This window comes from Streptomyces sp. enrichment culture (assembly GCF_964272895.1).
Lineage (GTDB): Bacteria > Actinomycetota > Actinomycetes > Streptomycetales > Streptomycetaceae > Streptomyces.
In genome coordinates, this window is record NZ_OZ186832.1 from 6,183,731 (window position 1) to 6,239,218 (window position 55,488).

Sequence of the window (55,488 nt, forward strand, 5' to 3'; positions counted from 1 at the left end):
GCCGAGCCGGTGCAGCACGGCCTCCAGCAGCCCTCCGGCATGCAGCTCGACGCCCCCCTTGCGCAGGAACACCGCGTTGAGCAGCTGGTCCGTGGCCAGCTCGCCCGATGCGCGGCGGTCGAGGAACGCGGCCAGCAGATCGTCCATGTCGTCGAGCTCCGCGTCCGCCAGATGCGCCCGTACGATGTCCAGCAGCCGGCCCTCGTCCGGCTCCCCGAGGTCCAGGCGCACACAACGCCGCAGGAACGCGGGCGGGAACTCCCGCTCGCCGTTGCTGGTGATGACGACCACCGGGAATTCCACGCAGCGCACCCGGCCCCGCACGACCGGCACCCGCACCCCCGGATCCGCGGTCATCACCTCGATACGGTCCTGCTCCTCCGGCAGCCGGGCCAGCTCGGGAATCTCGAACTCGCCCTCCTCGAAGACGGCCAGCAGGTCGTTGGGCAGGTCCACGTCCCCCTTGTCCAGCTCGTCGACGAGCAGCACCCGCGGCTGCCCCGAGGGCAGCAGCGCGGTGCCCAGCGGGCCGAGACGGACGTAGGTGCCGATGTCGGGGCCGCCCTGCCGCCGCCCCGTCCGCCCCCGCGGTTCCGGCGCTGCTCCCGGCCCGTGCGGCGGTTCCCCGGCGGCCTGCTCCCGGCGCAGGTTCGTCTCCCGCAGCCGCCCGATCGCGTCGTAGCGGTAGAGCGCGTCCTGGAGCGTCGAGCGGCTGTTGACCGGCCAGCTCAGCACCCGGCCGAGCGACAGCTCATGGGCGACGGCGTGCGCGAGCGAGGACTTGCCCGTGCCCGGATGGCCGGTGACGAGCAGCGGGCGGCGTAACAGCAGCGCCGCGTTGACCACGTCGGCCTCGGCCGGGCCGATCAGATAGGGCAGCGGCTTCGGCGCGCCGGGCCCGTCCTGCGCGGCGCCGAACCGCCGCCAGGGAGGAGCCTGCGGGAAGGTGACCTGCCGGGCCCGGCCGTCCCCGCGGAACAGCCGCCAGTCGTCGCCCGAGCCGTCCGGCCGGTCCCCGGCGGCCTGTGGTTCCGTCATCGGCTGAGTGCTCCTTCGTCGGGGTCGGTCAGCGGCAGGTCGGCGTCGTCACGGGCCAGACCGTCCCAGGTGTGGTCCTCCCACACCAGACAGGGGCGTGCCGGATGGGCCGCGGGGGAGGTCAGCGTCCGCACCCGGTAACGGTGGACCCGGTCCGGCAGTTCGTGCAGCGGCCCGGTCGGCGCGACCGGGGCGAGCCGTGCGGCATGGTCGTGGCCCTGCGCCTCGCGGTCCCACAGCACCACTGGTACGCCCAGCGCGAGACACAGGTCGAGGAGTTGGTTGCGCAGTTCGGGCGGGCCGTGCAGGACCACGTGGTTGGCGTCGAGGTGGGTGGAGCGCAGCAGGCCGGCCACCTCCCGGCTGTCGGCGTGGTCCCGTCCGACGACCAGGGTGCGGCCCCGCCCGTCGCCCCACCGGCGCTGCCGCTCGGCGTCCCGCTTGGGCACCTGCCGGCTCATCTCCGGGCAGCGCAGCGTCAGCCGGAAGGCGACACCGAGCGGCAGGCTCGGCTCGAACGCGTTGGGCCGGCCGGTCTCCCACTCGTCGACCGGCAGATGCAGCCCGGCGCGGTCCACCTCTATCTCCACCGTGGGCGGTTCCGAGCTGGTGTCGTGCTGAAGCCGCTCGGCGCCGTCGCGGATCACGGTGGCGACCTCCTCGGGCGTCAGCGGGGCGTCGCCCGCGACCGTGTCCATACGATGCCGGGATCCGTCCCGCCGCTGCTGCCAGAGCCGGCACCGGAACCGTCCCGGCGCGGCGGGACCGTACACCGCGAGCCGCGCCAGCAGCCTGGTCCGGGGAGCGGCCGGCAGACCCGCCCACTGCCGGGCGTCGGCCCGCCGCTGGTCCCGGGCCGCCGGATGCACCCCCAGCCGGCCGCAGACCCGGTCGCTCCAGTCCTGGAGCGCCTGCCGCCGCGGCTCGGGCAGCGCGGCGGCGACGAACTCCACGACATGCACCAGGGACGGCACCTGGGGGCTGTCCCGCGGCACGGGCTCACCCTCCAGACAGGACTCCAGTTCGCCGATCACCTCGCCCACCCGGTCGGGCCGCAGCACCCGCTCGCGCAGCGCCTCCGGCGGCTGGGTGAACCGCAGGGCCTCCTGCGCGGCCCGTGCGGGCAGGGTGTCGTCCCAGGCCGTGACATCGCGCAGCTGCTCCTCAAGGAACGCGTACTCACCGTGCGAGAGCAGTCCGGCGGCGTCCATGAGCCGGCCGTAGGCCAGCAGCGCGTTCAGCCGCTCCGGACGGGTCCCGTCGGGGCCGGTGACCAGGCATTCGGTCAGGGTCGGCAGCGCGCGGGGCGTGCTCAGCAACTCGTCGGCCAGCTCCTCGATCGTCGGCGCGCTGCCGTCCTGCGGCGCGTCGAGCTTCAGCTCCCGCGCCAGATGGCGGGCGGGCTCCACCCGCGCGGCCGGTACGGGCAGCAGCTCCCGCAGCGTGGTCACGAGCCCGGCGCCGACCGGGTCCTGCGGGGAGACCGCGCGGACCGTGCGGCAGGCGGTGACCAGGGCACGCGCACCGACCCGCTCCAGCTCGGCGCGCACCGTCTGCCAGGGCAGCGCCCACGCCCGCCGTACCGTGTCCCCGGCCCTCGGCGCACGGTCGGCGGTGGCCAGCCGGCCGACGACCAGGCCCACCGCCGTGCGTCCCGACGGCGTCCACAGCGGACCGCCGCTGAAGCCCGGACCGATCGCGGCACCCGAGAGCTCGCCGTCCAGATAGCCGACCTCCTGGTCGAGGAGTTTCATCTCCACGTCCGCGAAGGTGACCGGGTCGCCGCAGCCGTGCCAGGCCCGCAGCGTCTGGCGCGGGGCCATGTCCGTCCATGTCACGGGCGCCACCTGCTGCGGGGCCGGTTCGGCGAGCCGCAGGACGCACAGGTCCCCGTGCCAGACCGCGGTGCCGCTGCGGGGCGGCACCCACACCTCGATCCGTGCCCGTGACCGCGCCGCCCCGCGGGCGAAGGCGACCTCCAGGTCCGCGCCCGAAGGCCGTCCGGTGCTCAGCTGGGGCAGCCCCAGGGCCTCGTTGACCACGTGCGCGCACGTCAGCACCTGGTCCGGGGTCAGCAGTGCGGCGGCTCCGGCCGCGGCGGGCGCGCCGGACGCGTGGACGGACGTGACGGACACAGGCCCCGCGGAGCGCTGGAACCAGCTCACCTACGCTCCGTGCGGTTCTTGCCGCCAGGTCGCCGACACCTTCATGGTGGCCCTGCCCCCGGCACTGACGATGCCGAGCTTGAGATCCTTGCCCAGTTCGACCCCGAACTCGACCGTGAAGGACTCGGGCGGCTGCTCCGCCGCCGACACCGCCGCGTGGACCTCGTCCAGGAGCGGACCCAGCGGGCGCAGCGCTCCCCGCAGCCCGTCGGCGGCCAGCGTGGCGAGCCCGCCCCCGCCCGCGGCGACCGGGCTGGGCACGCCGAACTCCTCCGGCAGCCCCGAGGGCGCGGATGCTTCACCGACGGCGGCCACCTCGATACGGACGGCCGTGCCGGCCAGATCGAGTTCCAAGTACTCGGGCATGACGTCATTGTGCCGATCAGGGGCGGTGTCCGAGGGCCGTTTGCGACGGATCGTGCCGACGCCCTGCCTCCGCCCCTCCGACGCCCTGCCTCCGCCCCTCCGACGCCCCGCCTCCGTCCTTCCGACGCCCCGCCTCCGCCCCTCCGGCGCCCGGCGCGATCGGCGAGACACCCCTCAGACACCCCTCAGGCGTCCGCCCGCGCCAGGCGCAGGGTGCGTTCCGCCAGCTCGCTGATGCGCACGCCGTCGAAGCCGAAGACCGCGCTGCGCACGGTGTCCTCCAGCGGGTCCGTCCAGTGGGCGGGGATCGCCCGTGCGCCGGTCAGCACGCCCGCGACCGAGCCGGCCGTGGCGCCGTTGGAGTCGGTGTCCAGGCCGCCGCGGACCGTCAGGGCGATCGTCCGCGTGAAGTCGCCCTCGCCGTAGAGCAGACCGGCGGTGATCACCGCCGCGTTCGGGACGGTGTGGATCCAGTTCATGCCCGCGGTCTCCTCGGCGAGCGTGCCCAGCGTCTCCTCCCAGGACAGCCCGCTCTCGTGCAGCGACATCACCCGGCGGACCGTCCTGGCCAGCCGGCTGCCCCCGGGGATCACGGCGAGGGCCTCCTCCAGCGCGTCGCGCACGGCCGGCGCGGTGAACGCCGCGGAGATCAGCGCCGCCGCCCACATCGCCCCGTACACCCCGTTCCCGGTGTGCGACAGCACCGCGTCCCGGCGGGCCAGCGAGGCGGCCCGGCGCGGCGCGCCGGGGCTGGTCCAGCCGTAGACGTCGGCGCGGATCAGGGCGCCGATCCACTCCTGGTAGGGGTTGTCGTAGGTCGCGGTCAGGGGCGGCTTGAGCCCGTTGGCGAGATTGCGGTACGCCGCCCGCTCGGCCGTGAACGTCTGGAGGTACGGCAGCGACAGCAGCCACAGATCGCCGACCTGCTCGGTGCTGAAGCCGAAGCCGTACCGCTCCAGCAGATGCAGGCCGAGGATCGCGTAGTCGACGTCGTCGTCGCGGCAACTGCCGTGGATCCGGCCGCGTACGCACAGGCGCCACTCCGGGCGCAGGGCCAGGGTGTCGGTCTCGGAGACGGGCTCGGGGAGGTAGTCGGTCAGGGGGAGGGCGTCCGCCTCGCGCAGATAGCGGTCGATGCGGTCGCGGGTCCACACCTCGCCCTGCTCGACGGGCTTGCCGAGCATGTTTCCCACGATCCGGCCCAGCCAGCCGCCGAGGATGCGGTCGGCGAGCGTCGCGGCGGTGCGCACGGGGGTCATAGCTGAAGGTCTACCCCGTTCCACGGGCGGCCGCGCGGGTTCCACGCTGTGGAAGGGGGCATGACTCGGGCGCCGCCTTGAGGTTAAGGTCGCAGCGGCGCGACTGCCTTGACGTGCGCAAGGCTCGGAGAGCAAGGGGATTGCAAGGTGGCTGACGCTGCACAGGGGAGCACCCGCAGGGTGCTCGTGGCCGCGGACAAGTTCAAGGGGTCGCTGACGGCCGTGCAGGTCGCCGAGCGGGTGACCGCCGGGTTGCGCCGGGTCGTGCCGGACCTGGAGGTCGAGGCGCTTCCGGTGGCCGACGGCGGCGACGGGACGGTGGCCGCGGCGGTCGCGGCCGGGTTCGAGCGGCGAGAGGTACGGGTCGCGGGGCCCCTCGGGGACGAGGTGACCGCCGCCTACGCGCTGCGCGAGGGCACGGCCGTGGTGGAGATGGCCGAGGCGAGCGGGTTGCAGCGGCTGCCGGAGGGTGTCTTCGCGCCGCTGACCGCGTCCACGTACGGCTCCGGAGAGCTGCTGAAGGCGGCGCTGGACGCCGGGGCCCGCACGATCGTGTTCGGCGTCGGGGGCAGTGCGACCACCGACGGCGGGGCCGGGATGCTGGCCGCGCTCGGGGCGCGGTTCCTGGACGCGGACGGGGAGCCGGTGCCGCCGGGGGGTGGCGGGCTCGCCGCGCTGGCCTCCGCCGATCTGTCCGGGCTGGACCCCCGGCTGGCCGAGGTGGAGCTGGTGCTCGCCAGCGACGTCGACAATCCGCTGACCGGCCCGAAGGGCGCGCCCGCCGTGTACGGGCCGCAGAAGGGGGCCTCGCCGGAGGACGTGCGGACGCTGGACGCCGCGCTGGCGCACTTCGCCGAGGTGCTGGAGGCGGCCGTCGGGGGGAAGGCCGCCGAGTACGCGGCGTCGCCCGGTGCGGGGGCCGCGGGAGGCATCGGCTACGGGGCGATGCTCGTCGGGGCACGGTTCCGGCCCGGGATCGAGGTCATGCTGGATGTGCTGGGGTTCGCGCCGGCGCTTGAGCGGGCGTCGCTGGTGATCACCGGGGAGGGGTCGCTGGACGAGCAGACCCTGCACGGGAAGGCCCCGGCCGGGGTCGCGGCGGCTGCGCGGGCGGCCGGCAAGGAGGTCGTCGCGGTGTGCGGGCGGCTGGCGCTGGCGCCGGAGGTGCTGGGGCGGGCCGGGATCCGGCGGGCCTACCCGCTGACCGACGTGGAGCCGGACGTGGCCAAGTGCATCGCGGATGCGGGGCCGATCCTGGAGCGGGTGGCCGAGTCGATCGCGCGGGATTTCCTCAGCTGAGTTCTTCTCGCCCCCGTCGGCGCTGAACGAGCCTCGTCCTCACCCGCCGGACGGGCAGGAAAAGGGCCCCGAGCTCGAAAGCTCGGGGCCCTTCTCTTCGTACCGTCGTCCGCTACGGCAGCTGTGCCGCCCTCGCCTCGCGCCGGTTGTCCCGGAAGTTGTTCACCCGGCGAGCCGTGGCGAACAGGGGGATGACCGCGCCCATGACGAGCTGCAGGGCGCAGCCGGTCTGGAGCAGGAGCTGGCCGCTGGGGGCGTCGAAGGCCCAGGCGGCGAGGAGGCCCATGCTGAGGACGATCCAGGACAGCATGGCCACGGCGAGGCGGCCCCGGGGCTTGGGGTACTCGACGCGGCTCACCATCAGCCAGGCGGTGCCCAGGATCGCCAGGAGCGTCGCCACGAAGGGCAGCTCAAGCAGGACGATCGAGACCACCGTCAGCGCGCCGAACGGCGACGGCATGCCCTGGAACGTGCCGTCCTTCACCGTGACGCACGAGAACCGGGCGAGTCTCAGCACCACCGCGAGCAGGACCACGATCGCGCCGACCGCGGCCACCCGCTGGTGGGCGTCGTCGGCGACCATGCCGTAGACCAGGACGAAGTACGCCGGAGCCAGACCGAAGCTGATCAGGTCCGACAGGTTGTCCAGCTCGGCGCCCATGGGGGAGGAGCGGAGCTTCCTGGCCACCAGGCCGTCGAACAGGTCGAAGACCGCCGCGCAGAGCATCAGGATGACCGCCGTGGCCGCGCTGTGGCGGGCCATGCCGGTCTCCTGGCTGCCGGTGAGGTGCGGGATCAGGATGCCGGTGGTGGTGAAGTACACCGCCATGAAGCCGCACGTGGCGTTGCCCAGGGTGAGGGTGTCCGCTATCGAGAGGCGGAGCGAGAGAGGCATCTCCTCCTCGTCCGCCTCCTCGGCCTCGGGCACCCACCCGGTCTGGGTCTCCGGGTCAATCACGGTCAATGCGAGTCACCCCAGCCACGGTCTTCTGACCGACCTCGACCGCCACCTCCACGCCCTCCGGGAGGTAGAGGTCGACACGCGAGCCGAAGCGGATCAGACCGATGCGCTCGCCCTGCTCGACCTTCGTGCCCTCCGGCAGGTAGGGGACGATACGGCGGGCCACCGCGCCGGCGATCTGGATCATCTCGATGTCGCCGAGCTCGGTGTCGAAGTGCCAGACGACCCGCTCGTTGTTCTCGCTCTCCTTGTTGAAAGCGGGAACGAAGCCGCCCGGGATGTGCTCGACCGACGTCACCGTGCCCGCGAGGGGCGCGCGGTTGACGTGGACGTTGAGCGGGCTCATGAAGATCGCGACGCGGGTCCGCCCGTCCTTCCACGGCATGATGCTCTGCACCACACCGTCGGCGGGGGAGATGACCCTGCCCGTGGCGATCTCGCGCTCGGGGTCGCGGAAGAACCACAGCATGCCCGCCGCGAGAGCGGTGGCGGGCACGGCGACGGCCTTCGCGACGCCGGAGCGGCGCGAGCGGGCCAGGCTGAGTGCTGCGGTGGCGACGGTCGGGAGAAGCCACGGCGATGCTCCGCGCGCGAGGCGTACGCCGACTCGGCTGTCGCGTGGTGCAGAGGTTTGGCTGTGGGGCATGGATGACCTTCGTAGCGGATGATGCCGCGCATGAGGGGGGACGGCGGCTTTCCGGCGATCGTAGCGGTTAAGGGCCGCAACTGGGTAAGCCAGGAAGCCGAGTCGGCAGCCGAGGAGTGCCTACGGGGTGTGATCTTCTTCTCGAAGAAAACACCCCGTTTCCGGACAATCAGCCCTGGAATCGATACTCTTCGAGCAGCCTGCGCCCGATGATCATTTTCTGGATCTCGGCGGTACCTTCACCGATGAGCAGCATCGGGGCCTCACGGTAGAGGCGCTCGATCTCGTACTCCTTGGAGAAGCCGTAGCCGCCGTGGATCCGGAAGGCGTCCTCGACGACCTCCTTGCAGTACTCGGAGGCGAGGTACTTCGCCATCCCTGCTTCGAGGTCGTTTCGCTCCCCGGAGTCCTTTTTGCGCGCCGCGTTCACCATCATCGCATGCGCGGCCTCGACCTTGGTAGCCATCTCGGCCAGCTTGAACTGGATCGCCTGGTGCTGGGCGATCGGCTTGCCGAAAGTGTGACGCTGCTGGGCGTACTGGACACCCAGTTCGAAGGCACGCTGAGCGACGCCGCAGCCACGCGCCGCGACATTCACGCGGCCGACCTCGACCCCGTCCATCATTTGGTAAAAACCTCGTCCGGTGACCCCGCCGAGCACCCGATCGGCCGGAATCCGCAGGTTGTCCATGATGAGCTCGGTCGTGTCGACGCCCTTGTAGCCCATCTTGTCGATCTTGCCGGGGATGGTGAGGCCCGGACGGACCTCGCCGAAGCCCGGCTCCTTCTCCACGAGGAAGGTCGTCATCGACTTGTGGGGCGCGGTGCCCTCGGGGTGTCCTTCGTCACTTCGGACGAGGACGGCCACGAGCGAGGACGTACCGCCGTTGGTGAGCCACATCTTCTGGCCGTTCAGGACGTACTCGTCGCCGTCCTTCACCGCCTTCGACGTGATCGCCGACACATCGGAGCCCAGGCCCGGCTCCGACATCGAGAAGGCGCCGCGGATGTCGCCGGCCGCCATCCGGGGCAGGAAGTGGTCCTTCTGCTCCTGCGTGCCGTGCTGCTTGAGCATGTACGCCACGATGAAGTGCGTGTTGATGATGCCGGACACCGACATCCAGCCGCGGGCGATCTCCTCGACGCAGAGGGCGTACGTCAGGAGGGACTCGCCCAGACCGCCGTACTCCTCGGGGATCATCAGGCCGAAGAGGCCCAGTTCCTTCAGGCCGTCGACGATCGCCTGCGGGTACTCGTCGCGGTGCTCCAGCTCGGTGGCGACCGGGATGATCTCCTTGTCCACGAAGTCGCGGACGGTGGCGAGGATCTCCTGCTGGACGTCGGTCAGACCGGCGGTCTGGGCGAGACGGGCCATCGCTTACTTCCCCTGTTCCTTCAGCTCGGGGCGGCCCGGCTGCTCGCCGCCGCGCTCCTTGATGTACGTCTCGGTCGGCACCATCACCTTGCGGCGGAACACGCACACCAGCGTGCCGTCCTGCTTGTAGCCCTTGGTCTCGACGTAGACGATCCCGCGGTCGTTCTTCGACTTCGACGGCCACTTGTCCAGCACGGTCGTCTCGCCGTAGATGGTGTCGCCGTGGAAGGTCGGCGCCACGTGCTTCAGCGACTCGATCTCCAGGTTGGCGATCGCCTTGCCGGAGATGTCCGGGACGGACATGCCGAGCAGCAGGGAGTAGATGTAGTTCCCGACGACGACGTTCTTGCCGAAGTCCGTCGTCTTCTCCGCATAGTTCACGTCCATGTGGAGCGGGTGGTGGTTCATGGTGAGGAGACAGAACAGGTGGTCGTCGTACTCGGTGACCGTCTTGCCCGGCCAGTGCTTGTACGTCGCCCCGACCTCGAACTCCTCGTAGGTGCGTCCGAACTGCATGCGCGTCACGCCTCCGGGATCTCGAACTTGCTGGTGCGCTGCATGCCGGCGGCGCGTCCCTTGCCCGCGATGACCAGGGCCATCTTGCGGCTGGCCTCGTCGATCATCTCGTCGCCGAGCATCGCCGAGCCCTTCTTGCCGCCCGCCTCGGACGTGTAGTAGTCGTACGCGTCCAGGATCAGCTCGGCGTGGTCGTAGTCCTCCTGCGAGGGCGAGAAGATCTCGTTGGACGCCTCGACCTGGCCCGGGTGCAGCACCCACTTGCCGTCGAAGCCGAGGGCGGCGGCGCGCTGGGCGACCGCGCGGTAGCCGTCGACGTTGCGGATCTGCAGGTAGGGGCCGTCGATCGCCTGGAGGTTGTTGGCGCGGGCGGCCATCAGGATCTTCATCAGGATGTAGTGGTAGGCGTCCGCCGGGTAGCCGGGCGGCTGCTCGCCCACGACCAGCGACTTCATGTTGATGGACGCCATGAAGTCGGCCGGGCCGAAGATGATCGTCTCCAGGCGCTGGGACGCCTGGGCGATCTCGTTGACGTTGTTCAGGCCCTGCGCGTTCTCGATCTGCGCCTCGATGCCGATCTTGCCGACCTCGAAGCCCATGGTCTTCTCGATCTGCGTCAGCAGCAGGTCGAGGGCGACGACCTGCTGGGCGTCCTGGACCTTCGGCAGCATGATGCAGTCGAGGTTCTGGCCGGCGCCCTCGACGACGGTGACGACATCGCGGTACGTCCACTCGGTCGTCCAGTCGTTGACGCGCACGACCCTCGTCTTGCCCGTCCAGTCGCCCTCGTTGAGGAACTTGACGATGGTGTGGCGCGCCTCGGGCTTGGCCAGCGGGGCGCAGGCGTCCTCCAGGTCCAGGAAGACCTGGTCGGCGGGGAGGCCCTGGGCCTTCTCCAGGAAGCGCGGGTTCGAGCCCGGTACCGCCAGGCAGGAACGCCGGGGGCGAAGGCGGTTGACCGTGGTCATGCGGGGACCTCCAGAGGGTCGAGCTTGTTCGCTTTCCGGATCTCGTCGACGATGCGGCCGATGATCCCGGTGATGTCGAAGTCCTTCGGGGTGAAGACGGCGGCCACTCCGGCTTCCTTCAGCTGCTCGGCGTCACCGTTCGGGATGATGCCACCTGCGATCACGGGTATATCTGTGGCACCGGCCACACGGAGGCGTTCCAGGACGTCCGGGACCAGCTGCGCGTGCGAGCCGGACAGGATCGACAGGCCGACCGCGTGCACGTCCTCGGCCAGGGCCGCGTCCACGATCTGCTCGGGCGTCAGCCGGATGCCCTGGTAGACCACCTCGAAGCCCGCGTCGCGCGCCCGCACGGCGATCTGCTCGGCGCCGTTGGAGTGCCCGTCCAGGCCCGGCTTGCCGACCAGGAAGCGCAGCTTGCCCACGCCCATCTCCTGGGCCGTCAGCTCCACCTTGCGGCGCACCTCGGCGAGCGCCGAGCCCGCCTCCGCCGGGATGGCGACCGGCGCGGAGGACACGCCCGTCGGGGCGCGGAACTCGCCGAAGACCTCGCGCAGCGCCCCGGCCCACTCGCCGGTGGTGACACCGGCGCGGGCGCACTCCAGGGTGGCCTCCATGAGGTTGTCGGTGCCCTTCGCGGCCTCCTTCAGCCGCTCCAGCGCCTTGCACGGGCGCGGGTGGTTGAAGGGCGGCTGGTAGCGGGTGTCCCGCCAGTGCTGGAGCGAGGCGATGACCTGCGCCTCGACCGCCGGGTCGACCGTCTGGATCGCGGTGTCCAGGTCGGCCGTCAGCGGGTTCGGCTCGGTCGTCTCGAAGATGTTGACGCCGACGATCTTCTCCTCGCCGGACTCGATCCGCGCCCGCCGCTCGGCGTGCGAGGCGACCAGCTGCGACTTGAGGTAGCCGGACTCGACGGCGGCCATCGCGCCGCCCATCTCCTGGATCCGCTCGATCTCCGCGAGCGCGTCCTCGACGAGCTGGGAGACCTTCGCCTCGACCACCTTCGAGCCCTCGAAGATGTCGTCGTACTCCAGCAGATCGCTCTCATGGGCGAGCACCTGCTGGATGCGCAGGCTCCACTGCTGGTCCCAGGGCCGGGGAAGCCCCAGCGCCTCGTTCCAGGCCGGCAGCTGCACGGCCCGCGCGCGGGCGTCCTTGGAGAGGGTCACCGCCAGCATCTCCAGCACGATCCGCTGGACGTTGTTCTCCGGCTGCGCCTCGGTCAGGCCGAGGGAGTTGACCTGGACGCCGTACCGGAAGCGGCGCTGCTTGGGGTTCTCGATGCCGTACCGCTCGCGCGTGATCTGGTCCCAGATCCGCCCGAACGCCCGCATCTTGCACATCTCCTCGATGAAGCGGACACCCGCGTTCACGAAGAAGGAGATGCGGGCCACGACGTCCCCGAACTTCTCGGCGGGGACCTGCCCTGAGTCGCGTACGGCATCGAGAACCGCGATCGCGGTGGACATCGCGTACGCGATCTCCTGGACCGGTGTGGCGCCCGCCTCCTGCAGGTGGTAGCTGCAGATGTTGATCGGGTTCCACTTCGGGATGTGGGAGACCGTGTAGGCGATCATGTCCGTCGTCAGCCGGAGTGAGGGCCCCGGCGGGAAGACGTGCGTCCCCCGCGACAGGTACTCCTTGACGATGTCGTTCTGGGTCGTGCCCTGGAGCTTGGTGATGTCCGCGCCCTGCTCCTCGGCGACGACCTGGTAGAGCGCCAGCAGCCACATGGCGGTGGCGTTGATCGTCATCGAGGTGTTCATCTGCTCCAGGGGGATGTCCTGGAACAGCCGGCGCATGTCACCGAGGTGCGCGATCGGCACACCGACCCGGCCGACCTCGCCGCGGGCGAGGATGTGGTCGGAGTCGTAGCCGGTCTGGGTCGGCAGGTCGAAGGCGACCGACAGACCCGTCTGGCCCTTGGCGAGGTTGCGCCGGTACAGCTCGTTGGACGCCTCGGCCGTGGAGTGACCGGCGTAGGTGCGCATGAGCCACGGCCGGTCCTTCTCCCGCCTGCCTTCGGCGGGCTGACGCTCAGTCATCTATGACCCCGGGTGTCTCAGATGTTGCGGAAGCGGTTGATGGCGTCGATGTGCTGGGCGCGCATCTCCTCGTCGCGCACGCCGAGACCCTCCTCGGGGGCGAGGCACAGCACGCCGACCTTGCCCTGGTGGAGGTTGCGGTGCACGTCGTACGCCGCCTGGCCGGTCTCCTCCAGGGAGTACGTCTTCGACAGCGTCGGGTGGATCTTGCCCTTGGCGATCAGGCGGTTGGCCTCGTACGCCTCGCGGTAGTTGGCGAAGTGCGAGCCGATGATCCGCTTCAGCGACATCCACAGGTAGCGGTTGTCGTACTCGTGCATGTAGCCCGAGGTCGAGGCGCAGGTGGTGATGGTGCCGCCCTTGCGGGTGACGTAGACGCTCGCGCCGAAGGTCTCGCGGCCGGGGTGCTCGAAGACGATGTCGATGTCCTCGCCGCCGGTGAGCTCGCGGATGCGCTTGCCGAAGCGCTTCCACTCCTTGGGGTCCTGGGTGTGCTCGTCCTTCCAGAACCTGTAGCCCTCGGCGTTGCGGTCGATGACGTGCTCGGCGCCCATCTTCCGGCAGATCTCCGCCTTCTCCGGCGAGGAGACGACACAGATCGGGGTGGCACCGCCGGCCAGGGCGAACTGGGTGGCGTAGGAGCCGAGACCGCCGCTCGCGCCCCAGATCAGGACGTTGTCGCCCTGCTTCATCGCGGCGCCGTTGCGGGAGACCAGCTGCCGGTAGGCGGTGGAGTTCACCAGGCCCGGGGCCGCGGCCTCCTCCCAGGTGAGGTGCTTGGGCTTCGGCATCAGCTGGTTCGTCTTGACCAGCGCGATCTCCGCGAGCCCGCCGAAGTTGGTCTCGAAGCCCCAGATGCGCTGCTCCGGGTCGAGCATGGTGTCGTCGTGGCCGTCGGGGGACTCCAGCTCGACGCTCAGACAGTGCGCGACGACCTCGTCGCCCGGGTTCCAGGCGTTGACGCCCGGTCCGGTGCGCAGGACGACGCCCGCGAGGTCGGAGCCGATGATGTGGTACGGCAGGTCATGGCGCTTGGTGAGCGGCGACAGCCTGCCGTAGCGCTCCAGGAAGGCGAACGTCGACACGGGCTCGAAGATCGAGGTCCACACCGAGTTGTAGTTCACCGAGGAGGCCATGACGGCCACCAGGGCCTCGCCCGGGCCGAGTTCCGGCACGGGGACGTCGTCCAGGTGGATCGACTTGCGCGGGTCCTTGTCGCGGGTGGCCAGGCCCGCGAACATCTCCGTCTCGTCCTTGTGGACGGTGATCGCGCGGTACGACTCGGGGAGCGGCAGATGGGCGAAGTCGGCCGAGGTGGAGTCGGGCGACTGGATCGCGGCGAGGATGTCCTTCACGGTCACGGTGTTGCCTCCGGCGGTGAGCGCCCTGAGGGAGGGGCGCTGAGGGTTACGTCGGTGCTGCTGAGGGTGTGTGTGCGAGGTGCCGTCGGTTCGGCGGGTGTGCGGCAGCGCTTTGTGGCGCGGGAGGTTGCCTGTGACGCAGGCGTCCGGGTGGGCGGGCCTGTGGCGGCTCGCTGGGACAGTGCCCGGACGCCTTCAACGTATGACACCGCGTGTCACGTGACAAGGCACTGAGTGCCAGAAGTTGCTCTCAGATGAAATCTTTACGTAACAGATGAGCGATGATCGATCGAAAGCCCCTGGAGGGACGGTCGAAAACGGCTCCGGGCATGCCAAAACGGCCACCCGTTCGGGTGGCCGTCGTCACAGCTGAGAGGTGTGTCTCAGCGCTCCTTGAGCGCCTGCTCGATGGTCCGCATCACCTCGTCGAGAGGGGCGTCGGTGCGGGCGACCGTGACCAGCACCTCGCCGTGGGTGGAGGCGGTCGCGGCGGTCGGCGCCGGCGGGTTGGTGCGGCCCGCCATGATCCCCGTACCGAAGGTCTTGCGCACGATGGCGAAGGCGTGGTCCAGCTGGGCCTCCACGTCCCCCTGGCCGCCGGCCCGGAGCCAGCGGCGCAGCACGTGGTTGTGGGCCGTGACGACCGCGGAGGCGGCGACCTCGGCCAGCAGCGGGTCGTCGTTGGCGTCGTCGTCGTGGGCGTGCTCGTCGAAGTGGCCGAGGAGGTAGCGGGTGAACAGGCGCTCGTAGCGGGCCACCGAGGCGATCTCCGCCTCGCGCAGGGTGGGCACCTCGCGCGTGAGCTTGTAGCGGGCGACCGAGATCTCCGGCCGGGCCGCGTACATCCGCATGACCTCCTTGATCCCCCGGCACACGGTGTCGAGCGGGTGCTCGTGCGCGGGGGCCGCGTTCAGCACGGCCTCGGCGCGGATCAGGGTGTCGTCGTGGTCCGGGAAGATCGCCTCTTCCTTGGAGCGGAAGTGGCGGAAGAAGGTGCGGCGGGCGACGCCGGCCTGGGCCGCGATCTCGTCGACGGTGGTCGCCTCGTACCCCTTGGTGGCGAACAGCTCCATCGCCGCTGCCGCCAGCTCCCGGCGCATTTTGAGCCGCTGGGCCGCCGCGCGGGAACCCGCGGCACTCTCCGGCGCGTCGGGCGTGGCTGGTGTACGTGAGGACTTGGCGGGCTGGGACATGAACCGAACGTACTGCATGTGCGCAGCTCGATGCGCATGCACGGGGTTTCCCCCGCCCGGAGAGGGCGGGGGAGGGGCGGACCGGGCGGGCTGCCCGGCCCTGGCCGGATCCAGCAGCCCGCCCCAGTCCTCCCCGCTGAGCAGCCGGTCGTCCAGCCCGTCAGCGCCGGGCATACTCGCGGAAGCCGCGGCCCGTCTTGCGGCCGAGGCAACCGGCTGCCACCAGGTGCTCCAGCAGCGGCGCGGGGGCGAGACCGGGCTCGCGGAACTCGCGGTGCAGCACCTGCTCGATCGCCAGCGACACGTCCAGGCCGACGACGTCCAGCAGCTCGAAGGGCCCCATCGGGTAGCCGCCGCCGAGCCGCATCGCCGCGTCGATGTCGTCCAGGGACGCATAGTGGTCCTGGACCATCTTGATGGCGTTGTTCAGGTACGGGAACAGCAGCGCGTTCACGATGAACCCGGCCCGGTCGCCGCAGTCCACGGCGTGCTTGCGGATCCTGGCGCACACCTCGCGGACCGTGGCGTGGACGTCGTCCGCGGTGAGCACCGTGCGGACCACCTCGACCAGCTTCATGGCCGGCGCCGGGTTGAAGAAGTGCATGCCGATCACGTCCTGCGGCCGCGAGGTCGCCCGGGCGCAGGCCACGACCGGCAGCGAGGAGGTGGTGGTCGCCAGGACCGCGCCCGGCTTGCACACCTTGTCCAGCGTCGCGAACAGCTGCCGCTTGATCTCCAGGTCCTCCGCGACCGCCTCGACGGCCAGGTCGACCTCGGCGAAGGCGTCGTAGGAGCCGGCCGGGGTGATCCGCTCCAGGGTCTGCGCGGCCGCCTCGGCCGTCATCCGGCCCTTGTCGACCGAGCGGGCCAGCGACTTGCCGATGCGCGCCTTGGCCGCCTCCGCCTTCTCCGGGCTGCGGGCGGCCAGGACCACGGCGTAGCCCGCCTTGGCGAAGACCTCGGCGATGCCGGAGGCCATGGTGCCCGAGCCCGCGACACCGACCGAGGAGACCGGACGGCCCGCGCCGAGGGAGCCGCCCTCCGGCGGGGTCAGCGCGTCCGGCACCACGGTGGCGCTGCCCGGCGCCTCGTAGGTGTAGAAGCCGCGGCCCGCCTTACGGCCCGTCAGCCCGGCCTCGCTGAGCTGCCCCAGGATCGGCGCCGGGGCGTGCAGCCGGTCCTGGGACTCGGCGTACATGGCCTCCAGGACCCGGCGGGCGGTGTCGATGCCGATCAGGTCCAGCAGCGCCAGCGGACCCATCGGCAGCCCGCAGCCCAGCCGCATCGCGGCGTCGATGTCCTCACGGGAGGCGTACTTCGCCTCGTACATCGCGGCGGCCTGGTTGAGGTAGCCGAACAGCAGCCCGTCGGCGACGAAACCGGGCCGGTCGCCGACGGCCACCGGCTCCTTGCCCAGGTCCAGGGTCAGATCGGTGACGGCCGCGACGGCGTCCGGGGAGGTCAGCACCGAGGAGACCACCTCGACCAGCTTCATGGCCGGCGCCGGGTTGAAGAAGTGCAGGCCCAGCACCCGCTCGGGGCGCGCCGAGTCGGCGGCCAGCCGGGTCACCGAGAGCGCGTTGGTGCCGGTCGCCAGGATCGTCCGCGGGCGCACGATCCCGTCCAGCTCGCGGAAGATCTGCTGCTTGACCTCGTACGACTCCGGCGCCACCTCGATCACCAGGTCGGCGTCGGCGGCGGCCCGCAGGTCCGTGCCGGTGCGCAGCCGGGCGAGGGCGTCCGCGCGCTCCTGCTCGGTGAGCCGGCCGCGCTCCACGGCGCGGGCGGTGGAGGTCTCCAGGGCGGCGACGCAGCGCGCGGCCTGGGCCTCGCTGATGTCGATGCCGATGACCTCGCGGCCGGCCCGCGTGAGCACCTCGGCGATGCCGGTGCCCATGGTGCCGAGCCCGACCACGGCGATGGTCTGCAAGGGGGACAGGGGGGTGTCGGACAGGGGAGTGGCCATCGCGGGACTCCAGAGATGAGGGTGACGACTGGGAGCGCGCCGGGTGCGCCGAGGGGCGCACCGGGTGCGTGGTGAAGTGCGGGTGTGATGACCGGGCTGCGAGCGCACACGCCCGGTGCCGCCGACGCCGGGCGTGCACACGCCCGCCGCTGCGGCGAGGTCCGACCGGCCCTGTCCCGTGGCCAGGTCGTACTGCGGTACCTTCAGGCACCGAACCGACTGCTGCTCCGGGGCGGCTGCGTCACCAAGCCGCCCGGAGGAGTTCCGCGAGTGGGTAACTCGCTCGTCTGAGCTTAACTGGTGGGTAACGAGCGCGCCAGCCCCGGAGTTTGTGATGTAGCTCCCGGCGCGCGCCCGACGCCCCTACGCTCGGCACATGGACGAAGAGTTGCGAGCGCTCACCGAGCGCTTACGGCAGGAGTCCGGGGCCACCCCGGCCTTCGAACACCTCCGGGCGACCGACGACCCGGACGAACTCGCCCAGGTCCTCACCGCCCCCGGACAGCCTTTGTGGGCCCGCGAGCTGGCCGCGTTCCGGCTGGGCCTGGCCGGTGACCGGCGCGCCTTCGAGTCGCTCGTCCTGCTGCTCAACCACCGCGACCCGCAGCGCTGCGTCTCCGCCGCCCACGCCCTCGCCCGCCTCGGCGACCCCCGCACCGCCCGCGCGGCCGCCGCCCTCGCCACCAACGAGCTGCGCGTCGCCTACGCCCTGCACCCGGTGCGGCTGCTGGTGGAGCTGCGTGCCCCGGAGTCGGTGCCCGCCCTGATCACCACCCTTCAGCGGCGGCTGCGCCCGCACGACCCCTACCGGCGGGTGGCGCTCGCCTGCGTGGAGGGCCTGGGCGCGCTCGGCGACGCCCGCGCCAGGACCGTACTGAACGAGGCACTGGCCCACCCGGCGCTCGCGGAGGCGGCGGTGCACGCCCTGGCGCGCATTCCGCGGCAGCGGTGAGCGGCGGGGCGGCCGAACCCCGGGCGGCGCCGCGAGCGGGCGGACGCTCAGGCCGGGCTGAGCTCCCTGGCGCACCGCGAGGCGGGCGGACGCTCAGGCCGGGGCGAGCTGCCTGGCGTACCGCGAGGCGGGCGGACGCTCAGGCCGGGCTGAGCTCCCTGGCGTACCGCACCTCCGGCACCGGCACCCCGTCCACCTCGAACGGCTCCTCGGCGCCGTCCGCGCGGAACCCGGCCCGTTCGTAGAAGCGGCGCGCCGAGGTGTTGCCCTTCAGCACCCACAGCAGCATCCGAGGGTGCCCGGCGTCCGCGCAGCGGCGTACGGACTCCGCCAGCAGCGCCCGCCCGATGCCCTCGCCGCAGCGCCCGGGGTCGACGTAGATCGCGTACAACTCGGCGTCGGGGGTGAGCACTTCGCCGTCCCGGTAGGGACCGTGACAGGCCCAGCCGACGACCGTGCCGCCCTCCTCGGCCACCAGGTCCGTCGCTCTGCCGTCGGCCGCCGTGAGCCGGGCGCGGTGGCGGTCGGCGTCCTCGGACACGCTCAGCGCGTCCAGGTACGGCTGGGGCATCAGCCCCCGGTAGGCGGCCCGCCAGCCGCCGATGCGGACCTCGGCGACGCGGTCGCAGTCGGCGAGGGCCATCCCGCGCACCCGCACGCTCACCCGGCCACCACGGCGAACGCCTCGACCTCCATCAGGTACTGCGGCTCCACCAGCGCGGAGACCTGCACGGCCGAGCAGGCCGGGAGCCGGTCGTCGGGAAGGTACTCCCGGCGGGCCGTGCGGATCGCGGCCATGTGGGCCATGTCCGTCACGAAGAAGGTGAGCTTGACGACGTCGTCGAAGGTCGCGCCGGCGGAGGCCAGACAGCGCCGTATGTTCTCGAAGACCTGCCGCGCCTGCGCCTGCGGATCGCCGGCGCCGACCAGCGTGCCGTGCTCGTCGAGCGGCAGCTGGCCGGAGACGGCCACGAAACGCCCCGTGCCCATGACGACATGGGTGTACGCGGTGGCGGGGGCGACGCCCTCGGGGGCGGGAATCCTGGTGATCGTGTCACTCATGCGCCCATGGGATCACAGCGGGGACGGCGCCCGCCCCTGAAAATCCCGCCCCGCGGGACGCCGTCAGCCGCGGAAGCCCAGCAGCCCGTGCAGGGTCGCGCCGCGCGATGAGCCGGACCGGGCCTCCAGCGGCTTGGGATCGGGCTGGGCCGGGCACACCGCGTCGGCCTCACCGGTGCCGCGCGGCACCGTGCCGTCGGTCAGATAGGCGGTCAGATGCTTGTCCAGGCAGGAGTTGCCGCTCAGGGTGATGCCGTGGTTCCCGCCGCCCCGCTCCACCACCAGGCTCGAACGGTGCAGCAGGGCGTGCATCGTCGCACCGCCCTCGTACGGGGTGGCCGCGTCGTGCGTGGCCTGGAACAGCAGCACCGGGGGCAGCTTGCCGTTGCTGACGTCCGGCGGCAGCAGCGGCTCGACCGGCCAGAACGCGCAGGGCGCGTTGTACCAGGCGTTGTTCCAGGTCATGAACGGCGCCTTGGCGGACATGGCCATGTTGTCCGCCCGCCAGGTGGCCCAGTCGCGCGGCCAGTCCGCGTCCCGGCACTGCACCGAGGCGTAGACGCTGTAGCCGTTCTCGCCGGAGGCGTCGAGGGCGGCGAAGGACTCGTAGGTCTCGACCAGCGGGCCGGAGTCCTTGTCGTTGACGTACTCGGAGAACGCCTCGGCGAGGTAGGGCCAGTAGCCGTTGTAGTAGCCGCCCGGCAGGAAGGTGTCCTCCAGTTCGGCGGCGCCCACCTTCTTGCCCGCGGGCTTCTTCGCCAGCGCCGCCCGCATCCGGTACCACGCGGCCTCCACCTCGGCCGGGTCGGTGCCCAGCCGGTAGGTGCGGTGGTGCTTGGCGACCCACGCCATGAAGGCGCGGTGGCGGTCGTCGAAGGCGAGGTCCTGGGCGAGGTTGTCGTCGTACCAGACGCCGGTGGGGTCGACGACCGAGTCCAGCACGAAGCGGCGCACCCGGTCCGGGTACAGCTTGCCGTAGACCGCGCCGAGGTAGGTGCCGTAGGAGTAGCCGAAGTAGTTGAGCCTGCGCGCCCCGAGCGCCTGCCGGATGCGCTCCATGTCCCGTACGGCGGAGACGGTGTCGATGTACGGCAGCAGGTCCGCGTACTTCGTGCCGCAGGCGGCGGCGAAGGCCCTGGCGCGGGTGAGGTTGCCCCGCTCGATCGCCGGGGTGGCGGGGACGGAGTCGGGGCGTACGGGGTTGAAGTGGCCGGGGCGGCAGTTCAGGGCGGGCTTGCTCTTGCCGACCCCGCGCGGGTCGAAGCCGATGACGTCGTACTGGGCGGCCACCGATTTCGGCAGGGTGGAGGCGATGAACCCGGCGAGGGTGAGCCCGCTGCCTCCCGGGCCGCCCGGGTTGACCAGCAGCGGCCCCTGGAACCGCTTCGCGGTGTGCGGGACGCGGGACAGGGCGAGGGTGATCTGCCGCCCGCCCGGATCGGCGTGGTCCAGGGGCACCTTCAGGGAGGCGCACTGGAGCGTCGGGTAGTCGGTGGTGCCGCACTTGGTCCAGGCGAGCTTCGGGGCGGCGGTCGTGCCGGGGGCGTCGGCCTCGGCGGGCACGGCGGTCAGCGACCCGGCCAGGACGGCGGCGGTGCCGCACAGCACCGCTGCGCGTTTCTTCATTCGGTCCTCCCAGGACGGAGGGGAGCGGACCGCGACGGCCACGGTCCTCGCCGCATCGTCCCGGAAAGGACGCCTGGAAGAACGTGATCTGGACAGACTTGACCCGATTGGGTCGCCAGGTGCGCTCGGATGCGCTCACATCAGCGTGAGTTGGGTCGGACCGGGGGTGTCCGCCGCGGCCGGCCGGGGCTCGCGCGGGCGGCGGGGCATGCCGGGCCGGGTGGGGCCGATGCCGTACTCCTGGGCCAGTTCGTGCACCTGGCGGGTGATCCGGCGCTGGTACCACTTCGGCGCGTAGGCGCCCTCGGCATACAGCCGCTCGTAGCGCGGCACCAGGTGCGGGTGGTGCTGCCCGAGCCAGCTCATGAACCACTCCCGTGCGCCGGGCCGCAGATGCAGCACCAGCGGGGTCACGGACGTGGCCCCGGAGGCGGCGATCGCCCGCACGGTGGCGCGCAGTTGGGCCGGGTGGTCGCCGAGGAACGGGATCACCGGGGCCATCAGCACCCCGCAGCCGATGCCGTGCTCGCCCAGGGTGCGTACGACGTCCAGGCGGCGCTCGGGCGCCGGGGTGCCCGGCTCCACCGTGCGCCACAGGTCGTGGTCGGTGAAGCCGACCGACACGGAGATGCCGACGTCGGTGACCTCGGCGGCCTGCACCAGCAGATCGAGGTCGCGCAGGATCAGCGTGCCCTTGGTCAGGATCGAGAACGGGTTCGCGTGGTCGCGCAGGGCGGAGATGATGCCCGGCATCAGCCGGTAGCGGCCCTCGGCGCGCTGGTAGCAGTCCACGTTGGTGCCCATGGCGACGTGGTCGCCCTGCCACCGGGGGGAGGCCAGCTGGCGGCGCAGCAGCTCCGGGGCGTTGATCTTGACCACGATCTGGGTGTCGAAGCCGATGCCGGTGTCGAGGTCCAGATAGCTGTGGGTCTTCCTGGCGAAGCAGTACACACACGCGTGTGTGCAGCCCCGGTAGGGGTTCACCGTCCATTCGAACGGCATCCGGGAGGCGCCCGGCACCCGGTTCAGGATCGAGCGGGCGCGCACCTCGTGGAAGGTCATCCCGCGGAACTCGGGGGTGTCGAACGTACGGCTGGTCACCGCGTCGGCCCCGAACAGGGCGGCGTCGGCGCGGCTGTGTTCGGCGGACTCGGTGAGGTTCTCCCAGCGCATGACGCCTCCTCGGTAGCACTGGGCTCAGAATAGAACACATGTTCCCATGATCGTGCGAGCTCGATTTGGGCGGCCGGGCGGGAGAGTGGTTGGCTTGCCCCATCCCCTTGCAATGAAGGTCCTGGAGGAAGCAATGGCGCAGGTCGAGGCCACTACGGAGCGGGTCGTCGCGGCGGACGCGGAGACGGTGTTCGACACCCTCGCCGACTACAGCGGCACCCGCGCGAAGCTGCTGCCGGAGCACTTCAGCGAGTACGAGGTGCGCGAGGGCGGCGACGGCGAGGGCACCCTCGTGCACTGGAAGCTCCAGGCCACCAGCAAGCGGGTGCGCGACTGCCTCCTGGAGGTCACCGAGCCCACCGACGGCGAGCTGGTCGAGAAGGACCGCAACTCCTCCATGGTCACCGTCTGGCGCGTCACCCCGGCCGGCGAGGGCAGGTCCCGCGTCGTCGTCACCACCACCTGGACCGGCGCGACCGGCATCGGCGGCTTCTTCGAGCGCACCTTCGCCCCCAAGGGCCTCGCCCGGATCTACGACGCCGTGCTCGCCCGGCTCGCCGTCGAGGTCGAGAAGTAAGTCCTCGTCCCCTCGGGGGCGTTGAGCCCCTGTCACCGGTTCGAGTGGATTCGCATCTCGACCGGGTCGGCGCCGTAACTCGTCGCACTTGCTCGTAGTTGTCGCATTACGCGGGAATTGTGTGGCAGGTGCGACGAGGGGAGCGCTGCGTGGGCGGGATCACTCTGGAGCGGACGGAAACGATCGCCGACGGGGCCGCGGCGCCCCCCGGCCTCCCCGCCCCGGTCCCGGCGCAGGCCGCCGGACTCAGCCCGCGCCGGGTGCGGCTGGTCTTCCTCGGGCTGATGCTGGCGATGCTGCTCGCCGCCCTGGAGCAGATGATCGTCGCCACCGCGCTGCCGAAGATCGTCGGTGAGCTGCACGGCCTGGACCGCATGTCCTGGACGATCACCGCCTATCTGCTCACCTCCACCGTCGGACTGCCCGTCTACGGCAAGCTCGGCGACCTCCTCGGCCGCAAGAGCGTCTTCCAGTTCGCCATCGTCGTCTTCGTCGTCGGCTCCGCGCTCGCCGGACGCGCCCAGACCATGGACCAGCTGATCGCCTTCCGCGCGGTCCAGGGCATCGGCGCGGGCGGCCTCATGATCGGCGTCCAGGCGATCATCGCGGACATCGTGCCGCCCCGGCAGCGCGGCAAGTACATGGGGGTGATCGGCGCCGCCTTCGGCCTCGCCTCGGTGGCCGGACCGCTGCTCGGCGGCTACTTCACCGACCATCTCTCCTGGCGCTGGTGCTTCTACATCAACGTGCCCTTCGGCCTGCTCACCCTCGCCGTGATCGCCGTCGTCCTGAAGCTCCCCAAGCCCGCCGCCCGGCCCCGGTTCGACGTCCTCGGCACCCTGCTGCTGGCCGCCGCCTCCACCTGTCTGGTCCTGCTGACCAGTTGGGGCGGCACCGAGCACGCCTGGGACTCGACGGTCATCCTCGGCCTCGGCGCCGGGGCGCTCGCCGCCACCGCGCTCTTCCTGCTCGCCGAGCACCGCGCCGCCGAACCCCTCATCCCGCTGCGGCTGTTCCGCGACTCCGTCTTCGCCGTCACCGGACTCGCCGGACTCGTCGTCGGCATCGCCCTGTTCGGAGCGGCCAGCTATCTGCCGACCTTCCTGCAGATGGTCGACGGCGTCAGCGCCACCGAGTCCGGGCTGCTGATGCTGCCCATGACCGGAGGCATCGTCTGCGCCTCCATCATCTCCGGCCAGCTCATCACCCACACCGGCCGCTACAAGCTCTACCCCGTCCTCGGCGGCCTCCTCTCCGTGACCGGCATGTGGCTGCTCTCCCGCCTCGGCACCGACACCCCCCGGCTGCACTCCAGCATCTGGATGGCCGTCCTCGGCGCCGGCATCGGCCTGGTGATGCCCGTCCTGATCCTCGCCGTGCAGAACTCCGTACGCCCCGCCGACCTGGGCACGGCCACCAGCGCCCACAACTACTTCCGGCAGATCGGCGGCAGCGTCGGCGCCGCGATCTTCGGCACCCTCTTCGCGGACCGGCTCACCGACGCGCTGCGCCGGGAACTGCCCGAGGGCGGCGGAACGCCCGCGGCGGAGTCCATCACCCCGCAACTCGTCCACGCGCTGCCCCCGGCACTGCGCGACGGCTACATCCGGGCCTACGCCGACGCCATGCCGAGGATCTTCCTCTACCTCGTGCCGGTGCTCGTGCTCGGCCTGCTCATCGCCTTCTTCCTCAAGGAGAAACCACTGGTGTCCCACCACGCCGTCGAATCCGAGCCCGCGACCGCGAACCCCCCGATCCCGCAGGCCCGTTCCCCCTATGTCGCCGGAATCCCCGTCTGCGGGACCGTGCAGCACCCCGACGGCACCGTGGTGCCCCGCGCGGCGCTCACGCTCATCGACGTGGCCGGGCAGCAGATCGGCCGGGGCGCGAGCGGCGAGGACGGGCGGTACGCGCTGTCCACGCCCGGATCCGGCTCGTACGTCCTGATCGCGGCGGCCGGCGGACACCAGCCGCAGGCCGTCTCGGTGACCGTCGGCGAGCGCCCGGTCGAGCTCGACGTCGTCCTCGGCGGCGCCGGACGCCTCGCGGGCACGGTCCTCACCGCCGACGGCACCGCCGTGCGGGACGCCACCGTGACCCTGACCAACGTCCACGGCGAGGTCGTCGCCAGCACCCGCAGCGGGCGCGAGGGCGCGTACGTCATCACCGAGCTGGTCGCCGGGGAGTACACCCTCGCCGCCAGCGCCCCCGCCTTCCGTCCGGCCGCGCTGCCGGTCAGTGTCCAGGCGGCCCGCGAGACCCGGCAGGACATCGAACTCGCGGGCGGCGCCGTGCTGCGCGGCACCGTGCGGGCGACCGGCGGACGGCCCGTGGAGGACGCGCGCGTGACCCTGCTCGACGCCGCCGGCAATGTGGTCGACACCCTCACCACCGGGCCCGACGGCACCTTCCGGTTCGTCGACCTCTCCTCCGGCGAGTACACGGTGATCGCCTCCGGCTATCCGCCGGTGGCCACCGTCCTCCAGGTGGCGGGCGGCGGCCGTACGGAACGCGACCTCCAGCTCGGGCACGAGGACTGAACGCGCCGCGGGGCGTACGCGGGGGCGCGTGCGGCCGTCAATTCGCCTATTGCCGCACATCGCGCGGTCCCGGACCCGTACCGTGGTGCGGGGACAGATCTTGTGGAGGCGTGCGGAGAGAGGGCTTGGGCCATGGACCGTGGCACCGACCGGGAAGCACCTCCCAGCCGGCCGGCTGGGCCCGGCAGGGAGACCGGGCCCCTGGACGGGCGGGTCCAGCTCGCCGTGGTCGTCGTCGACCGCGCAGGACTGGTCTCGCACTGGAGCAGCGGCGCCCGTCGGCTGTTCGGCACCCCGAAGGAGGCGGCCATCGGCCGTCCCGCCACCGATCTGCTGCCCGTCTCCGGCGCCCTCTCCGCCCCCGGTGAGTACGGGGCGTACGAGGAGGACGACGGCCTGGGCCCGGACCTCGGCTCCTCCCTGGACGGCGGCCTCGACTACCCGGCCGCGGGCCGCGCCCGCCTCGACGTGCCCGAGGGCGACCGCGCCGACGTCCTGTGGTGGGCCTACCCGCTGGTGGGCCCCGGCCCCGAGCGGCTCCTCGTGCTGGCCGCGGACGCCGGCGGACTGCACGGCGAGGACCGGGGCGTGGAGCGCATCGCACCCGGCTTCGCCCTGCACACCGACTTCCCCGGCGCCGAGGAACTCGCCCGCCGGCTGCCCGAGATCCTGCCCAGCATGAGCGTCGACGAGAGCGCCCGCATCGTCGCGCAGGTCCTCGAACTCGGCTATCCGGTCATGGAGTTCAGCCAGAACGAGCGGGTGCCCGTCACCCCCGACTGGGGCGTGCCCCGGCGCGTCGAGCGCCAGGCGCGGCGCGAGCGGCTGGCCCGGGCCGCGGCCGCCGGTGCCCCGGTCCCCGCGGAGCTCACCGAGGACGACGGCGAGGACCTGGAGTACGCCGCCGTGCGCGAGCGGCTGGAGTTCCTCAACGAGGTCAGCGGGAAGATCGGCACCTCCCTCGACCTGTCCCGGACCATCATCGAAGTCAGCAAGGCCGTCGTGCCGCGCTTCACCGACGTCGCCGGCACCTATCTGCGCGAGCAGGTCGTGGCCGGCGAGGGCTTCCCCGAGGGCGTGCCCGACACCACCACCCTGTGGCACCGGGTGGCCGTCGAGCACACCGACGAACCCGGCCGCTGGGACGACGTCGTCCCCGTCGGCGAGGCCATGCCGTTCCCCGCCCACACCCCGTTCTTCCAGTGCATGACCACCGGCGAACCCGTTCTCGTGCCGCGCATCAGCGAGCAGATGGGCCACGCCATCGCCTCGCAGTTCGAGAAGCGCGACATCCGGCCCCTGATCACCGGCCGGTCCATGCTGGTCGTCCCGCTCAAGGCCCGCAACGTGGTCCTCGGCTTCATGATCCTGCTGCGCCACCCCGAGCGCGCCGAGTTCAACGACATGGACCGGGTCACCGGCGCCGAACTCGCCGCCAGGGCGGGCCTGGTGCTCGACAACGCGCGCATGTACACCTACCAGGAGTCCGTCGCCGAGACGCTCCAGGACAGTATGCTGCCGCACATCCCGCCGCGCATGGCGGGCTGCGACATCGCCACCCGCTATCTGCCGGGCACTCTGCTCGGGCGGGTCGGCGGCGACTGGTTCGACTCGGTGAAACTGCCCGGCGCGCGCACCGCGTTCGTCGTCGGCGACGTGATGGGTCACGGCCTGAACTCGGCCGCGATGATGGGGCAGTTGCGCACCGCCGTGCAGACCATGGCTGCCCTGGACCTCCCGCCCGCGCAGCTGCTGCGCAACCTCGACGACCTCGCCCAGCGGCTCGGCGACACCTACCTCGCCACCTGTCTGTACGCCGTCTACGACCCGATCGCGGGCGAGCTGGTGATCGCCAACGCCGGGCACATCCCGCCCGTCGTGGTACGGGCCGAGGACGGCCGCAGCGAGCTGCTGGACCTGCCCACGGGCGCCCCGATCGGCGTCGGCGGGGTGCCCTTCGAGGCGGCACGGGTGCGTGTGAAGCCCGGCGACCGGCTGGTGATGTGCACCGACGGCCTGGTGGAGGTGCGCGGCGAGGACATCGGCGTCGGCCTCGCCACGCTGTGCGAGTCCGCCGCCCACCCCGCCGCGTCCATGGACGCCGCCTGCGACACCATCATCCGCGCCCTGAACACCCGCGGCGGCCGCAAGGACGACGTGGCCCTGCTGATGGTCAGGCTGGGCGGCATCGCGCCCGACGACGTCGCCGAGTGGCGGCTGCCGCCGGAGCCCGCCCAGGTGCCGCGGGCCCGGGCCGTGGTCCGCGAGCAGCTGCACGAGTGGGGGCTGGCGAAGCTGACCGACACCACCGAGCTGCTGGTCAGCGAGCTGGTCACCAACGCCGTACGGCACTCGCGCAGCCGGCCCGTGGAGCTGCGGCTGGTGCGCGGGGACACCCTGCTGTGCGAGGTGGACGACGACGACCACGAGCTGCCGACCCTGCTCAGCGCCGGACCCGGCGACGAGACGGGACGCGGGCTGCGCGTGGTGGCGACGCTCGCCCGCGAGTGGGGCACCAGCCGCACGGCCGCGGGCAAGACCGTGTGGTTCGAACTCACCCTGCCCAGAAGGTGATTCACCCGCATCCTCGAACGATGCGTGAAGGATCGTGTCGTGTTCTTGTCGTCGCGACCTGCGGGGCGATAGACCGTACTCGCCCGTCGCACACGGCGGATCGGCGTCGCATCCTGGGGAGTTGGGCATGAGCGTGACGAGTCGGTACCGGGAGTCCTGGGAGGGTTTCTGGCGGGAGGCGTCCGGTGAGCCCGGAGCCGTGTTCTGGGACGCGGAGCCGTCCCTGACCGCCGCCCTGCACGTGGCCCTGTTCGAGCCCCATCTGGCCGACCCCGCCCTGCCGTTGATCGACCTGGGCTGCGGCAACGGCACCCAGACCCGGTTTCTCGCCGGCCGCTTCCCGAGGGTGATCGGCACCGATCTGTCCGCCGCTGCCCTGGAGCACGCCCGGCAGGCCGACCCGGCGGGGCTGGCCGCCTACCGGCAGCTCGACGCCACCGACAAGACCGAGGCCGAGTCCCTGCACGCGGAGCTGGGCGACGCCAATGTGTACATGCGGGGCGTGCTGCACCAGTGCGAGCCCGACGACCGCCGCCCGCTGGCCGACGCCCTCGCCACCGTGCTCGGCGCCCGCGGCCGGGTCTTCCTGGTCGAGCCGTCCGAGGCCGCCGGGGCGGCCCTGCGCGACCTCGTCCAGCGCCCGGAGGGCCCGCCCGCCAAGCTGGCCCCCGTCTTCCGGCACGGCATCGCCCCCGCCGAGGTGCCGGACGCGGCCGTCGCCGAGTACCTGGGCGCCGCCGGGCTGAGCGTCCTCGCGAGCGGAGAGCTGCCGCTGACCACCACCGAGTCCCTGCCGGACGGCACCCCCGTCCAGATCCCGTCCAGGTGGCTGGTGGCCGGCGCCGCCTAGCGCGGACCGGTCGCGGACGGCAGCAGGTGTCCTGGCCCGTTCCCGTTTCTTTGCGTAACGTGGCGCACCATGAAGATCCTGATCAGCGCCGACATGGAGGGCGCCACCGGGGTGACCTGGCCCGCCGATGTGCTGCCGGGGACACCGCAGTGGGAGCGGTGCCGGTCGATGTTCACCTCGGACGTGAACGCGGCGGTCCTCGGCTTCCACGACGGCGGCGCCGACGAGGTCCTCGTCAACGAGGCGCACTGGACCATGCGCAATCTGCTGCTGGAGCACCTGGACGAACGCGCCCAGATGCTCACCGGCCGGCACAAGGCGCTGTCCATGGTGGAGGGCGTGCAGCACGGCGACGTCGACGGGATCGCGTTCATCGGCTACCACGCGGGCGCCGGCATGGAGGGCGTCCTCGCCCACACCTACCTCGCCAACCAGATCACCGGCGTCTGGCTGAACGACGTGCGCGCCAGCGAGGGCCTGCTGAACGCGCACGTCGTCGCCGAGTACGGGGTGCCCGTGGTCCTGGTCACCGGGGACGACCTGGCCTGCGAGGACGCGCTCGGCTACGCGCCCGAGGCGCTGAAGGTCGCCGTGAAGGACCATGTGTCGCGGTACGCGGCGGTCTGCCGTACGCCCGCCCGCACCGCCGCCGACATCCGGGCCGCGGCGAAGGAGGCGGCCGCGCTGGCGGTGCGGCACGAGCCGGTCTCCGCCGGGCCGCACACGATCGCGGTGGAGTTCGACGCCGAGCATCTGGCGATGGCGGCGACCGTGGTACCGGGCGTGGCGCGGATCGGGGAGCGCAAGGTCGCCTACACCAGCGACACCATGTTCGAGGGGATCCGCACCTTCAAGGCGGTCACCACCATCGTCTCGGCCGCAGTGGAGGAGCAGTATGGCTGACGAGCGGGCGCTGGAGGAGGTCGTGAGGTTCACCTCCGACCTCATCCGCATCGACACCACCAACCGGGGCGGCGGCGACGCCCAGGAGCGGCCCGCCGCCGAGTACGCGGCCGCCGAGCTGGCCGGGGCGGGCCTGGAGCCCATCCTGCTGGAGCGCAGCAAGGGCCGTACGAACGTCGTCGCCCGGCTCGAGGGCACCGACCCGTCGGCCGACGCGCTGCTGGTCCACGGTCATCTGGACGTGGTGCCCGCCGAGGCCGCCGACTGGAGCGTGCACCCCTTCTCCGGGGAGGTCCGCGACGGGGTCGTGTGGGGCCGGGGCGCGGTCGACATGAAGAACATGGACGCGATGATCCTCGCCGTCGTGCGGTCCTGGGCCCGCGAGGGCGTACGGCCCCGGCGCGACCTCGTCATCGTGTTCACCGCGGACGAGGAGGCCAGCGCCGAGGACGGCTCCGGCTTCCTCGCCGACCGGCACCCGCATCTGTTCGAGGGCTGCACCGAGGGCGTCGGCGAGTCCGGCGCGTTCACCTTCCACGACGGCTCCGGACGCCAGATCTACCCCATCGCCGCGGGTGAGCGCGGCACGGGCTGGATGAGGCTGACCGCGCGCGGCCGCGCCGGGCACGGCTCCAAGGTCAACCGGGAGAACGCGGTCACCCGGCTCGCCGCCGCCGTCGCGCGGATCGGCGCCTACGAGTGGCCGCTGCGCCTCACCCCGACCGTGCGGGCCGCGCTCACCGAACTCGCCGCGCTCTACGGCATCGAGCCCGACCTCGACGACGTCGACGGGCTGCTGCAGAAGCTGGGCCCGGCCGCCAAGCTCGTCGAGGCCACCGTCCGCAACAGCGCCAACCCGACCATGCTGGACGCCGGTTACAAGGTCAACGTCATCCCCGGCGAGGCGGTCGCACACGTGGACGGCCGGTTCCTGCCGGGCGCCGAGGACGAGTTCCGGGCCACGCTCGACGAGCTGACCGGGCCGGACGTGGACTGGGAGTTCGACCATCACTCGGTCGCCCTCCAGGCGCCGGTGGACTCACCCACGTATCTGCGGATGCGCGAGGCCGTGCAGGCGTTCGCGCCCGAGGGGCACACCGTGCCGTACTGCATGTCCGGCGGCACGGACGCCAAGCAGTTCGCGCGCCTGGGCATCACCGGCTACGGCTTCGCGCCGCTGAAGCTGCCGGAGGGCTTCGACTACCAGGCGCTGTTCCACGGGGTCGACGAGCGGGTCCCGGTCGAGGCGCTGCACTTCGGTGTCCGCGTCCTGGACCGCTTCCTGCGGACGGCCTGATCGACAGTGGGGGACGACGTGCAGACCCTGGCCTACGGTTCCTGGCCCTCGCCCATCGACGCGGCCCTCGCGGCCGCCCACGACGGGCACCCCGAGTACGCGGGCTTCGTCGGCGACGAGGCGTGGTGGACCGAGCCGCGCCCCGCCGAGGGCGGCCGCCGCACCCTGGTCCGCCGGCACGCCGACGGCCGCGAGGAGCCGGTGCTGCCGCCGCCGTGGAACGTGCGCAGCCGGGTCATCGAGTACGGCGGACAGCCCTGGGCCGGAGCCCAGGTCGACGGCCGCCCGCTGATCGTGTTCGTGCACTTCCCCGACCAGCGCCTGTACCGCTGGGAGCCCGGCGGCGAGCCCGTCCCGCTCACCCCCGTCTCCGAGGTCGGCGGCGGGCGGCGCTGGGCGGACCCGGTGCTGCTGCCGGAGCGCGGGGAAGTGTGGTGCGTACAGGAGGAGTACACCGGCGACGGCCCCTCGGACGTGCGCCGGGTCCTGGCCGCCGTACCCCTGGACGGGTCCGGGGCGGTACGCGAACTCACCCCCGAGCGGCACCGGTTCGTCACCGGGCCCCGGCTGTCGCCGGACGGGCGGCGGGCGGTGTGGCTCGGCTGGGACCACCCGCGCATGCCGTGGGACGGCACCGAACTGCTGCTCGCCGAGGTGCTGCCCGAGGGCGTCCTCGGCGAGCCCCGCGTGGTGGCGGGCGGCCCCGAGGAGTCCGTCTGCCAGGCCGAGTTCGCCGCCGACGGCTCGCTGCTGTACGCCTCCGACCGCACCGGCTGGTGGAACCTCTACCGCGACGGTGAGCCCGTCTGCCCGCGCGAGGAGGAGTTCGGCGGGCCGCTGTGGAAGGTCGGCCACCGCTGGTTCGCACCGCTGGACAGCGGCCTCGTCGCCGTCCTGCACGGGCGCGGCGCGATGGCGCTCGGTGTCCTCGACCCCGAGACCGGCGAGGTCGTCGACGCCGCCGGACCCTGGACCGAGTTCGCGCCCACCCTCGCCGTGCACGGCGAACGGGTCGTCGCCGTCGGCGCCAGCCCGCGCACCGCCTACGAGGTCGTGGAGCTGGACACCCGCACCGGCCGCGCCCGGGTGATCGGCGCCCCGCACGACGACGCCGTCGACCCGGCGTACTACCCCGAGCCGCAGCTGCGCACCTTCACCGGCCCCGACGGCCGGGAGATCCACGCCCATGTCTACCCGCCGCACAACCCCGGCCTGACCGCCCCCGACGCCGAGCGGCCTCCCTACGTCGTCTGGGCGCACGGCGGACCCACCGGACGCGCCCCGCTCGTCCTCGACCTGGAGATCGCCTACTTCACCTCCCGCGGCATCGGCGTCGCCGAGGTCGACTACGGGGGCTCCGCCGGGTACGGGCGGGAGTACCGCAACCGGCTGCGCGAGCAGTGGGGCGTGGTCGACGTCGAGGACTGCGCGGCCGTCGCGCTCGCCCTCGCCGACGAGGGCACCGCCGACCGGGAGCGGCTCGCGATCCGGGGCGGCAGCGCGGGCGGCTGGACCACGGCCGCCTCCCTCGCCACGACCGACGTCTACGCCTGCGGCACGATCATCTACCCCGTGCTCGACCTGGCCGCCTGGGCGTCGGGCGAGACCCACGACTTCGAGTCCCGCTATCTGGAGACGCTGGTCGGACCGTTCGCCGAGGTGCCCGCCCGGTACACCGAGCGCTCGCCCGTCGAGCACGCGGAGCGGATCACCGCGCCCTTCCTGCTGCTGCAGGGCCTGGACGACGTGATCTGCCCGCCCGCCCAGTGCGAGCGGTTCCTGGCCCGGATGGAGGGCAGGCGGCTCCCGCACGCCTACATCGCCTTCGAGGGCGAGGGCCACGGATTCCGGCGCGCCGAGACCATGGTGCGCGCGCTGGAGGCGGAACTGTCCCTGTACGCCCAGGTGTTCGGGCTGAACGTGCCCGGAGTGCCGAAGCTGGAGCTGGCCAAGTGAGAGAACTGCGGCGGCCCGCGCGGCTCGCCCCCGGCGCCCGGGTGGCCGTCGTCGCGCCCAGCGGGCCGGTGCCGGAGGAGCGGCTGCAGGCCGGCCTCGACGTGCTGCGCGGCTGGGACCTCGACCCGGTCGTGGCGCCCCATGTCCTGGACCGGCACCCCGAGTTCCCCTACCTCGCGGGCGCCGACGCCGACCGTGCCGCCGACCTCCAGGCCGCCTGGTGCGATCCGTCGGTCGACGCCGTGCTGTGCGCCCGCGGCGGCTACGGCGTGCAGCGCATGGTCGACCTGCTGGACTGGGAGGCCATGCGGGCGGCCGGACCGAAGGTGCTCGTCGGCTTCAGCGACATCACCGCCCTGCACGAGGCGTTCGCGCTGCGGCTCGGCCTGGTCACCCTGCACGGGCCGATGGCGGCGGGCCTCGACTTCCTGAAGAACGCCCGCGCCCAGGAGCACCTGAAGGCCACCCTGTTCGCGCCGGAGACCGTCACCACCGTCACCGTCCCGGACAGCAGGGCCCTGGTCCCCGGCCGGGCCCGCGGAGTCCTGCTCGGCGGCTGCCTGTCCCTGCTCGCCGCCGAGGCCGGCACCCCGCACGCGCGCCGCTCGGCCGAGGGCGGGCTGCTGTGCCTGGAGGACGTGGGGGAGGAGACGTACCGGCTGGACCGCTGTCTGACCCAACTGCTGCGCGCGGGCTGGCTGGACGGCGTGCGCGGGGTGCTGCTGGGCTCCTGGGAGAACTGCGAGGACTACGAGCCGCGGGTGCGGCCGCTGTTCGCCGACCGGCTCGGCGGGCTCGGGGTGCCGGTCGTGGAGGAGTTCCGGTTCGGGCACTGCGCGGGCGCCCTGACGATCCCCTTCGGGGTGGCGGCGGAACTCGACGCGGAGGCGGGCACCTTGACGCTCGACGCGCCCGCGCTGGACTGAGACCCGTCACGGGGCTGCCGGTACGGGGTGACCGGATGGCGATCACGGCCTAAGGTGGCCGGATGCCGCACACCGCTTCCCGATTCCTCGCCGAGGGCCCCCGCGTGGGCGTACGTCTCCTCACCCGGGCCGACGGCCCGGAGTTCGCGGCGCGGGCACGGGAGAGCAAGGACCTGCATCATCCGTGGCTGTTCCCGCCGGACAGCGTGGCGGCGTTCGCCGGATGGGCGGACCGGCTGATCGACGACGCGTCCAGGGTGGGGTTCCTGGTGTGCGAGAAGGGCGAGGCGCCGGGGGAGGGCCGGGTGGAGGGTGCGGCGGCCGGTGGGGCGATCGCCGGGTTCATCAACATCAACAACATCGTCCACGGCGCCTTCCGGTGCGGCGCCCTCGGCTACGGCGCCTTCGCGCACGCCGCCGGGCGCGGGCTGATGCGCGAAGGGCTGGGGCTGGTCGTCGACCACGCCTTCGGGCCGATGCGGCTGCACCGGCTGGAGATCAACGTGCAGCCGGGCAACGCCGCCTCCATCGCCCTCGCCCGCTCCTGCGGCTTCCGGCTGGAGGGCTACTCCCCGAACATGCTGTTCGTCGACGGGGCCTGGCGCGACCACGAGCGCTGGGCGCTCACCGCCGAGATGCGGACTTCCGGTTGATCTTCATCGTGTCCAGGTCGGTCACGGCCGACCTCAGCGGGCCGAAGCCGTAGCCCAGACCGCGCAGCACCGTCTCCGCCCGGTCCTCGGCGATCGCCGCCGCCATCTCCTCGCCGTCCGCCGCGTCCGAGACCACCACGAACCGCATCGAGAAGTGCTTCAGCGGCGACGGCTCGTAGGACAGGGAGCCCTCCGGGGTGAACCGCATGCTCGCCAGCCCGTGGTCCGCGGCCTCGGCCAGCAGCCGCGCCCGCGCCTCCTCGGTCAGCCCGTCCCAGGTGCCTCGTACGATCACCCGGTAGGTGTGCTGCTCCGCCACGTCGCTCTCCTCGGTCCGTCGCCTGGAACGAGCCGACTGTACGGGGCGGAAGGAGCCGGCCACCGGGATTTTTTCCGTCCGCACACGGCCCCACCCGCCGTGGGCACGCCGCGTTACCCCCGTGGAACGGCGGGTACCCGGCGCCCATGGATCGCTTGGACCATCTGGAGCACCTGGACAAGGCACTGGTCGACGAACTCGCGCAGGTGGCGCGGGAGACGGTGCGGGACGAACTGCGCCGGCAGACGCGCGGACAGCGGCGCAAGGCGATGCTGTACGCCGCGTCGGGCGCCGTCGCGCTGTACGCGGGGGCGGCGCTCGCGCTGAGCCTGGGGCTGGCCCTCGCCGCGGGGCTGCCCGACTGGGCGGCCGCCCTGATCACCGCGGTGATCCTCGGCGCCGCCGCCTACGCCCTGCGCGCCGCCGCCCGCCCGTCCGCCTCCCGGCCCGCCCCCGAGCGCACGGCCGGGGACGCGGCGCCCGGCGACCGCGTGCACGGCGGCACCGCACCCCTCGCCCCGCCCGGCGGCGTCGGCCCCGACGCGTACCCGCCCGTCCCGCCCGTCGCCCCCACCGCGGGCGCCCCGGCGCCCGGCGTGCCGGGCGTGCCCGGTGCGGCCGACGCGTCCGTCCCGCGCAGGGACGACATCGACCCCGAGAACCCGCACCACCGGGCATGACCGGGCGCGGGCGGGCACGGGCGGTCGTGGTCACCGGCGCCAGCGGCGGCGTCGGCCGGGCCACGGCCGTCGCCTTCGCCGCGCGCGGCGACCGGGTCGCGCTGCTGGCCCGCGGCCACGAGGGCCTGGCCGGTGCCGCCGAGGACGTGCGGCAGGCCGGCGGCGAGGCCCTCGTGATCGGCGTCGACACGGCCGACGCCAAGGCCGTGGAGGACGCCGCCCAGCGGGTCGCCGACACGTTCGGCGGCATCGACGTCTGGGTCAACAACGCCTTCGCCGGGGTGTTCGCACCGTTCACCGAGATCACGCCCGGCGAGTTCCGCCGCGTCACCGAAGTGACGTACCTGGGCTATGTGTTCGGCACCCGCGCCGCGCTGCGGCACATGCTGCCCGCGGGCCGCGGCACCATCGTGCAGGTGGGCTCCGCGCTCGCCTACCGCGGGGTTCCGCTGCAGTCCGCGTACTGCGGGGCCAAGCACGCGATCCAGGGGTTCACCGAGTCGCTGCGCTGTGAGCTGCTGCGGGACGGCAGCGGGGTGCGCACGACGATGGTGCAGCTGCCGGCCGTGAACACCCCGCAGTTCGAGTGGGTCCTCAGCCGGATGCCGGGGCGGCCCCGTCCCGTCGCGCCCGTCTACCAGCCGGAGGTGGCCGCGCGGGCGATCGTGCACGCGGCCTCGCATCCTCGGCGCCGTGAGTACTGGGTCGGCGCGCCGACCGCGGCCGCGCTGCTCGCCAACGCGGTGGCCCCCGGGCTGCTCGACCGCTATCTGGCCCGTACCGCGTACGACAGCCAGCAGGAGGCGCGCACGGCGGAGGACGAGCCTGGCGGGGCCGGGAACCTCTGGAGCCCGGCCGACGGGCGGTACGGCCGTGACCACGGGGCGCATGGCCGGTTCGACGCGGAGTCCCTCGACGGGGACGCGCAGGAGTGGCTCTCGCGGAACCGGAACCGGCTGGCCGCGGGGGTGCTGGCCGCCGGTGTGGCGCTGAGGACGGGTGCCAGGCGGGGCCGGCTGCGCCGCGGGCTGCGGGCGGTCCGCGGCCGGTCGCGCGGTGCCCCGCGCCGGTGAGGCGTGCGTCGCGCGGCTCCCCGCGCCCCTGAGGGCGTGCGGGGAACCGGCGCCGGGGAGGGCTCAGCCGGTCAGCTGCGGCAGCACCTTCGTGCGGTAGAAGTCGAAGAATCCGCGCTGGTCGGGGCCGATCTGGTTGACCAGGACGCGGTCGAAGCCGGCGTCGGCGAACGCCTGGAGGGCGGCGATGTGCTCGTCGGGGTCGTCGCCGCAGACGGTGTTGTCGCGGACCATGTCCTCGGTGATGAGGGGTTCCAGCTGCTCGAAGTGGCTCGGCGAGGGCAGGATCTGCCCCATCTCGCCGGGCAGCAGCTGGTTCGCCCACAGCCGGCGCACCGTACGGACCGCCTCGTCGCGGTCGGGGCCCCAGCAGACCTTCGTACCGCCGCTGACCGGCTTGGAGCCTCCGCCGCCCTTGCGGAACTGCTCCACCAGGTCCTGGTCCGGCATCATCGTGATGAAGCCGTCGCCGACGCGGGCCGCGAGCGAGGTCGCCTTCGGGCCGAAACCGGAGATGTCGATCGGCACGGGCTCGTCGGGCACCGTGTACAGGCGGGCGTTCTCCACCGTGTAGTGGACGCCCTCGTGGTTGACCTCCTCGCCGGTGAACAGCTTGCGCATGACCTGGATGGACTCCTCCAGCATCTCCAGCCGGACGTGCGCGGGCGGCCAGGCGTCACCGAGGATGTGCTCGTTGAGCGCCTCCCCGCTGCCGACGCCGAGCCGGAAGCGGCCGCCGGTCATCACCGCACAGGTCGCGGCGGCCTGCGCCACGATCGCCGGATGGACGCGGACGGTCGGACAGGTCACCGCGGTCTCGATCGGCAGCGACACCGCCTCCGAGATCGCGCCGATCACCGACCAGACGAACGGGCTCTGGCCCTGCGCGTCGTTCCAGGGATGGAAGTGGTCCGAGATCCACAGCGAGCGGAAACCGGCCTGCTCGGCCATCCGCGCCTGCTCCACGAGGTCCGCGGGACCGAACTCCTCGCAGGCCAGGAAGTAGCCGTACTCGGGCATGGGGGGCACCTCCGCGACGGGCGGTTCGGGACCCGCCCCGAGTACCCGGGCGCCCCGGCGGAAACCGGACGGGCGGGCGGCGGGGGGCCGGACAGACGGGCCGCACGGGACCGACGGGCGGGCGGCGGGGGGCAGGACGGGCGGGCCGCCGGGGACCGGACGGACGGGCGGCGGGGGACCGGGCGGGCGGGCCGCACAGGACCGGCGGGCGGGTCGCACAGGACCGGCGGGCGGGTCGCGGGGATCGGACGGGCGGGGCGCCGGGGACCGGGCGGGCGGGCCGCACAGGACCGGGCGGGCGGGTCGCGGGGATCGGACGGGCGGGTCGCCGGGGACCGGGCGGGCGGGCCGCACAGGACCGGGCGGGCGGGTCGCCGGGGGCCGGACGGGCGGGTCGCCGGGGACCGGGCGGGCGGGGCGCACAGGACCGGGCGGGCGGGTCGCCGGGGGCCGGACGGGCGGGGCGCCGGGGACCGGGCGGATGGGCCGCGGGGGACCGGGCCGGCGGGGCGCGGGGGTTTGGGCGATCGCCCCAGGGGGACGCGGAAGACCTCGTACGAGAACTGTCCGCCACGCCGGAGGCGAGATCGTGACCCGACCCCGCATCGTGATCGTCGGTGCCGGGTTCGCCGGGTACCGGACGGCGCGCACGCTGTCCCGGCTGTCCCGGCAGCAGGCCGACATCACCCTGCTGAACCCGACGGACTACTTTCTGTATCTGCCCCTGCTGCCGCAGGTGGCCGCCGGAATCCTGGAGCCACGCCGGGTGACGGTGTCCCTCTCCGGCACCCTGCCCCGTGTGCGCCTGGTCCTCGGCGAGGCCGACGGCATCGATCTCGACGCCCGGACCGTGCACTACCGCGACCCCGAGGGCGGCGGCGGGACCCTGGAGTACGACCGGCTGGTGATCGCCGCGGGCAGCGTCAACAAACTGCTGCCGATCCCCGGCGTCGCCGAGCACGCGCACGGCTTCCGCGGGCTGCCCGAGGCCCTGTACCTGCGGGACCACGTCACCCGGCAGGTGGAGCTCGCCACCTCCGGCGAGGACCCCGCCCGCTGCCGGGCCCGCTGCACCTTCGTCGTGGTCGGCGCCGGCTACACCGGCACCGAGGTCGCCGCGCACGGCCAGCTCTTCACCGACTCCCAGGTCCGCAGACACCCGCTGCGCGCGGGCATGCGGCCCCGCTGGATGCTGCTGGACGTCGCCGACCGCGTCCTGCCCGAACTCGACGAACGGCTCTCCCGCACCGCCGAGCGGGTGCTGCGCCGCAGGGGCGTCGACGTGCGGATGGGCACCTCCGTGAAGGAGGCCACACCCGAGGGAGTCCTGCTCACCGACGGCGAGTTCGTGGCCACCCGTACCGTCGTGTGGTGCGTGGGCGTACGGCCCGATCCGCTCGCCGAGTCGCTGGGGCTGCCCCTGGAACGCGGGCGGCTGCTCGTCGACCCCCGGCTCCGCGTGCCCGGCCGGCCCGAGGTGTTCGCCTGCGGTGACGCGGCCGCCGTACCGGACCTGGACGAGCCGGGGGAGTACACCCCGATGACGGCCCAGCACGCCTGGCGGCAGGGCAAGGTCTGCGGCCGCAACGTGGCCGCGTCCCTGGGCTGGGGCGACTCCGTCCCCTACCGCCACCGCGAACTGGGCTTCGCCGTCGACCTCGGCGGGGCGCAGGCCGCCGCCGACCCCTTCGGCGTGCCGCTGTCCGGGCCGCTCGCCGGTCTGGTCACCCGCGGCTACCACCTGACCGCCATGCCGGGAAACCGGGTCCGGGTCGCCGCCGACTGGCTGCTGGACACCGTACTGCCGCGCCAGGCCGTGCAGTTGGGCCTCGTCCGCTCCTGGTCCGTGCCGCTGGACACCGCCTCCCCGGAGCTCGCCCGCGTGGCCGGGCGGCCGCAGGGCGCGGCGGCCGGGCGAGGGCCGCGGTACGGCCGGCTCGCCGACGGCTCGGGCCCCCGGCACCCCGAACCACCCGGCCCGGTCCGCAGGGAGGACATCGAGGGCGACGACGGCGAGCGGCCGCCGTCCCCCGCGGCCGCCGACCAGCGCCGCGCATCCCATGACGCCGAGGAAGGAGAGCGATGAACTCCCCCGAATTCGCCGACCTGGCCCGCCAGTTGCGGGTCGACAGCGTGCGCGCGGCGGCCGCCGCGGGCAGCGGGCACCCGACATCCTCGATGTCCGCCGCGGACCTGATGGCCGTCCTGCTCGCCGGCCATCTGCGCTACGACTTCGACCGCCCCGCCCACCCGGCCAACGACCGCTTCGTGCTGTCCAAGGGCCACGCCTCCCCGCTGCTGTACGCCGCGTACAAGGCGGCCGGGGCGATCGACGACGAGGAACTGCTCACCTTCCGTGAGCAGGGCAGCCGGCTGGAGGGGCACCCGACCCCACGCCGCCTGCCCTGGGTGGAGACGGCCACCGGATCCCTCGGCCAGGGGCTGCCCGTCGGCGTCGGGATCGCGCTGGCCGGGGCGCGGCTGGACCGCACCGGCTACCGGGTGTGGGTGCTGTGCGGCGACAGCGAACTCGCCGAGGGCTCCGTGTGGGAGGCCGCCGAGCACGCCGCCTTCGAGCACCTCGACAACCTCACCGCGATCGTCGACGTCAACCGTCTCGGCCAGCGCGGCCCCACCCGGCACGGCCACGACCTGGACGCCTACGCCCGCCGCTTCCAGGCGTTCGGCTGGCACACCGTGCAGATCGACGGCCATGACGTGGACGCCATCGACCGCGCCTACGGAGAGGCGGTCTCCACCCTCGGCCAGCCCACCGTGATCCTCGCCCGCACCCTGAAGGGCAAGGGCGTCGAGGACGTCCAGGACCGCGAGGGACTGCACGGCAAACCGCTGCCCGACGCCGAGGCGGCCGTCGCCGAGCTCGGCGGGCCCTCCGACCTGCGCGTCCAGGTGGCCGAGCCGCCCGCCACCCGCGTCCTGCACTCCGTACGCACCGGGGACCACCAGCCGCCGCGCTGGGGCGAGGGCGAGGAGGTGCCCACGCGTGACGCCTACGGCAAGGCGCTCGCCGCCCTCGGCACCGCACGCGGCGACATCGTCGCCCTCGACGGCGAGGTCAGCGACTCCACGCGCGCCGAGTTCTTCGCCAAGGAGCACCCGGACCGGTTCTTCGAGTGCTACATCGCCGAGCAGCAGCTGGTCGCCGCCGCCGTCGGACTCGCCTCCCGCGGCTGGGTCCCCTACGCCTCCTCCTTCGCCGCCTTCCTCACGCGCGCCCACGACTTCGTGCGCATGGCCGCGGTCAGCGGCGCCGGGATCAACCTGGTCGGCTCGCACGCGGGCGTCGCCATCGGGCAGGACGGGCCCTCGCAGATGGGCCTGGAGGACCTGGCCATGTTCCGGGCCGTGCACGGCTCCACCGTGCTCTACCCCTGCGACGCCAACCAGACCGCCCACCTCGTCGCCACCATGGCGGGCCTGGACGGCGTCCGCTATCTGCGCACCTCGCGCGGCGCCACCCCCGTGATCTACGGGCCCCACGAGGAGTTCCCCGTCGGCGGGTCCAAGGTGCTGCGCTCCTCCGCCCGCGACCGGGTCACCCTGGTGGCCGCCGGAGTCACCGTGCACGAGGCGCTGGCCGCCGCCGACGCCCTGGACCGCGAGGGCATCGCGGCGCGCGTCATCGACCTGTACTCGGTCAAGCCCGTCGACCGGCTCACCCTGCGGCAGGCCGCGGAGGACACCGGCTGCCTGGTCACGATCGAGGACCACCACCCGGAGGGCGGGCTGGGCGACGCCGTCCTCGACCCGTTCCTCGACGGGCGGCCCATGCCGCGCCTGGTGCGCCTCGGGGTGCGGACGATGCCCGGTTCGGCCACGCCCGAGGAGCAGCTGCACGCCGCCGGCATCGACGCCGAGTCCATCGCGGCCGGCGTACGGCTGCTGGTGGAGCAGGCGGTGGTGCCGTGAGCGGCGATGAGGTGCGCAGGATCCGGGCCGGCCGGCGCACGGTGGAGCTGCGGCGGCCCGGCAAGGTGCTGTTCCCCGGTGACGGGGACGCCAAGGAGTACACCAAGGGCGACCTCGCCGACTACCACCGGGCCGTCGCCCCGTTCATGCTGCCGCATCTGCGCGGCCGCCCGCTGATGCTGGAACGCCACCCCGACGGCATCGCCGGCGAACGCTTCATGCAGAAGAACACCCCCGACCACTACCCGGACTGGATCACCCGCGTCGAGGTGCCCAAGGAGGGCGGCACCGTCCGCCACACCGTCTGCGACGACACCGCCACCCTGCTCCACCTCACCGACCAGGCATGCCTCACCCTGCACCGCTGGCTGTCGCGCACGCCCGACGTCGAGCGGCCCGACCGCATGGTGTTCGACCTCGATCCGGCCGAGGACGACTTCGAACAGGTCCGTGAGACCGCCGGACTGCTCGGCGAGGTCCTGGACCAGGTGGGGCTGCCGTCGGCGCCGATGACCACCGGCTCGCGCGGACTGCACATCGTCGTGCCCCTGACCCGCCGCCACCATGTCGACGAGGTACGGGAGTTCGCGCGGGACGTCGCCGAACTGCTCGCGGCCCGGCACCCCGACCGGCTGACCACCGCCGCCCGCAAGAAGGACCGCGGCGACCGCCTCTACCTGGACGTGCAGCGCAACGCCTACGCCCAGACCGCGGTCGCGCCCTACACCGTGCGGGCCCGGCCCGGCGCCCCCGTGGCCACGCCCATCGGCTGGGACCAGCTGGCCGACCCCGGCCTCACCGCCCGCCGCTGGAGCATCGAGGACGCGGTGGACCAGGCCCGCACCGACCCCTGGAAGGACCTGCTGAACCGGCCCCGCTCGCTGGGCCCGGCCCGCCGCCGGCTGGACGCGCTGCGCGGCTGAATCACCGGCCGCGGGGTTTGGGCCGTACCGTGCGGGCCACTCGCCCCCCGAGGTGCCCATGACAGAGAAGACACCCCAGGAAAAGGGCGGGGCGCGGGAACGGCCGGCGCCCCTTGAGGTGCTGCGCCGGGCGCGCGAGCAGTTCGCCGAACTCACCGGCGACGTGCCGGAGTCGGTGTCGTCCTTCGAACCGACGGAGGACGGCTGGACCTTGGAGATCGAGGTCCTCGAACTGGCCCGTGTCCCCGACACGATGAGCCTGCTCGCGACCTACCGGGTCGACCTCGACCCGGACGGACAGCTCACCGGCTACCGGCGCGTCCGCCGCTACGAACGCGGACGGTCCGACACCCGCCGCGGTGGCGGCCGGTAGGAGGCGTCCCGCCGGTCGATCCCGATCGGCGGGCCGCCCCCGGCCGCCGCCCACCCGCCCGGACAACCCCACGGACAAGGAGGCACGACCGGTATGACCGTCGTCCCGGCACAGCAGACCGGAGGGTCGGGAGGCTCCAGTGGCCTCTACGACGTGCTGGAACTCATTCTTGACAGGGGACTTGTGATCGACGCCTTCGTGCGCGTCTCCCTGGTCGGTATCGAGATCCTGAAGATCGACGTACGCGTGGTCGTGGCCAGCGTCGACACATATCTGAGGTTCGCCGAGGCGTGCAACCGCCTCGACCTGGAGTCCGGACCGCGCAAGAGCCCCGGACTGCCCGACGTCGTCGGCCAGATCACCGAGGACGGAGCGCGCGGCAAGGCCAAGGGCGCCCTGTCCGGCGCCGCGCAGACCGTCTCCGACGCCGTCCGGCAGGTCCGCGACAAGGTCACCCCCGAGGAGGAGCCCGCGTCGCGCACCCGTAAGGCCACCACCGCGCGGCGGAAGGAGGAGCAGGAGTGAGCACGTACGTCTACGGCATCGTCGCGGGCTCCCACCCGGCACTGCCCGACGGCCTCAAGGGCGTCGGCGACCCGCCCCGCCCGGTGCGGCTGCTGCCCGCGGGCGACCTGGCCGCGGTCGTCGGCGAGGCGCCCGAGGGGCTGCGGCCCAAGCGCCGCGACCTGATCGCCCATCAGACCGTACTGGCGGAGGCCGGGTCCACGGGCTGTGTGCTGCCCATGCGGTTCGGCAGCGTCGCCCCGGACGACGACACCGTCACCGGCGTGCTCACCGAACGCGCCGACCACTACCGGGAACGGCTGCGGGCGCTGGACGGACGCGTCGAGTACAACGTCAAGGCATCCCACGACGAGGAGGCCGTCCTGCACCGCGTGCTGTCCGCCAACCCCGAGATCCGCGCCCTGACCGAGGCCAACCGGCGCGCGGGCGGCGGCAGTCACGAGGACAAGCTGCGGCTCGGCCAGATGGTCGCCGACGCGGTGCGCACCCTGGAGGCCGAGAGCGCAGCCGAGCTCCGGCGGATCCTGGAGCCCGCCGCCGAGGCGGTCAGCGCGGGCCCCGAGTCCACCGGCTGGCTCGCCAACCTGTCCTTCCTGGTGCCGCGCGACGCCGCCGGGAAGTTCCTCGACACCGTCGAGCAGGCCCGCGGCGCGCTGCCGCACGTCGAGGTGCGGGTCAACGGCCCGCTGCCGCCGTACAGCTTCGTCGACCCCGGCCCGGCGCGGCCGGCCGGCGCCGAGGTGGTCGGCGCGGAGACGGGGGAGTAGCTCATGGGGCTCGTCTCGGAGGTGCTGCTGCTGCCGTTCGCGCCGGTGCGCGGCAGCGCCTGGGTGATCGACCAGGTGCTGCGCGAGGCCGAACGGCGGTACCACGACCCCGCCGCCGTCCGGGCCGAGCTCGCGCTGCTGGAGGAACGGCTGGCGGCGGGTGAGATCGACGAGGAGGAGTTCGACCGGCTGGAGGACGAACTCCTCGACCGGCTGGACGGCGCCGGCGAAGGGAGCTTCGGATGAGCATGGCCGGCAGACTGCCCGAGAGCTACGGACGGGACAGCGGCGCCAACCTCGCCGACATCCTGGAACGGGTGCTGGACAAGGGCGTCGTCATCGCGGGCGACATCCGGATCAACCTGCTCGACATCGAGCTGCTGACCATCAAGCTGCGGCTCGTCGTCGCCTCCGTCGACAAGGCCCGGGAGATGGGCATCGACTGGTGGGAGGACGACCCGGCGCTGTCCTCGGGCGCCCGCCGCAGCGAACTGGCCCGTGAGAACGCCGAGTTGCGCGAGCGGTTGGCGCAACTGGAGTCCGCGGACGCCCAGAAGGAGATCCCATGACCGGACTGCGCTATGTCTACGCCGTCTGCCGGCCCTTCGCCTCCGCCCTCCAGGCCCAGCTCACGGGCGTGGCGGGCGTCCCGCCCCGGCAGGTGCCCCACCACGGGCTGATCGCGGTGGTGAGCACGGTGCCGGAGGCGGACTTCGCCGAGGAGCCGCTGCGCGCGCACCTGGAGGACCTGGACTGGCTCACCGCGACCGCCCGCGCCCACCAGGGCGTGATCGACGCGCTCACCGCCGTCACCACCCCGCTGCCGTTGCGGCTCGGCACCGTCTTCCGCGACGACAGCGGCGTCCGCGTGATGATCGAGGCGCACGAGGAGGAGTTCCGGCGCACCCTCGACCGGCTGGAGGGGCGGGTGGAGTGGGGCGTGAAGGTGTATCTGGAGCCGCCCGCCGAGGAGCCCGCACGCCCGGCCGCCCGGCCCGCCAGCGGACGCGACTATCTGCGGCAGCGGCGGCAGCAGTCGCGCGGCGCCGAGGAGACCTGGCGGCGGGCCGAGGAATTCGCCACCGGTCTGCACCGCACGCTGTCGGATTTCGCGGAGGACTCCCGGCTGCACGCCCCGCAGAATCCGGCCCTCTCCGGGGCCGAGGGACGCAATGTGCTCAACGCCGCGTATCTCGTCACGCGCGCCCATTCCGAGGAATTCGTGGAACTGGTGGACCGTACGAAGGACGAGGCGCCCGGAATGCGGGTGGAACTCACCGGCCCCTGGGCCGCCTATTCGTTCACCGGCGACATGGGATTCACGGGGGAGGAACAGTGACCGTCATCGAACGCCGGGAGGTCGCCCTCGTGGACCTGCTCGACCGGCTGCTGGCCGGCGGGGTCGTGGTCACGGGGGACATCACGCTGCGCATCGCGGACGTGGACCTGGTCCGCATCGATCTGAACGCCCTGATCAGCGCGGTCGGCGAGAACGTCCCCGCACCCTGGGGTGAGGGCCGGTGAGCGGACGCCGGATGGAACTGGACCCGGACACCGTCGAGCGGGACCTCGTCAAGCTCGTGCTGACCGTCGTCGAGCTGCTGCGGCAGCTCATGGAGCGGCAGGCGCTGCGCCGCGTCGACGCGGGCGGTCTGAGCGAGGAGCAGGAGGAGCGGATCGGGCTCACCCTGATGCTGCTGGACGAGCGGATGACGGAGCTGCGCGAGCGCTACGGCCTGCGGCCCGAGGACCTGAATCTGGACCTCGGGCCGCTGGGACCTCTCCTTCCCCGGGAATGAGCTTCGTCCCAGGCTTTCGCCGGGGGCGGGCTCACCTCACGGGGTTCTCGCCGGGGGCGAGCTCATCCGGGTTCTGCCCGGAATGAGCTCGCCCTCGGTATTCCGTCACCACCTGTACCAGCGGCCCCTGCCTCCTGACGCGGTGGTGCCGCGCAACAGGAAACCCAGCAGCCACACGACCAGAACCGCGATCGCGATCCACCACAACACGTCCAGGGCGAATCCGGCGCCGAACAGGACAAGTGCCAGAAGCAGCACGAGCAGGATGGGAACCATAATGTGAACCTCCTGCCGATCGAGTTTCCAGAAATTCGGATTTCAGCCGTCCTTGCGGCACAGAATCTCTCCGTGCAGGACGCAGAACCAGCCGTCCTCCCGCTCCCCCCACTCCCGCCACGCCCGCGACACCGCCCGCAGCTCCTCGGCGCTCGCGTGTCCGCCCGCCGTGGCGCGGTCGGCGTAGGCCGAGGCCACCGTGCGGTCCGCCCACAGCCCGCTCCACCAGGCGCGCTCCTCGGGCGTGGCGAAGGTCCACGTCGCCGACGTGGCGGTGATGTCGGTCAGGCCCGCCTGGAGCGCCCATGCCTTCAGCCGCCGGCCCGCGTCCGGCTCCCCGCCGTTGGCCTGGGCCACCCGCCGGTACAGGTCCAGCCAGTCGTCCAGGCCCGGCGAGGCCGGGTACCAACTCATCGCCGCGTAGTCGGAGTCCCGTACGGCGACGATCCCGCCCGGCCGCGTCACCCGTGCCATCTCGCGCAGCGCCTGCACCGGGTCGCCCACGTGCTGGAGCACCTGGTGGGCGTGGACCACGCAGAAGGTGTCGTCCGGGTAGTCCAGGGCGTGGACGTCGGCGACGGCGAAGTCCGTGTTGGCCAACCCGCGTTCGGCGGCGGCGGCGCGTGCCGTGTCGACGATGCCGGGGGCCATGTCCACGCCGGTGACATGCCCGTCGGGGACCAGCGCGGCCAGGTCGGCGGTGATGGTGCCGGGGCCGCAGCCGATGTCCAGGATCCTCATGTGGGGCTTCAGCGAACCCAGCAGATAGGCGGCGGAGTTGGCCGCGGTGCGCCAGGTGTGGGAACGCAGGACGGACTCGTGGTGCCCGTGCGTGTACACGGCGGTCTCCCGTGCGTGCGGCATGGCTGTACCCCTTCTCGTCTCCCCGCCCGGTCGGTGTCCGGAGCGACTGGCGCCACCGTATGCCCGCTGGCCGAATGATGAGATACGCGTTCTGCCATATGGACTGACGAAGCGTCAGGCAGGGGCCTCGGTCATCTTGTCCTGGGTACGCTGTGAACCGTCGTGCGGCCGCCTCGCGCCGTACCGCCGAGCGAGGGGAACCCCGGATGCGCCTGCTTCTCATACGCCACGGTCAGACGGTCGCCAACCTGGACTATCTGCTGGACACCGCGTTCCCGGGGACGGACCTGACCGAGCTGGGCGAGCGGCAGGCGGCGGCGCTGCCGGCGGCGCTCGCCGACGAGGACATCACGGCCGTCTACGCCTCCCCGCTCACCCGCACCCGGCGCACCGCCGCCCCGCTGGCCGCCGCCCGCGGCCTGGAGGTGCTGGTCCGCGACGGACTGCGCGAGGCGGCGGCGGGCGACCTGGAGATGCTGCCCGGCGACTCGGGGGAGGGGCTGCGCTATCTGCACACCCTGCTCGCCTGGATGAACGGCGACACCCGGCTGCGGCTGCCGGGCGGGGAGAGCGGCGAGGAGGCTCTCGCCCGCTACGACGCCGTCGTCGCCGAGGCCGCGGCGAGCGGTGCCGGCACGGTGGCCATGGTCAGCCACGGCGCCGTCATCCGGCTGTGGACCGCCGTGCGTGCCGTCAACATCGACGAGACCTTCGCCGCCTCCCACGGCCTGGAGAACACCGGCGTGGTCGTCCTGGAGGGCTCCCCGTCCGACGGCTGGAAGGCCCTCTCCTGGGCCGGCGCCCTGGTGGAGACGGCCGGCCCGGCGACGGAGCCCGGCCCCGCGGGCCGACGGCTGGACGAGCAGCTGCCGGGGGAGCCGGGGCGGGCCTGAGGAGTGGGGTTCCTGGGGAAGGCGGGGTGGGCCTGAGGGAGCGGGGTCCTGGGGGACGCCGGGGCGGGCCTGGGGGGAGCCGGGTCTTCGGGGGGAGGGCGGGGCGGCCTGGGACGAGCCGGGGGAGGCCGGGGCGGGCCTGGGGCGCGGGGTTCCTGGGGGACGCCGGGGCGGGCCTGGAGGAGCCGGGCGCCTGGGGAGGCCGGGCGGGCCTGGGGGAGCCGGGTCTTCGGGGGGCGGCCTGGGACGAGCCGGGCGAGCCGAGGGAGCCGGGGCGGGCCTGAGGAGTGGGGTTCCTGGGGGACGCCGGGGCGGGCCTGGGGGAAGCCGGGCGCCTGGGTAGGCCGAGGCGGGCCTGGGGGGCGCCGGGTCTGCGGGGGGAGGGCGGGGCGGCCTGGGACGAGCCGGGCGAGCCGGGGCGGGCCTCGGGGAGCCGGGTCTTCGGGGGAGGCCGGATCGTGGTCCCGGCGTCATAACCGTTTGCCGGGCCGGGTCCGTCACCCGCAGAATGCCTGGCCATGGGACATCTGGAAGCCGCGCACCTCGAGTACCACCTCCCCGACGGGAGGACGCTGCTCGGCGATGTGTCCTTCCGGGTGGGCGAAGGGGCCGTCGTCGCGCTCGTCGGGCCCAACGGGGCCGGCAAGACGACCCTGCTCCGGCTGATCTCGGGCGAGCTCAAGCCGCACGGCGGCACGGTGACCGTCAGCGGCGGTCTCGGCGTGATGCGCCAGTTCGTGGGCTCCGTACGGGACGAGACGACCGTACGCGACCTGCTGGTGTCGGTCGCCCCGCCCCGCATCCGGGAGGCGGCGAAGGCCGTCGACGCCGCCGAGCACGCCATCATGACGGTCGACGACGAGGCCGCCCAGCTGGCCTACGCCCAGGCCCTCGCCGACTGGGCGGAGGCGCGCGGGTACGAGGCCGAGACGCTGTGGGACATGTGCACCACGGCCGCGCTCGGCATGCCGTACGAGAAGGCGCAGTGGCGGCAGGTGCGCACGCTGTCCGGCGGTGAGCAGAAGCGGCTGGTGCTGGAGGCGCTGCTGCGCGGCACCGACGAGGTGCTGCTGCTCGACGAGCCGGACAACTACCTCGACGTGCCCGGCAAGCGCTGGCTGGAGGAGCGGCTGAAGGAGACCCGCAAGACGGTCCTGTTCGTCTCCCACGACCGCGAACTCCTCGCCCGCGCCGCCGAGAAGATCGTCTCCGTGGAACCCGGCCCGGCCGGTGCCGACGCCTGGGTGCACGGCGGCGGCTTCGCCACGTACCACGAGGCCCGGCGCGAACGCTTCGCGCGCTTCGAGGAGTTGCGCCGCCGCTGGGACGAGAAGCACGCCCAGCTGAAGAAACTGGTGCTGAACCTCCGTCAGGCGGCCGCCGTCAGCCATGAGATGGCCTCGCGCTACGCCGCCGCCCAGACCCGGCTGCGCAAGTTCGAGGAGGCCGGCCCGCCGCCCGAGCCGCCGCGCGAGCAGGACATCACCATGCGCCTGAAGGGCGGCCGCACCGGCGTCCGGGCCGTCACCTGCGCAGGGCTCGAACTGACCGGCCTGATGAAACCCTTCGACCTGGAGGTCTTCTACGGCGAACGGGTCGCCGTGCTCGGCTCCAACGGCTCCGGCAAGTCCCACTTCCTGCGGCTGCTCGCGGGCGAGGAGGTGGCGCACACGGGGGAGTGGAAGCTGGGCGCGCGGGTCGTGCCCGGACACTTCGCGCAGACCCACGCGCACCCCGAGCTCCAGGGCCGCACCCTCCTGGACATCCTCTGGAAGGAGCACGCCCAGGACCGCGGCGCCGCGATGTCCCGGCTGCGCCGCTACGAGCTGACGAACCAGGCCGAGCAGACCTTCGAGCGGCTCTCCGGCGGCCAGCAGGCCCGCTTCCAGATCCTGCTGCTGGAGCTGGAGGGCGCCACCGCGCTGCTCCTGGACGAGCCCACCGACAACCTGGACCTGGAGTCCGCCGAGGCCCTCCAGGAGGGCCTGGAGGCGTTCGACGGAACGGTGCTCGCGGTCACCCACGACCGCTGGTTCGCCCGCTCCTTCGACCGCTACCTGGTCTTCGGCAGCGACGGCCGGGTCCGGGAGACCCCGGAGCCGGTGTGGGACGAGCGGCGGGTGGAGCGGGCCCGCTAGCGCGCCGGCTCCCGCCCGCCGGTCACCCGTCCGTCACGTCCAGCGCAGCAGCGCGCCGAGACCGCCCGCCGGCACGTCGTCCCGCCGGGCCGCCTCCAGGGAGGCCAGGGACAGGGCGGGGGCGGCCGTGGCGACCGCCGAGCGGATCAGGGCGTCGTCCGCGCGGGCCGGCCACGAGTGCTGCTCGCCGAGGATCCGCAGGTCGGTGCGGCGCACCGCCAGCTGGTCCGGGTCCTCGCCGATCCACACCTCGCGATGGGCGTCGGGGCCGTCGGCCCGGACCAGCAGCGTGTCGATACGGTGCTCGCGCGCCGCCTCGACCAGTCCGGGCACGCCCTCGGCCGCCCCGGCGCGGCCCTCCGCGTCCGGCGTGCGCGCGGCCAGGAACCGCTCCAGCGCCGCCTCGGCCCGCTGCCGCACATGCCGGGCACGGGCCTCCTCCACATCGGCGTCCAGGAGCCGGCTGCCCGTGCCGTGCGGGGCCTCCACCACCCGGTCGGCCAGCCGCTGCGGCATGTGCCGGCGCACCGAGCGCCGCTCGCGCTCCTCGCCGACCAGGATCAGCAGATCGGCCCTGGTCTCCTCCTGGCACACGGACAGCGCGTCCGCGATCTCGGCCGCGTTGTGCTCCCAGGTGTTCTCCACCCTGAGCTGGAAGTGCCGCTCCGACCAGTCGGCGGAGCCCGTGCGGTGCACCGGCCACTGGCGCCCGGCGACCGTGCCCGCGGGCTCGCGGGCCAGCGCGCTGCGCAGTTCGAAGTCGGCGCCCTTGCGGTCCACGTAGGCCACCACGCACACCGGGTCCTCACCGGCCAGGTCCAGCAGCGGCGCGACGCGCGGCAGCGGCGCCCACTCGGCGCGGTCGGCCTGCGGCGGGCGGGCCAGCGAGGGGTCGAGCACCACCTCACCCGCTCGGGCGAACAGGGCCCGGCCGTGCGGTTCGGGGGAGTGCCCCAGCTCCTCCACGCCGTCCCGCACGGCCCGGCACGTGGCCTCGTCCGCGCCCTGCCGGGCCAGCTCGCGCGCCATCGCCTCGGCGGTCAGACGGCGCTCGTGCGGGGTGTCCTCCGTGTGCCGGGAGGTGTCGACGTACACGGAGGCCCACGGGCCGGTTTGTTCGTACAGTGGGTGCAGGAAAGCGAGGTCCATGGCTCCCTCCCGGAGGCCGTTCGATGGTGCTGTGCACATCGGGCGGGTACCCGGAGGGCATGGACGAACACGACGAGCGGGGCACCACGATGACCGGAGTCGACCCGGGCCGGCTGGACGACCAGCAGCTCATGAAGGAGCTGGAGACGATCCACCGCACGCGCCACGACACCCTGCTGTACGGCTCGAACGACGCACTGCGCGTCCACAACGAGCGCATGGCCCAGCTGGAGGGCGAGTACCTGCGCCGCAACCCGCGCCGCTCCGTCTCCGCGGGCCGCACCCGTGACGGGGCGCGCGAGCGCATGCCGTCCGGCCGGGACGAGACGCCGGTCGGCAAGTGGGGCCCGGGAGCCGGAGGCGTGGGCGGCTGACGGCCGGGTCGGGATCGGCGGCCTCGGGCGCGTCGGCCACCTCGGACGGGGGCCGCTTGCCGCAGAGCGGCACCGGGGCAGGGGCATCACACGGCAAGGGCGCCCGGCGGCGTTCGCCCGCCGGGCGCCCTCACCCCTGCCTCCCTCTCAGCAGCGCAGCGGCGGCCGGTCCCAGTGGCGGTGCGCCGCGATGGCGTCCACGAACGCCTGCAGGAACTCGGGGCCGACGTTGCCCGGAGACGTGTCGGTGACCACGCCCTGGTCGCTGACCGCCTCCTTGAACTGCGTCGACACACGCAGCCCCCGAGGCTCCAGAGCCGCGAGGACGCCCACGCCCGAGCCGAGGGCGCCGATGGGCTTGCCGTGCCGGTAGGCGTCGCGGACGAAGCGCATCGCGTCCGGGTCCTCGGCCGTCGCCGGCGTGTCCGCGGGGCCGCCCGGCAGCAGGACGGCGTCGTACAGGACCGACGCCATGGTCGGCAGCGCCCGGTCCACCGGATGCCGCTCACCGTCGGCGCCGCGTATCTCCCCGTCCGTCGGCGCCAGCACCTCGACCAGGGCACCCTCGGCGGCCAGCGCCTCCCGCACCGAGGCGACCTGGGCGGCGTCCACCCCGTCCGCGGCCAGCACCGCGATGCGCCGGGTGCGGATCGAACCGTCGCCGCGCAGCGCCTCCAGGCTCAGCGCGGGGGAGGACAGCTCGCTCGCCGACACAGCGGCCGTCGGCTCGGGCACCCCGATCCCGCGCGCCACCTGGTCCGCGAGCTCACCGTCGACCTTGGCCAGCTGCTCCACCGTCCGGGCGCGCACCGCGCGTGCCTCGACCTTGCCGAGCTCGAACCGGAACGCGGCCACGATGTGCTGCTTCTCCCAGTCCGCCATGCTGTTCCAGAACATCGCGGGCTGACTGTAGTGGTCCTGGAAACTCGGGCTGCGCCGCCGGATCTTGGCGCCGTCCACCTTCTCGGCGTAGTGCCGGTAGGCGTGCGGATCGCCGTCCGCGTGCGCGGGGCAGCCGCCGCCGAGGGAGTTGGGGAAGTAGTTCGTGCCCCGGTGGATCGTGCTCTGGCCGTAGCCGTCGCGCTGGTTGGTGCGCACCGGCGCCACCGGCCGGTTCACCGGCAGCTGCGCGAAGTTGGGCCCGCCCAGCCGGATCAGCTGGGTGTCCAGGTAGGAGAAGTTGCGGGCCTGGAGCAGCGGGTCGTTGGTGAAGTCGATGCCCGGCACCACATTCGCGGTGTGGAAGGCGACCTGCTCGGTCTCGGCGAAGAAGTTCTCCGGGTTGCGGTCCAGCACCATCCGGCCGATCGGCCGCACCGGCACCTGCTCCTCCGGGATGATTTTCGTGGCGTCCAGGAGGTCGAAGTCGAAGGTGAACTCGTCCTCCTCGGGGACCAGTTGCACCCCCAGCTCCCACTCCGGGTACTCGCCCGCCTCGATCGCGTCCCAGAGATCACGCCGGTTGAAGTCGGGGTCGCGGCCCTGGCACTCCTGCGCCTCGTCCCACACCAGCGAGTGCACACCGAGCCGCGGCGTCCAGTGGAACTTCACGAACGTGCCCTTGCCCTCCGCGTTCACGAAGCGGAAGGTGTGCACCCCGAATCCCTGCATCATGCGGTAGCTGCGCGGGATCGCCCGGTCGGACATCAGCCACATGATCGCGTGCAGTGTCTCCGGCTGGAGCGACACGAAGTCCCACAGGGTGTCGTGCGCGGAGGCGCCCGTCGGGATGTCGTTGTGCGGCTCCGGCTTCACCGCGTGCACGAAGTCGGGGAACTTGATGCCGTCCTGGATGAAGAACACCGGGAAGTTGTTCCCGACCAGGTCGTAATTCCCCTCGGACGTATAGAACTTGGTGGCGAACCCGCGCACGTCCCGCACGGTGTCCGCCGAGCCCTTCGGGCCCTGCACGGTGGAGAACCGCACGAACACCGGTGTGCGCACCGCCGGATCCTGGAGGAAGGCGGCGCGGGTGAACTCCGCGCAGGACTCGTACGGCTGGAAGTAGCCGTAGGCGCCCGCGCCCCGCGCGTGCACCACGCGCTCCGGGATCCGTTCGTGGTCGAAGCGGGTCAGCTTCTCCCGGAAGTGGAAGTCCTCCATCAGCGTCGGCCCGCGCTCGCCGGCGGCCAGCGCGTCGTCGGTGTGGTCGACGGTCACGCCCTGGTCGGTGGTGAGCGGGCCGGACGCCGGGTCCTGGGCGCGGAAGAACGCTCGCTGCTCCTGTTTGGGGTCCCCCATCAGCCGTCCGCCCTCCCGAAGACCTCGACGAACGTCTCGCAGAACGCCTTCAGATCGTCCGGCTTACGGCTGGTCACCAGCTTGTTGGGCCCGTGGTCGCACACCCTGACCTGCTCGTCGACCCAGGTGCCGCCCGCGTTGACGATGTCGGTGCGCAGACTCGGCCAGGAGGTGAGCACACGGCCGCGCACCACGTCCGCCTCCACCAGCGTCCAGGGGGCGTGGCAGATCGCGGCGACCGGCAGTCCGCGGTCGAAGAAGTCCTTCACGAACGCCACGGCCTTGTCGTCCATCCGCAGGAAGTCCGGGTTGGCCACCCCGCCGGGCAGCACCAGCGCGCCGAACGACTCCGCGGACACCTGGCCCACCACGTCGTCGACGGCGAAGGTGTCCGCCTTGTCGAGGTGGTGAAATGCCTGGATCTTCCCCGGTTTCGTCGACACCAGCACCGGCTCGTGCCCGGCGTCCTCGGCCGCCTGCCAGGGGTCGGTCAGCTCGACCTGCTCCACGCCCTCGGGCGCCGCCAGGAATGCGATACGCATGTGTTCTCACTCTCCTTCCGTGGCACGCCACCGGGCTTCGTCGCCCGTGGCGCGCTTGTTCCGCCGCCGGGCCGCCCGGCGGCAGCGCAGCAGTTCCTCGCCGTACGGCAGCAGCACACAGGTGCCGATCGCGGCGGCGATCCCCGCGATGTAGGCCCGCGACGGCGGCGGCCGGCGCGGCACCAGCCGCCAGGCGTCCGGGGAGCCCCGGCCGCCGCGCAGCAGCGACTTCACCTGGTCGGCGTGCAGACACATCAGCGAGGCCAGGGCGCCGAACGGCAGCGACTCCAGAAAGCTGTGGATGTGCTGCTCGATCGGCTTGACCTCGCGGTCGCTGTTCGTCGCCATCCGCACGTCCCACAGCGCGGTCGCCTCATGCGCCGCCGCGCCCGCCAGCTGCACCGTGAGCAGCAGCGGATTGACCTCGTAGCGCAGGGTCAGCGCGATCGGCACGCCCACCTCGGCCATCATCAGCGAGTGGACGGCGGACTCCTTGGTGCCCGTCGTCTCCTCGATCCGGGTGCGCCGGTGCATCACCCAGTCCGCGACGCCGGGCACGAACCAGCTCGGCAGCAGCCCGTACAGCAGATAGCGGGTGGTGGCCTCGCCGACGTCCACGGTGACGCCCGACCGCGCGATCTCGGCGGCCCGGTCGCGGCTCATCCGGCCTCCCGCGTCCGCGGCGGCGCCATCCCCTCGTGGTCCGGCTCGGCGCGGCTGATGTCGGCGAGGGCGCTCTCGGGGTTCTCGGACTTCGCCAGGTCCCCCAGCGTCACCATGCCGACCGGCAGCCCGTCCTCGACGACCGGCAGCCGCCGTACGGCCTTCGCCCGCATCAGCTCCACGGCCGCCGCGACGGTGTCCGCCGGCGAGACGGTCACCGGGTGCGGGGTGCACACGGCCGCCGCGCTCATGGTCAGCGGATCGATGCCCTCGGCCACCGCCCGTACCGTGATGTCGCGGTCCGTGAGCACCCCGACGACCTCCTGGCCGTCGGCCACCAGCACGTCCCCGATGTCCTGCGCCCGCATCAGCTGCGCGGCCTCCGCCAGGGAGGCGTCCGGGCGTACGGCCACCACGCCCGGCGTCATGACCTCGCGTACGAACTCGGCCATCACCGGCCTCCTTCCGCTCCCCGGCCCCTGGTCAGGGCCTCGGCCAGCTCCTGGACGTTGCGGTAGCGCGCCGAACGGGGCAGCCGGTGCAGCGGCTCGATCAGGGCGTCGGGCGCATGCCTGCTGCGCAGCAGGCCGATCAGCTCGCCGGGACCGGCCGGGAACGCCGTACGGCCGAGCAGCCGGCCCAGCTCCAGGCGCGCCTCCGCCGCGGTGGCCGGCGGGTGCGGGCCGCCCGCG

Annotated in this window: 54 protein-coding genes (2 of these 54 only partly in view); 27 read left to right on the forward strand and 27 right to left on the reverse strand. The window is 73.0% G+C overall.

Annotated features, from left to right (window positions below; all coding sequences use genetic code 11):
* The 4 genes from ACSU6M_RS27655 to ACSU6M_RS27670 all read right to left on the reverse strand — a co-directional run.
* Positions 1 to 1,038 carry the 5' portion of an AAA family ATPase gene (locus tag ACSU6M_RS27655; RefSeq protein ID WP_437073214.1) on the reverse strand. 12 nt of this gene lie to the left of the window's left edge, so only the first 1,038 of its 1,050 coding nucleotides appear in the window; the start codon lies at positions 1,036 to 1,038; its stop codon lies beyond the left edge, outside the window.
* Positions 1,035 to 3,203, reverse strand: a complete 2,169-nt coding sequence (locus ACSU6M_RS27660; protein WP_437073215.1) for a trypsin-like peptidase domain-containing protein — start codon at positions 3,201 to 3,203, stop codon at positions 1,035 to 1,037. The genes ACSU6M_RS27655 and ACSU6M_RS27660 overlap by 4 nt, the downstream gene beginning before the upstream one ends.
* Positions 3,204 to 3,569 carry a CU044_2847 family protein gene (locus ACSU6M_RS27665; protein ID WP_437073217.1) on the reverse strand — a complete coding sequence of 122 codons (366 nt, stop codon included), beginning with the start codon at positions 3,567 to 3,569 and terminating at the stop codon, positions 3,204 to 3,206.
* Between the two features lie 185 nt (positions 3,570 to 3,754).
* Positions 3,755 to 4,828 carry an ADP-ribosylglycohydrolase family protein gene (locus ACSU6M_RS27670; protein WP_437073218.1) on the reverse strand — a complete coding sequence of 358 codons (1,074 nt, stop codon included), beginning with the start codon at positions 4,826 to 4,828 and terminating at the stop codon, positions 3,755 to 3,757.
* A 147-nt stretch (positions 4,829 to 4,975) separates the two neighbouring features.
* Between ACSU6M_RS27670 and ACSU6M_RS27675 the strand changes: the two genes are divergently transcribed.
* The gene (locus ACSU6M_RS27675; protein WP_437073220.1) at positions 4,976 to 6,127 is read left to right on the forward strand and encodes a glycerate kinase; all 1,152 of its coding nucleotides are present in this window, start codon (positions 4,976 to 4,978) and stop codon (positions 6,125 to 6,127) included.
* Positions 6,128 to 6,239: 112 nt separating this feature from the next.
* On the opposite strand, the gene pssA is transcribed toward ACSU6M_RS27675, so the two are convergent.
* The 9 genes from pssA to ACSU6M_RS27720 all read right to left on the reverse strand — a co-directional run bounded on the left by pssA (position 6,240) and on the right by ACSU6M_RS27720 (position 17,158).
* On the reverse strand, positions 6,240 to 7,055 hold the full coding sequence (gene pssA, locus ACSU6M_RS27680; RefSeq protein ID WP_437075380.1) for a CDP-diacylglycerol--serine O-phosphatidyltransferase: 816 nt from the start codon (positions 7,053 to 7,055) through the stop codon (positions 6,240 to 6,242).
* 22 nt (positions 7,056 to 7,077) lie between these two features.
* A complete protein-coding gene (locus tag ACSU6M_RS27685) occupies positions 7,078 to 7,734 on the reverse strand; it encodes a phosphatidylserine decarboxylase (protein ID WP_437073221.1) in 657 nt (218 codons plus the stop codon).
* A 169-nt stretch (positions 7,735 to 7,903) separates the two neighbouring features.
* Positions 7,904 to 9,109: an acyl-CoA dehydrogenase family protein gene (locus tag ACSU6M_RS27690; RefSeq protein ID WP_437073223.1), complete on the reverse strand. Its 1,206-nt coding sequence runs from the start codon at positions 9,107 to 9,109 to the stop codon at positions 7,904 to 7,906.
* Positions 9,110 to 9,112: 3 nt separating this feature from the next.
* Positions 9,113 to 9,625: a MaoC family dehydratase gene (locus ACSU6M_RS27695; protein WP_247465757.1), complete on the reverse strand. Its 513-nt coding sequence runs from the start codon at positions 9,623 to 9,625 to the stop codon at positions 9,113 to 9,115.
* Between the two features lie 5 nt (positions 9,626 to 9,630).
* The gene (locus tag ACSU6M_RS27700) at positions 9,631 to 10,593 is read right to left on the reverse strand and encodes an HpcH/HpaI aldolase/citrate lyase family protein (RefSeq protein WP_437073225.1); all 963 of its coding nucleotides are present in this window, start codon (positions 10,591 to 10,593) and stop codon (positions 9,631 to 9,633) included.
* Positions 10,590 to 12,638, reverse strand: coding sequence for a protein meaA (locus tag ACSU6M_RS27705; protein ID WP_437073226.1), 2,049 nt, complete (start codon positions 12,636 to 12,638; stop codon positions 10,590 to 10,592). The genes ACSU6M_RS27700 and ACSU6M_RS27705 overlap by 4 nt, the downstream gene beginning before the upstream one ends.
* 17 nt (positions 12,639 to 12,655) lie before the next feature.
* Complete coding sequence (gene ccrA / locus ACSU6M_RS27710) at positions 12,656 to 13,993, reverse strand: crotonyl-CoA carboxylase/reductase (RefSeq protein WP_437075381.1); 1,338 nt, start codon at positions 13,991 to 13,993, stop codon at positions 12,656 to 12,658.
* 389 nt (positions 13,994 to 14,382) lie between these two features.
* Complete coding sequence (locus tag ACSU6M_RS27715) at positions 14,383 to 15,192, reverse strand: TetR family transcriptional regulator (protein ID WP_437073227.1); 810 nt, start codon at positions 15,190 to 15,192, stop codon at positions 14,383 to 14,385.
* Positions 15,193 to 15,352: 160 nt separating this feature from the next.
* Positions 15,353 to 17,158: a 3-hydroxyacyl-CoA dehydrogenase family protein gene (locus ACSU6M_RS27720; protein WP_437073228.1), complete on the reverse strand. Its 1,806-nt coding sequence runs from the start codon at positions 17,156 to 17,158 to the stop codon at positions 15,353 to 15,355.
* A gap of 376 nt (positions 17,159 to 17,534) precedes the next feature.
* Here ACSU6M_RS27720 and ACSU6M_RS27725 point away from each other — a divergent pair, with 376 nt between their 5' ends.
* A complete protein-coding gene (locus tag ACSU6M_RS27725; RefSeq protein WP_437073230.1) occupies positions 17,535 to 18,110 on the forward strand; it encodes an adenylosuccinate lyase in 576 nt (191 codons plus the stop codon).
* 139 nt (positions 18,111 to 18,249) lie between these two features.
* Here ACSU6M_RS27725 and ACSU6M_RS27730 read toward each other — a convergent pair whose 3' ends face one another.
* From ACSU6M_RS27730 to ACSU6M_RS27745, 4 genes are all read right to left on the reverse strand, one after another.
* The gene (locus ACSU6M_RS27730; protein ID WP_437075382.1) at positions 18,250 to 18,753 is read right to left on the reverse strand and encodes an N-acetyltransferase family protein; all 504 of its coding nucleotides are present in this window, start codon (positions 18,751 to 18,753) and stop codon (positions 18,250 to 18,252) included.
* 17 nt (positions 18,754 to 18,770) lie between these two features.
* Entirely contained in the window at positions 18,771 to 19,172 is a 402-nt protein-coding gene (locus ACSU6M_RS27735; RefSeq protein ID WP_437073231.1) for a RidA family protein, read from the reverse strand.
* 63 nt (positions 19,173 to 19,235) lie between these two features.
* A complete protein-coding gene (locus ACSU6M_RS27740) occupies positions 19,236 to 20,798 on the reverse strand; it encodes an alpha/beta hydrolase (RefSeq protein WP_437073232.1) in 1,563 nt (520 codons plus the stop codon).
* 135 nt (positions 20,799 to 20,933) lie between these two features.
* The gene (locus ACSU6M_RS27745; protein WP_437073233.1) at positions 20,934 to 21,971 is read right to left on the reverse strand and encodes an Rv2578c family radical SAM protein; all 1,038 of its coding nucleotides are present in this window, start codon (positions 21,969 to 21,971) and stop codon (positions 20,934 to 20,936) included.
* A 133-nt stretch (positions 21,972 to 22,104) separates the two neighbouring features.
* On the opposite strand from ACSU6M_RS27745, the gene ACSU6M_RS27750 reads away from it, so the two are divergent.
* The 9 genes from ACSU6M_RS27750 (at position 22,105) to ACSU6M_RS27790 (ending at position 34,247) form a co-directional block, all read left to right on the forward strand.
* Positions 22,105 to 22,548, forward strand: a complete 444-nt coding sequence (locus ACSU6M_RS27750) for an SRPBCC family protein (protein WP_437075383.1) — start codon at positions 22,105 to 22,107, stop codon at positions 22,546 to 22,548.
* Between the two features lie 149 nt (positions 22,549 to 22,697).
* A complete protein-coding gene (locus ACSU6M_RS27755) occupies positions 22,698 to 25,088 on the forward strand; it encodes an MFS transporter (protein ID WP_437073234.1) in 2,391 nt (796 codons plus the stop codon).
* 132 nt (positions 25,089 to 25,220) lie between these two features.
* Complete coding sequence (locus ACSU6M_RS27760) at positions 25,221 to 27,662, forward strand: SpoIIE family protein phosphatase (RefSeq protein WP_437073235.1); 2,442 nt, start codon at positions 25,221 to 25,223, stop codon at positions 27,660 to 27,662.
* A gap of 127 nt (positions 27,663 to 27,789) precedes the next feature.
* Positions 27,790 to 28,512, forward strand: coding sequence for a class I SAM-dependent methyltransferase (locus ACSU6M_RS27765; protein WP_437073237.1), 723 nt, complete (start codon positions 27,790 to 27,792; stop codon positions 28,510 to 28,512).
* Between the two features lie 69 nt (positions 28,513 to 28,581).
* On the forward strand, positions 28,582 to 29,415 hold the full coding sequence (locus ACSU6M_RS27770) for a M55 family metallopeptidase (protein WP_437073239.1): 834 nt from the start codon (positions 28,582 to 28,584) through the stop codon (positions 29,413 to 29,415).
* Positions 29,408 to 30,712, forward strand: a complete 1,305-nt coding sequence (locus ACSU6M_RS27775; protein ID WP_437073240.1) for a M20/M25/M40 family metallo-hydrolase — start codon at positions 29,408 to 29,410, stop codon at positions 30,710 to 30,712. The genes ACSU6M_RS27770 and ACSU6M_RS27775 overlap by 8 nt, the downstream gene beginning before the upstream one ends.
* Before the next feature lie 6 nt (positions 30,713 to 30,718).
* Positions 30,719 to 32,668, forward strand: coding sequence for a prolyl oligopeptidase family serine peptidase (locus ACSU6M_RS27780; protein ID WP_437073241.1), 1,950 nt, complete (start codon positions 30,719 to 30,721; stop codon positions 32,666 to 32,668).
* Positions 32,665 to 33,594 (forward strand): S66 peptidase family protein, encoded by a 930-nt coding sequence (locus tag ACSU6M_RS27785; RefSeq protein ID WP_437073242.1) that lies wholly within the window; start codon positions 32,665 to 32,667, stop codon positions 33,592 to 33,594. The genes ACSU6M_RS27780 and ACSU6M_RS27785 overlap by 4 nt, the downstream gene beginning before the upstream one ends.
* 62 nt (positions 33,595 to 33,656) lie before the next feature.
* Entirely contained in the window at positions 33,657 to 34,247 is a 591-nt protein-coding gene (locus ACSU6M_RS27790; RefSeq protein WP_437073243.1) for a GNAT family N-acetyltransferase, read from the forward strand.
* Here ACSU6M_RS27790 and ACSU6M_RS27795 read toward each other — a convergent pair.
* Complete coding sequence (locus ACSU6M_RS27795; RefSeq protein WP_437073245.1) at positions 34,219 to 34,566, reverse strand: DUF6204 family protein; 348 nt, start codon at positions 34,564 to 34,566, stop codon at positions 34,219 to 34,221. The two genes, ACSU6M_RS27790 and ACSU6M_RS27795, sit on opposite strands and share 29 nt — an antisense overlap.
* 146 nt (positions 34,567 to 34,712) lie before the next feature.
* Between ACSU6M_RS27795 and ACSU6M_RS27800 the strand changes: the two genes are divergently transcribed.
* Both ACSU6M_RS27800 and ACSU6M_RS27805 read left to right on the forward strand, forming a co-directional pair.
* On the forward strand, positions 34,713 to 35,246 hold the full coding sequence (locus ACSU6M_RS27800) for a phage holin family protein (RefSeq protein ID WP_437073247.1): 534 nt from the start codon (positions 34,713 to 34,715) through the stop codon (positions 35,244 to 35,246).
* Positions 35,243 to 36,319 (forward strand): SDR family oxidoreductase, encoded by a 1,077-nt coding sequence (locus ACSU6M_RS27805; protein ID WP_437073248.1) that lies wholly within the window; start codon positions 35,243 to 35,245, stop codon positions 36,317 to 36,319. The genes ACSU6M_RS27800 and ACSU6M_RS27805 overlap by 4 nt, the downstream gene beginning before the upstream one ends.
* A gap of 63 nt (positions 36,320 to 36,382) precedes the next feature.
* Here ACSU6M_RS27805 and ACSU6M_RS27810 read toward each other — a convergent pair whose 3' ends face one another.
* Positions 36,383 to 37,339: an LLM class F420-dependent oxidoreductase gene (locus ACSU6M_RS27810; RefSeq protein ID WP_437073250.1), complete on the reverse strand. Its 957-nt coding sequence runs from the start codon at positions 37,337 to 37,339 to the stop codon at positions 36,383 to 36,385.
* Positions 37,340 to 37,928: 589 nt separating this feature from the next.
* On the opposite strand from ACSU6M_RS27810, the gene ACSU6M_RS27815 reads away from it, so the two are divergent.
* The 11 genes from ACSU6M_RS27815 (at position 37,929) to ACSU6M_RS27865 (ending at position 45,656) form a co-directional block, all read left to right on the forward strand.
* On the forward strand, positions 37,929 to 39,425 hold the full coding sequence (locus ACSU6M_RS27815; RefSeq protein ID WP_437073251.1) for an NAD(P)/FAD-dependent oxidoreductase: 1,497 nt from the start codon (positions 37,929 to 37,931) through the stop codon (positions 39,423 to 39,425).
* Entirely contained in the window at positions 39,422 to 41,269 is a 1,848-nt protein-coding gene (locus tag ACSU6M_RS27820; RefSeq protein WP_437073253.1) for a transketolase, read from the forward strand. The genes ACSU6M_RS27815 and ACSU6M_RS27820 overlap by 4 nt, the downstream gene beginning before the upstream one ends.
* Positions 41,266 to 42,192 (forward strand): non-homologous end-joining DNA ligase, encoded by a 927-nt coding sequence (ligD, locus tag ACSU6M_RS27825; protein ID WP_437073254.1) that lies wholly within the window; start codon positions 41,266 to 41,268, stop codon positions 42,190 to 42,192. The genes ACSU6M_RS27820 and ligD overlap by 4 nt, the downstream gene beginning before the upstream one ends.
* Before the next feature lie 58 nt (positions 42,193 to 42,250).
* Positions 42,251 to 42,565 carry a gas vesicle protein gene (locus ACSU6M_RS27830; RefSeq protein ID WP_437073256.1) on the forward strand — a complete coding sequence of 105 codons (315 nt, stop codon included), beginning with the start codon at positions 42,251 to 42,253 and terminating at the stop codon, positions 42,563 to 42,565.
* A 93-nt stretch (positions 42,566 to 42,658) separates the two neighbouring features.
* Positions 42,659 to 43,090 carry a gas vesicle structural protein GvpA gene (locus ACSU6M_RS27835; RefSeq protein WP_437073257.1) on the forward strand — a complete coding sequence of 144 codons (432 nt, stop codon included), beginning with the start codon at positions 42,659 to 42,661 and terminating at the stop codon, positions 43,088 to 43,090.
* The gene (locus tag ACSU6M_RS27840) at positions 43,087 to 43,857 is read left to right on the forward strand and encodes a GvpL/GvpF family gas vesicle protein (RefSeq protein WP_437073259.1); all 771 of its coding nucleotides are present in this window, start codon (positions 43,087 to 43,089) and stop codon (positions 43,855 to 43,857) included. Before ACSU6M_RS27835 ends, ACSU6M_RS27840 begins: the two co-directional genes overlap by 4 nt.
* Positions 43,858 to 43,860: 3 nt before the next feature.
* A complete protein-coding gene (locus tag ACSU6M_RS27845) occupies positions 43,861 to 44,103 on the forward strand; it encodes a gas vesicle protein GvpG (protein WP_437073261.1) in 243 nt (80 codons plus the stop codon).
* A complete protein-coding gene (locus ACSU6M_RS27850; RefSeq protein WP_437073262.1) occupies positions 44,100 to 44,426 on the forward strand; it encodes a gas vesicle protein in 327 nt (108 codons plus the stop codon). Before ACSU6M_RS27845 ends, ACSU6M_RS27850 begins: the two co-directional genes overlap by 4 nt.
* Positions 44,423 to 45,196: a GvpL/GvpF family gas vesicle protein gene (locus tag ACSU6M_RS27855; RefSeq protein ID WP_437073264.1), complete on the forward strand. Its 774-nt coding sequence runs from the start codon at positions 44,423 to 44,425 to the stop codon at positions 45,194 to 45,196. Before ACSU6M_RS27850 ends, ACSU6M_RS27855 begins: the two co-directional genes overlap by 4 nt.
* A complete protein-coding gene (locus ACSU6M_RS27860) occupies positions 45,193 to 45,381 on the forward strand; it encodes a gas vesicle protein (protein ID WP_437073265.1) in 189 nt (62 codons plus the stop codon). Before ACSU6M_RS27855 ends, ACSU6M_RS27860 begins: the two co-directional genes overlap by 4 nt.
* A gap of 11 nt (positions 45,382 to 45,392) precedes the next feature.
* Complete coding sequence (locus tag ACSU6M_RS27865; RefSeq protein WP_437075385.1) at positions 45,393 to 45,656, forward strand: gas vesicle protein K; 264 nt, start codon at positions 45,393 to 45,395, stop codon at positions 45,654 to 45,656.
* A gap of 105 nt (positions 45,657 to 45,761) precedes the next feature.
* On the opposite strand, the gene ACSU6M_RS27870 is transcribed toward ACSU6M_RS27865, so the two are convergent.
* Positions 45,762 to 45,932: a hydrophobic protein gene (locus tag ACSU6M_RS27870; protein ID WP_437073266.1), complete on the reverse strand. Its 171-nt coding sequence runs from the start codon at positions 45,930 to 45,932 to the stop codon at positions 45,762 to 45,764.
* 42 nt (positions 45,933 to 45,974) lie between these two features.
* Entirely contained in the window at positions 45,975 to 46,796 is an 822-nt protein-coding gene (locus ACSU6M_RS27875) for a methyltransferase domain-containing protein (protein ID WP_437073268.1), read from the reverse strand.
* Positions 46,797 to 47,002: 206 nt separating this feature from the next.
* On the opposite strand from ACSU6M_RS27875, the gene ACSU6M_RS27880 reads away from it, so the two are divergent.
* Positions 47,003 to 47,689 (forward strand): histidine phosphatase family protein, encoded by a 687-nt coding sequence (locus ACSU6M_RS27880; protein WP_437073270.1) that lies wholly within the window; start codon positions 47,003 to 47,005, stop codon positions 47,687 to 47,689.
* Positions 47,690 to 48,207: 518 nt separating this feature from the next.
* Positions 48,208 to 49,827: an ABC-F family ATP-binding cassette domain-containing protein gene (locus tag ACSU6M_RS27885; protein ID WP_437073272.1), complete on the forward strand. Its 1,620-nt coding sequence runs from the start codon at positions 48,208 to 48,210 to the stop codon at positions 49,825 to 49,827.
* 33 nt (positions 49,828 to 49,860) lie between these two features.
* On the opposite strand, the gene ACSU6M_RS27890 is transcribed toward ACSU6M_RS27885, so the two are convergent.
* On the reverse strand, positions 49,861 to 50,976 hold the full coding sequence (locus ACSU6M_RS27890) for a Vms1/Ankzf1 family peptidyl-tRNA hydrolase (RefSeq protein WP_437073274.1): 1,116 nt from the start codon (positions 50,974 to 50,976) through the stop codon (positions 49,861 to 49,863).
* Between the two features lie 59 nt (positions 50,977 to 51,035).
* On the opposite strand from ACSU6M_RS27890, the gene ACSU6M_RS27895 reads away from it, so the two are divergent.
* Positions 51,036 to 51,350, forward strand: coding sequence for a DUF6158 family protein (locus tag ACSU6M_RS27895; RefSeq protein ID WP_437073276.1), 315 nt, complete (start codon positions 51,036 to 51,038; stop codon positions 51,348 to 51,350).
* Positions 51,351 to 51,497: 147 nt separating this feature from the next.
* On the opposite strand, the gene ACSU6M_RS27900 is transcribed toward ACSU6M_RS27895, so the two are convergent.
* The 5 genes in view from ACSU6M_RS27900 to ACSU6M_RS27920 are tightly spaced (at most 6 nt apart) and all read right to left on the reverse strand, a layout consistent with a single transcriptional unit that may run on beyond the window.
* Complete coding sequence (locus ACSU6M_RS27900; RefSeq protein WP_437073277.1) at positions 51,498 to 53,591, reverse strand: catalase; 2,094 nt, start codon at positions 53,589 to 53,591, stop codon at positions 51,498 to 51,500.
* Entirely contained in the window at positions 53,591 to 54,133 is a 543-nt protein-coding gene (locus ACSU6M_RS27905; RefSeq protein ID WP_437073278.1) for a type 1 glutamine amidotransferase domain-containing protein, read from the reverse strand. Before ACSU6M_RS27905 ends, ACSU6M_RS27900 begins: the two co-directional genes overlap by 1 nt.
* A gap of 6 nt (positions 54,134 to 54,139) precedes the next feature.
* Positions 54,140 to 54,796: a diguanylate cyclase gene (locus ACSU6M_RS27910; protein ID WP_437073279.1), complete on the reverse strand. Its 657-nt coding sequence runs from the start codon at positions 54,794 to 54,796 to the stop codon at positions 54,140 to 54,142.
* Positions 54,793 to 55,248, reverse strand: coding sequence for a CBS domain-containing protein (locus ACSU6M_RS27915; RefSeq protein WP_437073281.1), 456 nt, complete (start codon positions 55,246 to 55,248; stop codon positions 54,793 to 54,795). The genes ACSU6M_RS27910 and ACSU6M_RS27915 overlap by 4 nt, the downstream gene beginning before the upstream one ends.
* On the reverse strand, positions 55,248 to 55,488 hold the 3' portion of the coding sequence (locus ACSU6M_RS27920) for a DUF2795 domain-containing protein (protein ID WP_437073283.1). 143 nt of this gene lie beyond the right edge of the window; the window shows 241 of its 384 coding nt (coding positions 144–384); its start codon lies beyond the right edge, outside the window; the stop codon is at positions 55,248 to 55,250. The genes ACSU6M_RS27915 and ACSU6M_RS27920 overlap by 1 nt, the downstream gene beginning before the upstream one ends.

Bases quoted from the DNA above. Each gene is read 5' to 3' on its own strand.
- ACSU6M_RS27865 (WP_437075385.1), top strand. From the start codon at position 45,393: ATGGAACTGGACCCGGACACCGTCGAGCGGGACCTCGTCAAGCTCGTG.
- ACSU6M_RS27870 (WP_437073266.1), bottom strand. From the start codon at position 45,932: ATGGTTCCCATCCTGCTCGTGCTGCTTCTGGCACTTGTCCTGTTCGGC.
- ACSU6M_RS27745 (WP_437073233.1), bottom strand. From the start codon at position 21,971: ATGCGCTGGGAGAACCTCACCGAGTCCGCCGAACACAGCCGCGCCGAC.
- ACSU6M_RS27800 (WP_437073247.1), top strand. From the start codon at position 34,713: ATGGATCGCTTGGACCATCTGGAGCACCTGGACAAGGCACTGGTCGAC.
- ACSU6M_RS27690 (WP_437073223.1), bottom strand. From the start codon at position 9,109: ATGGCCCGTCTCGCCCAGACCGCCGGTCTGACCGACGTCCAGCAGGAG.
- ACSU6M_RS27705 (WP_437073226.1), bottom strand. From the start codon at position 12,638: ATGACTGAGCGTCAGCCCGCCGAAGGCAGGCGGGAGAAGGACCGGCCG.
- ACSU6M_RS27835 (WP_437073257.1), top strand. From the start codon at position 42,659: ATGACCGTCGTCCCGGCACAGCAGACCGGAGGGTCGGGAGGCTCCAGT.
- ACSU6M_RS27665 (WP_437073217.1), bottom strand. From the start codon at position 3,569: ATGCCCGAGTACTTGGAACTCGATCTGGCCGGCACGGCCGTCCGTATC.
- ACSU6M_RS27735 (WP_437073231.1), bottom strand. From the start codon at position 19,172: ATGAGTGACACGATCACCAGGATTCCCGCCCCCGAGGGCGTCGCCCCC.
- ACSU6M_RS27850 (WP_437073262.1), top strand. From the start codon at position 44,100: ATGAGCATGGCCGGCAGACTGCCCGAGAGCTACGGACGGGACAGCGGC.
- ACSU6M_RS27855 (WP_437073264.1), top strand. From the start codon at position 44,423: ATGACCGGACTGCGCTATGTCTACGCCGTCTGCCGGCCCTTCGCCTCC.
- ACSU6M_RS27670 (WP_437073218.1), bottom strand. From the start codon at position 4,828: ATGACCCCCGTGCGCACCGCCGCGACGCTCGCCGACCGCATCCTCGGC.
- ACSU6M_RS27885 (WP_437073272.1), top strand. From the start codon at position 48,208: ATGGGACATCTGGAAGCCGCGCACCTCGAGTACCACCTCCCCGACGGG.
- ACSU6M_RS27910 (WP_437073279.1), bottom strand. From the start codon at position 54,796: ATGAGCCGCGACCGGGCCGCCGAGATCGCGCGGTCGGGCGTCACCGTG.
- ACSU6M_RS27740 (WP_437073232.1), bottom strand. From the start codon at position 20,798: ATGAAGAAACGCGCAGCGGTGCTGTGCGGCACCGCCGCCGTCCTGGCC.
- ACSU6M_RS27900 (WP_437073277.1), bottom strand. From the start codon at position 53,591: ATGGGGGACCCCAAACAGGAGCAGCGAGCGTTCTTCCGCGCCCAGGAC.
- ACSU6M_RS27820 (WP_437073253.1), top strand. From the start codon at position 39,422: ATGAACTCCCCCGAATTCGCCGACCTGGCCCGCCAGTTGCGGGTCGAC.
- ACSU6M_RS27695 (WP_247465757.1), bottom strand. From the start codon at position 9,625: ATGCAGTTCGGACGCACCTACGAGGAGTTCGAGGTCGGGGCGACGTAC.
- ACSU6M_RS27720 (WP_437073228.1), bottom strand. From the start codon at position 17,158: ATGGCCACTCCCCTGTCCGACACCCCCCTGTCCCCCTTGCAGACCATC.
- ACSU6M_RS27775 (WP_437073240.1), top strand. From the start codon at position 29,408: ATGGCTGACGAGCGGGCGCTGGAGGAGGTCGTGAGGTTCACCTCCGAC.
- ACSU6M_RS27805 (WP_437073248.1), top strand. From the start codon at position 35,243: ATGACCGGGCGCGGGCGGGCACGGGCGGTCGTGGTCACCGGCGCCAGC.
- ACSU6M_RS27725 (WP_437073230.1), top strand. From the start codon at position 17,535: ATGGACGAAGAGTTGCGAGCGCTCACCGAGCGCTTACGGCAGGAGTCC.
- ACSU6M_RS27765 (WP_437073237.1), top strand. From the start codon at position 27,790: ATGAGCGTGACGAGTCGGTACCGGGAGTCCTGGGAGGGTTTCTGGCGG.
- ACSU6M_RS27875 (WP_437073268.1), bottom strand. From the start codon at position 46,796: ATGCCGCACGCACGGGAGACCGCCGTGTACACGCACGGGCACCACGAG.
- ACSU6M_RS27760 (WP_437073235.1), top strand. From the start codon at position 25,221: ATGGACCGTGGCACCGACCGGGAAGCACCTCCCAGCCGGCCGGCTGGG.
- ACSU6M_RS27845 (WP_437073261.1), top strand. From the start codon at position 43,861: ATGGGGCTCGTCTCGGAGGTGCTGCTGCTGCCGTTCGCGCCGGTGCGC.
- ACSU6M_RS27915 (WP_437073281.1), bottom strand. From the start codon at position 55,248: ATGGCCGAGTTCGTACGCGAGGTCATGACGCCGGGCGTGGTGGCCGTA.
- ACSU6M_RS27790 (WP_437073243.1), top strand. From the start codon at position 33,657: ATGCCGCACACCGCTTCCCGATTCCTCGCCGAGGGCCCCCGCGTGGGC.
- ACSU6M_RS27750 (WP_437075383.1), top strand. From the start codon at position 22,105: ATGGCGCAGGTCGAGGCCACTACGGAGCGGGTCGTCGCGGCGGACGCG.
- ACSU6M_RS27685 (WP_437073221.1), bottom strand. From the start codon at position 7,734: ATGCCCCACAGCCAAACCTCTGCACCACGCGACAGCCGAGTCGGCGTA.
- ACSU6M_RS27730 (WP_437075382.1), bottom strand. From the start codon at position 18,753: ATGGCCCTCGCCGACTGCGACCGCGTCGCCGAGGTCCGCATCGGCGGC.
- ACSU6M_RS27810 (WP_437073250.1), bottom strand. From the start codon at position 37,339: ATGCCCGAGTACGGCTACTTCCTGGCCTGCGAGGAGTTCGGTCCCGCG.
- ACSU6M_RS27905 (WP_437073278.1), bottom strand. From the start codon at position 54,133: ATGCGTATCGCATTCCTGGCGGCGCCCGAGGGCGTGGAGCAGGTCGAG.
- ACSU6M_RS27770 (WP_437073239.1), top strand. From the start codon at position 28,582: ATGAAGATCCTGATCAGCGCCGACATGGAGGGCGCCACCGGGGTGACC.
- ACSU6M_RS27880 (WP_437073270.1), top strand. From the start codon at position 47,003: ATGCGCCTGCTTCTCATACGCCACGGTCAGACGGTCGCCAACCTGGAC.
- ACSU6M_RS27830 (WP_437073256.1), top strand. From the start codon at position 42,251: ATGACAGAGAAGACACCCCAGGAAAAGGGCGGGGCGCGGGAACGGCCG.
- ACSU6M_RS27700 (WP_437073225.1), bottom strand. From the start codon at position 10,593: ATGACCACGGTCAACCGCCTTCGCCCCCGGCGTTCCTGCCTGGCGGTA.
- ACSU6M_RS27715 (WP_437073227.1), bottom strand. From the start codon at position 15,192: ATGTCCCAGCCCGCCAAGTCCTCACGTACACCAGCCACGCCCGACGCG.
- ACSU6M_RS27890 (WP_437073274.1), bottom strand. From the start codon at position 50,976: ATGGACCTCGCTTTCCTGCACCCACTGTACGAACAAACCGGCCCGTGG.
- ACSU6M_RS27895 (WP_437073276.1), top strand. From the start codon at position 51,036: ATGGACGAACACGACGAGCGGGGCACCACGATGACCGGAGTCGACCCG.